The sequence below is a fragment of the Streptomyces pinistramenti genome (assembly GCF_020564935.1).
GTDB classification, from domain to species: domain Bacteria; phylum Actinomycetota; class Actinomycetes; order Streptomycetales; family Streptomycetaceae; genus Streptomyces; species Streptomyces pinistramenti.
This window is the reverse complement of record NZ_JAJCXB010000024.1, coordinates 1-57,671: the sequence shown is the minus strand read 5'-3', so window position 1 is coordinate 57,671 and position 57,671 is coordinate 1. Positions and strand designations below refer to the sequence as shown.

The window sequence follows — 57,671 nt, the reverse complement described above, 5'->3', positions numbered from 1 at the left end:
GGTACGTCGGCGGACGGCTGGAATCCCTCTGCTACGCAGGCGCCAACCTCGTCCCCGTCTGCGCCACGTCCGAAGCCGTCCGCGGCTTCGCCGAACGCGCCCGCCGCCAGGGCCGCCGCTGCTCCTCCATCGTCGGCCCCGCAGGCCCCACCGCCGAACTGTGGTCGCTCCTGGAGCCCTCCTGGGGCCCGGCCCGCGAAGTCCGCGACCGGCAGCCGCTCATGGTCACCGCCTCGCCTTCCGCCGATGTCGCCCCCGACCCGTACGTACGGCGGATCCGCAAGAACGAGATGGACGTGATCATGCCCGCGTGCGTGGCCATGTTCACCGAAGAGGTCGGCATCTCCCCGATGGCCGGCGACGGCGGCCTCCTCTACCAGGCCCGCATCGCCGAACTCGTCGGCGCCGGCCGCTCCTTCGCCCGCATCGAGGACGGCAAGGTCGTCTTCAAGGCCGAGATCGGCGCCGCCACCCCGCGCGCCTGCCAGATCCAGGGCGTCTGGGTCGACCCCGCACACCGCGGCGAGGGCCTCTCCGAGACCGGCATGGCCGCCGTCCTGCGCTACGCGCTCCACGACGTCGCGCCCCTCGCCAGCCTCTACGTCAACGACTTCAACACCGCGGCCCGCGCCGCCTACCGCAGGGTCGGCTTCCAGGAGGTCGGAGCCTTCATGAGCGTGCTGTTCTGACCCCGCGCCTTGTACGCTCCCGACCATGGATGACGTCGCGGTCGGCCCCCTCGATCTCGCCGCCCGCGTGGACGACGCGCTCGCGGTCCAGGCCCTTGCCTTCGGTCTGACCGACGACGAGGTCACCATCCGCCGCCAGATCGTGCTGCGCCACCTCCACTGCCCCGGCGCCCGCGCACTCGGCGCGACCACCCCCGCGGGCCGCCTCGTCGGCTTCGTCTACGGCATGCCCAACGACCGCGCCCACTGGTGGTCCACCGTCGTCGAGCCCTACCTGCGCAGCGAACACCTCGACCACTGGCTGGACGACTCGTTCGTCATCACCGAACTCCACGTCCACCCCGCCTACCAGCACCGCGGCATCGGACGGCGGCTGATCACGGGCCTCACCGACACCGCCCGCCAGCCCCGCAGCATCCTCTCCGCCATCGACACCGAAAGCCCCGCCAGGACCCTGTACCGCTCCCTCGGCTACCAGGACATCGCCCGCCGCGTCCTCTTCCCCAGCGCCCCCACCCCGTACGCCGTCATGGGCGCCCCCCTGCCGCTGCGCCGCCCCTGACGGCCCGCGCGGCCCCGCAGGCACACCGCCCCGGCGCCCTCGGCGCACAACCCATTTCCTTGCGCCACTCCCAGGCGGCTAACCTCCAGGGAGTCACCTTTCTTACGCAGGAGAAATTCCCATGGCCAACGCCGCTCACGTCCAGCGCATGTCCCGATTGATGATCAAGACGCTGCGTGACGACCCGGCCGACGCCGAGACCGCCAGCCACAAGCTGCTGGTGCGCGCCGGGTACGTCCGCCGCACCTCCGCCGGCATCTGGACCTGGCTGCCGCTGGGCAAGAAGGTCCTGGAGAACGTCTCCCGCATCGTCCGCGAAGAGATGGACGCCATCGGCGGCCAGGAAGTCCTGCTGCCCGCGCTGCTCCCCAAGGAGCCGTACGAGGCCAGCGGCCGCTGGGAGGAGTACGGCGACCTGCTCTTCCGCCTCAAGGACCGCAAGGGTTCCGACTACCTCCTCGGCCCCACCCACGAAGAGATCTTCACCCTCACGGTCAAGGACCAGTGCACGTCCTACAAGGACCTGCCGGTGATCCTCTACCAGATCCAGACCAAGTACCGCGACGAGGCCCGCCCCCGCTCCGGCGTGCTCCGCGGCCGCGAGTTCCAGATGAAGGACTCGTACAGCTTCGACACCACCGACGAGGGCCTGGCCGAGTCCTACGCCCTGCACCGCGAGGCGTACACCAAGATCTTCGAGCGGCTCGGCCTGGACTACCGCATCGTCTCCGCCGTCTCCGGCGCCATGGGCGGCTCCGCTTCCGAGGAGTTCCTGGCCCCCGCAGCGGCCGGCGAGGACACCTTCGTGGACTGCCCCGCCTGCGACTACGCCGCCAACACCGAGGCCGTCACGGTCAAGGTCACCCCGGTCGAGGGTGCCGACCACGGCCCTGTCGAGGAACTGGACACCCCCGACACCCCGACCATCGAGTCGCTCGCCGCGCACCTCGGCGTCCCGGCGTCGGCGACCCTGAAGAACCTCCTCGTCAAGGTCGACGGCGAGATCGTCGCCGTCGGCGTCCCCGGCGACCGCGAGGTCGACCTCGGCAAGCTCGGCGAGCACCTCGCGCCCGCCACCGTCGAACTGGTCACCGCGGAGGACTTCACCGACCGCCCCGACCTGGTACGCGGCTACGTCGGCCCGCAGGGCCTGGCAGGCAAGGCGTTCCGCTTCATCGCCGACCCGCGCATCGCCCCCGGCACCGCCTGGATCACCGGCGCCAACAAGCAGGGCAGGCACGCCAGGAACGTCGTCGCCGGCCGCGACTTCGAGGTCGACCAGCACCTCGACGTGGTCGTCGTCGAGCCCGGCGACCCGTGCCCCCAGTGCGGCACCGGCCTGCGCATCGACCGCGCCATCGAGATCGGCCACATCTTCCAGCTCGGCCGCAAGTACGCGGACGCCTTCGAGCTGGACGTGCTCGGCCAGAACGGCAAGCCCACCCGCGTCACCATGGGCTCGTACGGCATCGGCGTCTCCCGCGCGGTGGCCGCACTCGCCGAGCAGACGCACGACGGGTCCGGCCTGTGCTGGCCCCGCGAGGTCGCACCGGCCGACGTGCACGTCGTCGCCGCAGGCAAGGCCAAGCAGACCGAACTCGCCCTGGAGATCGGTGAGAAGCTCGGCGCGGCCGGCCTGCGGGTGCTCGTCGACGACCGGGCCGGAGTGTCGCCCGGTGTGAAGTTCACCGACGCGGAACTGCTCGGCATCCCGACCATCGTGGTCGCCGGGCGCCGCGCGGGCGAGGGCGTCGTCGAGGTCAAGGACCGGCGTACGGGCGAGCGCGAGGAGCTGTCGGTCGACGAGGCGGTCGCCAGGCTTGGCGGGGCCGGGGCGGGGCGTCCGCCCCCGGCCCGGCCCCGCTTTGCGTGCTCCGGCGGACAGGCGCGCACGGCGACTCCCGGGGCGTGCGCTCAGGCCGCGACCGCCCGCGGCGCTACGGCCACGTCGTCACAGCCACGTCGCGAACTCCAGCAGCAACTCCCCGCGCTGCCGGTCGCCGGCCGCCGCCTCCCGCACCCCCGCGGCCACCGCGCGGTACAGCGTCCAGTCGCGGAGCCGCTCGCGGTCCACCTCCAGCGAGTCGGCCAGCTTCGCCACCCGGCGGCGGGTCGCCGCGGCCGCACCCGACCCGGCCGCCAGATCCTCGAAGCGGTCCAGGACCAGCGCCGCCAGGTCGTACGCCCGCTCGCCCACCACCGGCTCGGGGCCGATCGCCAGCCAGGGGGCCCGCTCCCCGGCCAGCACCTTGCCCTGCCGGAAGGCGCCGTGCAGCAGGAACTCCTCCGTGGCGCCGGACGGCAGCACGCGACGCAGGTCGAGCGCCTGCTCCACCAGCGGGGCCGCCGCGCTGACGGCCGCGCCCGCCGTGCGCAGCGCCGCGACCGCCTCGTCGGTGCGGCCGGACAACGTCGCGAACGGGTGCCCTTCGCCCGGCGGCACCCACAGGCGGCGTACCGTTCCTGCGGCCTCCAGGAGCGCCTTCGCCTCCGGCAGTGAGCGCAGCGACACGGCGCCGTGCAGCCGCTCCAGCAGCAGCGCGCCATCGGCGTCGGCCGACCGCAGCAGGCGCACCGCGCCCCAGCCGTCCCACGTCCGCAGGGCCGCGGCCTCGTGCGCGGACGTGCGGCCCGGCACGGGGAACTTGAGCGCCGCCGGCGTCCCGTCCGGCAGGCGGACGAGCGCGACCAGACTGCCGCGGCCCCCAGGGGTGTCCACCCGCTCCAGCGTCAACTCCCAGGCGTCCAGCCGCTGCTGAACCACCGTCGGCAGCGCGGCCAGCCAGTCCCGTACGGGGGTGGACGGGTCGCTGCCCAGGGAGTTCACCAACCGCTGCGGCGGTTCGACGGGTGCCGTTGCCATGCCTTCGCTGTCCCTTTCCTGGGAGGTGGCCGGGGTGGTCAGGCCGGGGGCCTGGTGGTCAGAGTGCGTTCGCCGGTGCGCTCGCGGACGGGGACGGGGTGCCGGTCGCGGACCGCTCCGTGAGCCCAGGGAAGGCTACGCCGCTGCCCCGCCAGCGCACCGCGCGCACCGCGGCCTCGCGGAGCGCGGCGGCGGCCTCCTTGCGGCCGGCCTCGCCGCCGTCGCGTACGAGGTCCGCGTAGACGGCGGCGACGCGGTCCTCCAGCTCGGCGGCGAGACGGGTCGCGGCGGCGGCGTCCGGTACCGGGAAGGGCAGCTCGTACGCGGCGGCCGCGGGGCGGGGCGTGCCGCCGAGGTCGCGGACGGTGCGGCGGAGGGTGTCGCGGCGGGCCCTGTGGGCGTCGTAGGCGGCGCGGGCCTCCGGGCGGCGGGCGTCGGCGATGCGGCCGCCCACCACGCCGTAGCCGTAGACGGCGGCGTGCTCGGCGTCCAGGGCGGCCTGGGCTGCGGCCAGTTCGGGGCGGGAGGCTGGGGGCATGGGGCGGCCTTTCGGTTGCGGGGACCGGTGGTTCGCGTGCGGCTTGTGCGTGGGGTGGGGCGGAGGGGCGCACCGGGCCGTCTCCTCGACGCATGTGCCCTTGGGTGCGTGTCAAGAGCCTGCCGGTGTCCGCACCTGTCGCTGCGGGGAGCGACCCGGTACGGCCCCTCCGACCCACCCGGTCTCGTCGGCGACCGACCGCCGGAGGGGGCTATCCCCGTACGTCCTCGTCCTTCGGGCCTCGGGGTGGCTGCCTTCTGCGTGGCTGTGGGGTGGTCATGCTTGCTCGGTCAGCAGGTAGGCGTGGGCGGTGCCGGCGGCGGCTACCGAGGCCAGGAGCCGGGCCAGGCCGGGGGGTGCGGTCCGGAGGGTTCTGGTGCGGGCGTCCGCCAGGTGGCGTTCGGCCTCGGCCAGGGCGGTGCGGGCCGCCTTCTCGTCCTTGGGTACCGGGGGGCGGGATTTTCCGGGGGGTGCGGACGGGGCGGCGGGGACGCTCTTGGTGCCGAACGCCTCGGCGTGGCGGGCCACTTCGGAGCGGAGGGGGCGCAGGCGGCCCTGGAGGGCGGGGTGGGCGGCGAGGGTCGCGTCGTAGCGGGCCAGCAGGCCGGTGCTGTCGCGGGCCGCGGCGGCGCGCAGGTGGTCGGCCGCGGGGGTTCGGTCGGGGGGCGGCGTCCCGGAGTCGTCGGAGCAGCCGGTCACGAGGGCGGCGGCCCCTAGGGCGGCGCCGGCCAGCAGGGTCGTTCTGCGCGTGAGCGCCAGGTTCGGCACGTTCCACTTCCCGGGGTCTTCCGTAGTGATCACCGCAGGCGAGCGTATCCGTGACCGGTCACCGAATCGTCAGTACCCCGCCGGAACAGATAGGCTTTGACCCGACACGCGACCTACCCACAACAGCACACGCGGCCGAGGAGTCACCCGGATGAGCACCACCCAGAGCGAAAGGCTGCGCGGGCTGCTTGAACCGCTCGTGGCCGCGCGAGAGCTGGATCTGGAAGAGATCGATGTGACCCCCGCGGGCAAGCGGCGGGTGCTGCGAGTCGTGGTGGATTCCGACGAAGGCGTGCAGCTGGACGAGTGCGCCGAGCTGAGCCGTGAGATCTCGCAGAGCCTGGACGATTCCGACGTGATGGGCGGCGCCCCGTACACCCTTGAGGTGACCTCGCCGGGCGCCGACCGGCCGCTGACCGAGCTGCGGCACTACCGCCGCGCCGTCGGCCGCCTCATCAAGGCGCAGCTCCACGAGGGCGGCGAGCTGGTGGCCCGGATCCAGGCCGTGGACGAGGACGGGCTCGACCTCGAAGTGCCGGGTGTCAAGGGACGCAAGCCGACCCAGCGGCGGGTCGCGTTCGACGCGATTGCCAAGGCGCGGGTCGAGCTGGAGTTCAACCGCAAGAGCGGGCTGTCCGATAAGGGCAATGTGCAGGACGCAGAGAAGTTCGACGAGAACCAGGAGGAGGCGTAGCCGTGGACATCGACATGAGTGCCCTGCGGGGTTTGGTGCGGGAGAAGGAGATCTCGTTCGACCTGTTGGTCGAGGCGATCGAGTCGGCCCTCCTGATCGCCTACCACCGCACCGAAGGCAGCCGCCGGCAGGCGCGGGTGCAGCTGGACCGCAGCACCGGGCACGTGACGGTGTGGGCGAAGGAAGACGCGTCGGACCTGGAGCCGGGCGAGGAGCCCCGCGAATTCGACGACACCCCGTCCGGTTTCGGCCGGATCGCGGCGACCACCGCCAAGCAGGTCATCCTGCAGCGGCTGCGGGACGCCGAGGAGGAGATCACCTTCGGCGAGTTCGCCGGGCGTGAGGGCGACGTGATCACCGGCGTCGTCCAGCAGGGCAAGGACCCCAAGAACGTCCTGGTCGACATCGGCCCGATGGAGGCCATGCTGCCGGTGCAGGAGCAGGTGCCGGGCGAGGAGTACACGCACGGCACCCGGCTGCGTTCGTACGTCGTCCGGGTGGCGAAGGGCGTCCGCGGCCCGTCCGTGACCCTGTCGCGTACGCACCCGAACCTGGTGAAGAAGTTGTTCGCCATGGAGGTGCCGGAGATCGCGGACGGGTCGGTGGAGATTTCGGCCATCGCGCGCGAGGCCGGGCACCGCACCAAGATCGCGGTGCGGTCGACGCGGTCCGGGCTGAACGCCAAGGGCGCCTGCATCGGCCCGATGGGCGGCCGGGTGCGTGCGGTCATGGCCGAGCTGCACGGCGAGAAGATCGACATCGTGGACTGGTCCGACGACCCGGCCGAGCTGGTGGCGCACGCGCTGTCGCCGGCCCGGGTCAGCAAGGTCGAGGTCGTCGACCTCGCGGCGCGGTCGGCGCGGGTCATCGTGCCCGACTACCAGCTCTCCCTCGCCATCGGCAAGGAAGGGCAGAACGCCCGGCTCGCGGCCCGGCTGACCGGCTGGCGGATCGACATCCGGCCGGACACCGAGCAGCAGGCGCCGCAGGACTGATCGTGCGGCGGCCGCCGCAGCCCCGGAAAAAATAGGTGGTGCCGCGGCGGCCCACCGGGAATTCTGAGCAGCCGTCCGGCTTTTACCCCATCGGGGTGAAGTCGGCGCGGGGAGGTAGACTTAAGCAGTGTCTGGCCGGACGCATGCCCGCGCATGCCCTGAGCGAACCTGTGTGGGATGCCGGGAGCGAGCGGCCAAGGGCGATTTGCTGCGCATCGCGGCGATCGAGGGTGAGTGCACCCCCGATCCTCGCGGTACGCTGCCCGGCCGGGGTGCTCACATGCACCCGACACGGGTCTGTCTCGACCTGGCGGTCCGCCGCCGGGCGTTCAACCGGGCCTTCCGGGGTCCGGGGCCGTTCGACACGTCGGCATTGCGCCAGTACGTCGAACGTATCGAGCAGCCGCCCTTGCAATAACGCACAGCACGAATGCACAGCGCACGGAAAACCGTGCGGTCAGGTACCTCGCGAGTCGGAAGTAGGTCGAGATTGCGATGAGCACTCGATGAGTACGCGATGAGTACGCCCATGAAGTAGCGACGGTCCGGTGGACAACCCGGACCTAGAAGGAGCGAAGTGGCTAAGGTCCGGGTATACGAACTCGCCAAGGAGTTCGGCGTGGAGAGCAAGGCTGTCATGGCCAAGCTCCAAGAACTTGGTGAATTCGTCCGATCGGCATCCTCGACGATCGAGGCGCCGGTTGTTCGCAAGTTGACCGACGCTTTCCAGGCAGGCGGCGGCAGTGGCCGCGCCTCTGGCAAGCCCGCGGCGCCGCGCAAGGCTGCGCCCGCAAAGCCGTCCGCGCCCTCCCCGGCGCAGGCGGCCCGTCCCGCTGCCCCGAAGCCGGGCGCCCCCAAGCCGGGCCCCGCGGCTCCGGCTGCCCCCGAGGCCCCTGAGGCCCCGGCGGCTCCGCAGACCCCTGCGGCACCCAAGAGCAGCACCCCCGCGACCCCGACCCCGGGTCCGCGTCCGGCTCCGGCACGTCCGGCGCCGAAGCCCGCTCCGGCCGCGCCCGCGCAGCCCGAGTTCCAGGCTCCGCCGGCGGCGCCCGCCGAGAAGCCGGCTCCCCGTCCGGGCGCCACCCCCGGCCCGCGTCCGGCGCGTCCCGCGCCGCAGGGCGGCCAGGGTGGTCAGGGCGGCGGCCAGGGCCGGGGCAACGCCCCGCGTCCCGGTGGCGAGCGTGCCCCGCGTCCCGGCGGCGACCGTCGTCCGTCCGGCCCGCGTCCGGGTAACAACCCCTTCACCTCCGGTGGCTCCACGGGCATGGCCCGTCCGCAGGCCCCCCGTCCCGGTGGCGCCCCGCGTCCCGGTGGCCAGGGCGGTCCCGGCGGCCCGCGTCCGCAGGGCGGCGGCCAGGGTGGCCCCCGTCCCCAGGGACAGGGCCAGGGCGGCGCGCGTCCGACCCCCGGTGGTATGCCCCGTCCGCAGGGTGCCGCTCCCGGTGGCGCCCCGCGTCCCGGCGGCGGTAACCGTCCGAACCCGGGCATGATGCCGCAGCGTCCGGCTGCCGGCCCGCGTCCGGGCCCCGGTGGCGGCGGCGGTCGCGGTCCCGGCGGTGCCGGTCGTCCCGGTGGCGGCGGCGGTCGTCCCGGTGGTGGCGGCGGCGGCTTCGCCGGTCGTCCCGGTGGCGGCGGTGGCGGCGGCGGTCGTCCGGGTGGCGGCGGCGGTTTCGCCGGTCGTCCCGGTGGCGGCGGCCCCGGCTTCGGCGGTCGTCCCGGTTTCGCCGGTCGTCCCGGTGGCCCCGGTGGCCGTGGTGGCACACAGGGTGCGTTCGGCCGTCCCGGTGGTCCCGCGCGCCGTGGCCGTAAGTCGAAGCGGCAGAGGCGCCAGGAGTACGAGGCCATGCAGGCCCCGTCGGTGGGCGGCATCATGCTGCCGCGCGGCAACGGCGCGACGGTTCGCCTGTCGCGTGGTGCCTCGCTGACGGACTTCGCCGAGAAGATCAACGCCAACCCGGCGTCGCTCGTCCAGGTCATGCTGAACCTCGGCGAGATGGTCACCGCGACCCAGTCGGTCTCCGACGAGACGCTGCAGCTGCTCGCCGACGAGATGAACTACGTCGTCGAGATCGTCAGCCCCGAGGAGGAGGACCGCGAGCTTCTGGAGTCCTTCGACATCGACTTCGGCGAGAACGAGGGCGGCGAGGAAATGCTCGTCGCGCGTCCGCCGGTGGTGACCGTCATGGGTCACGTCGACCACGGTAAGACGCGACTGCTCGACGCGATCCGCAAGACGAACGTCATCGCGGGCGAGGCCGGCGGCATCACCCAGCACATCGGTGCCTACCAGGTCGCGACCGAGGTCAACGACGAAGAGCGTCGGATCACCTTCATCGACACCCCCGGTCACGAGGCGTTCACCGCCATGCGTGCCCGTGGTGCCAAGTCGACCGACATCGCGATCCTCGTGGTGGCGGCCAACGACGGCGTCATGCCGCAGACGATCGAGGCGCTGAACCACGCCAAGGCGGCCGATGTGCCCATCGTGGTCGCGGTCAACAAGATCGACGTCGAGGGTGCCGACCCGACCAAGGTGCGCGGCCAGCTCACCGAGTTCGGTCTGGTGGCCGAGGAGTACGGCGGCGACACCATGTTCGTCGACATCTCCGCCCGTGAGGGTCTGAACATCGACCAGCTGCTGGAGGCCGTGGTCCTGACCGCGGACGCCTCGCTCGACCTGCGCGCCAACGCGGAGCAGGACGCGCAGGGCATCGCGATCGAAGCTCACCTCGACCGTGGCCGCGGCGCCGTGGCGACCGTTCTCGTCCAGCGCGGCACGCTGCGCGTCGGCGAGACGATGGTCGTCGGCGACGCGTACGGCCGGGTCCGGGCCATGCTCGACGACAAGGGCAACCACGTCGAGGAGGCCGGTCCTTCGACGCCGGTCCTGGTCCTGGGTCTGACCAACGTCCCGGGTGCAGGCGACAACTTCCTGGTTGTCGACGAGGACCGTACGGCCCGTCAGATCGCCGAGAAGCGTGCGGCGCGCGAGCGCAACGCGGCCTTCGCCAAGCGCACCCGCCGGGTGTCCCTGGAGGACCTCGACAAGGTGCTCAAGGCCGGCGAGGTCCAGCAGCTCAACCTCATCATCAAGGGCGACGCGTCCGGTTCGGTGGAGGCTCTCGAGTCCTCGCTGCTCCAGCTCGACGTCGGCGAAGAGGTCGACATCCGGGTGCTGCACCGCGGCGTCGGTGCGGTCACCGAGTCCGACATCAACCTGGCGTCCGGCTCCGACGCGATCGTCATCGGCTTCAACGTGCGCGCCGAAGGCCGTGCCACGCAGATGGCCGACCGCGAGGGCGTCGACGTCCGGTACTACTCGGTCATCTACCAGGCGATCGAGGAGATCGAGGCGGCCCTCAAGGGCATGCTCAAGCCGGAGTACGAGGAGGTCGAGCTCGGTACCGCGGAGATCCGCGAGATCTTCCGCTCGTCCAAGCTCGGCAACATCGCGGGTGTCCTCATCCGTTCCGGCGAGGTCAAGCGCAACACCAAGGCACGCCTGGTCCGCGACGGCAAGGTCATCGCGGAGGACCTCAACATCCAGGGCCTGCGCCGCTTCAAGGACGACGTCACCGAGATCCGCGAAGGCTTCGAGGGCGGTATCAACCTCGGAAACTTCAACGACATCAAGATCGACGACGTCATCGCGACGTACGAGATGCGCGAGAAGCCGCGCGGCTGATCACGCGGACGAGAGCCCGTGCGTGGCCCGGCCCACCAGTCCTGGTGAGCCGGGCGGCGGGCAGGTGACCGGGGCCGGTCGGCGGAGTTATTTCCGTCGATCGGCCCCGGCCGTTCCGTGTACGGTGCGGGGAATCGAACGCCTAAGGCCCCACGGGTGGCCAGACCCGTTGCGCATGTATGTAGGGACGCTGTCCTTCGACCTGCTTCTCGGCGACGTACGGTCGTTGAAGGAGAAGCGCTCCGTCGTCCGCCCGATCGTCGCCGAGCTGCACCGCAAGTACGCGGTCAGCGTCGCGGAGGTCGGGGACCAGGATCTGCACCGCAGGGCCACCATCGGCCTGGCGGTGGTCTCCGGGGACACGGGGCATCTCAACGAAGTGTTGGACCGCTGCGAGCGCCTGGTCGCCGCACGGCCCGAAGTGGAGCTGCTGTCGGTACGCCGACGGCTGCACGGCGAGGACGACTGGTCATGACGACCGGGCGACCGCTCGCCGGTGGAAGCACAATTGTGGAAGACAAGAAGGAGACGGACCAGTGGCCGACAATGCGCGGGCGAAGAAGCTGGCGGACCTCATCCGGGAGGTGGTCGCCCAGAAGCTGCAGCGCGGAATCAAGGATCCGCGGCTCGGGACGCACGTGACCATCACGGACACCCGGGTCACCGGCGACCTGCGGGAGGCGACGGTCTTCTACACGGTCTACGGCGATGACGAGGACCGTGCCAGCGCGGCAGCAGGACTGGAGAGCGCCAAGGGCATCCTGCGCTCGGCGGTCGGTGCGGCCGCGGGCACGAAGTTCACGCCCACCCTGGCGTTCGTCGCGGACGCCCTGCCGGAGAACGCCAAGACGATCGAGAACCTGCTCGACAGGGCGCGGGCCTCCGACGCCAAGGTGCGGGAGGTGTCATCGGGTGCCCAGTACGCCGGTGAGGCGGACCCGTACCGCAAGCCGGGAGACGACGAGGACGACGAGGGCACAGCGGCAGAATGAAGCGTGAGAGCAATAAGCCATCCGAAAGGGGCGAGCGCGCAGCGTTCTCCGGCAAGGGTGGTGGTGGGCGACGGGCGGGCCTCGTCATCGTCGACAAGCCGGCCGGCTTCACTTCGCACGACGTCGTGGCGAAGATGCGGGGCATGGCCCGCACCCGCCGGGTCGGGCACGCCGGCACCCTCGACCCGATGGCGACGGGCGTGCTCGTCCTGGGCATCGAGCGGGCCACCAAGCTGCTCGGCCACCTCGCGCTGACGGAGAAGGAGTACGTCGGAACGATCCGGCTGGGACAGACGACGGTGACCGACGACGCGGAGGGCGAGATCATCGCGTCGAAGGCGGCGCAGGGCATCGCGCGGGCGGACATCGACGCCGGTGTGGCCGAGCTGTCCGGCGCGATCATGCAGGTGCCGTCGAAGGTCAGCGCCATCAAGATCGACGGCAAGCGGTCGTACTCGCGGGTGCGGGACGGTGAGGACGTGGAGATCCCGGCCCGGCCGGTCACCGTCTCCTCGTTCCTGGTGCACTCCGTGCACGAGGGCGAGGCCGATGACGGCACCCCGGTGACCGACCTGCTGGTCTCCGTCACGTGTTCGTCCGGTACGTACATCCGCGCCCTGGCCCGTGACCTGGGCGCCGGGCTGGGGGTCGGCGGGCATCTGACCGCGCTGCGGCGTACCCGGGTCGGCCCGTACAAGCTGGACCGGGCGCGCACGCTCGATCAGCTGCAGGCCACGGTGGACGACGCCGAGGGCGCGGGGCTGCCGGTGATGCCGATCGGTGAGGCGGCCACGGCCGCCTTCACCCGCTGGGACGTGACCGAGCCGCAGGCCCGGCTGCTGCTCAACGGCGCGCGGATCGCGATGCCGCTGTTCGAGACGGACGGTCCGGTCGCGGCGTTCGGCCCCGACGGCACCTTCCTGGCGCTGGTCGAGAACCAGGGCGGGAAGGCGAAGAGCCTGGCGGTGTTCGCCTAGGCCGCCCGCAGGGTATGCACGGGCCGGGTCCGGGAGCGCGATGACGCTTCCCGGGCCCGGCCCTTGCTGTGCGGCGGGCGGGACCGGTGGCGCTCCGTGATGTCCGGTGTCCCCCTTGGCGCCGCTAGATCCGTGGATTCACCCGTGTGGTCGGGCGCTCGGAGTGAACGGCGGGCGCGGTTGGGGCGTGTTCGTCCTGCTCGCTGTCGAGGCGATCACCGGCCGCTTACCGTCGGACGTCGGGGACCGGCGCGGAGGTCGGGGAGGCGGTCAGGCGGGGAGGTACGGCGATGGCGTTGCTGGACGCCGATGCGGACAGGGCGCTGGTGCGCATCCGGGATCTCGCGGGACGGCCGCGCGGCACGGGCTTCCTCGCCGACCAGCACGGCACGATCCTCACCAGCCATGAGGCGGTCGACGGGCTGGCCCGCGTGGTGGTGCAGCCACTGCTGGCGGGCGGGCTCGGCGGCCGCGGGTTCGACGGCGGCTGCACGGTGGACGCCGCCGATGTCACTCCGCTTCCCGGCAGCGACCTGGCCCTGGTGCGCAGCCAGGGCTTCGGACTGCCGCCGCTGACACCGTTGCCGGTGTCTTCCGGCCCGGCCGCCGTGGGTTCCCGGGTGCGGCTGTGGGCCGGTGGCTGGTTCGACGGGCAGGTGACCGCGGTCGGCTGCGAGGTGACGTATACCGCGACGGACCGGTTCCATCTCCTCGATGCGGTGGGGGAGTTGGGGCTGTGTGCGGGCGGGCGTGAGGCGCTGCGGCTCGGTGGTGCGGCGGCGGGCGGCCCGGTGCTCGATGCGCGGACGGGCGCGCTGCTGGGCGTGCTGGGTACCGCGTTGCAGGCCGGGCGGCCTGCGGACGGATTCGCCGTGCTGCTGCGGGCGGCGGCCGCCGCCGATCCGGGCGGGCCGCTCGCCGCGCTGCTGGAACGGAACGCGGCGACGGTCCCGGCCTACGGCAGCGAACTGAACCTGGCGGGTGCGCTCCAGCTGACCGGCACATCCGTGGGTTCGGCCGGGCGGCCCCGGCTGTGGCGGCAACCGGTGGAACGGCCCGATGTGGTACGCGAGTTGGAGATGTTCGGGGCGTTCCGGACGGTGGAGACCTGTGATGCGGCCGGTGCGGGCGGTGTGGCCGGGGGGCTTGGTGCGGGTCGGGCGGCGGGGGAGCAGGTGGCGGCCGCCGGAGCCACCGGGGGCGGGCCGCTGGTGCTGGCGCTGGTGGGGGAACCGGGGTCCGGGCGTACGACGGAGCTGGCCGCGCTCGCCGCCCGGCGGGCGCGGGGGGCGGCTCCCGCGCCGACCGTCTGGCTGCGCGGCGCCGATCTGCGGGCCGGCGACGACGGGGTGCGGGCAGCGGTACGGCGTGCGCTGCACGCGGCCGGCCGGATCATCGGGGCCTCGGGGCGTACGGCCGGCGACCCGGACGAAGCCACCCCGGACGGCGTGGCCCGGCTGGCGGCCGCCGCGGGCCGGCCGCTGCTGCTGCTCCTCGACGGGCCCGAGGAGATGCCGCCCGCGCAGGGCTCCTGGCCGGCCGACTGGGCCGCGGCGACCGCAGGTTGGCTGCGCGCCTCCGAGGTGCGGCTGGTCATCGCCTGCCGGCCCGAGTACTGGGAAGGCGCGGGCGGCCTCTTCCCGACCCCGCTGCTGCACCGTGCCACCCCCGGATACCCGCTGCCACCGGGCGCTCCCGGCGGCCCGCTGCCCGCGTGCGTACGGCTCGGTGATCTGCCGGCGCGTGAGGCGGAGCAGGCACGCCGGCGCTACGGCCTGGCGGAGGGCGCACAGGCCGCTTCGGACGCCGGACACCCGCTGACGCTGCGGCTGCTCGCCGAGGTGCGGGCGGCACTGCCGAAGGGGGACGGCGCCTGCGAGTGCGACGCGGGTGGCGCGGACGGCATGGGCATGGTGGTGCCGGAGGCCGGGGGGCCGGAGCCCGACGTCGACGGAGCGCCGGACCGGCATGCCGTATTCGGCGCCTACCTCGACCTGCTGTGCCTGCGCATCGCCGTCCGGATCGCGGCCGGCCGCTGCCCGCTGCCGCGCGGTGGCGCCGTACGCCGGCTGGCCGCCCAGGTGGCGGGCCAGGTGCACGAGGCGGCACGCCGGTGCCTCGGACCGGGGCAGGGGGAGTTGGACGGCGCGTCCTTCGAAGAGGTCTTCCCCTGGGGGCCCGGGTGGGCTTCCGCGGTCCTCACCGAGGGCCTGCTGGCGCCGGCGGGCGCCGGGTACCGCTTCGTCCACGAGGAGTTCGCCGAGTGGCTCCAGGGCGCCCATCTCGACGTGGACGCTGCCTTGTACGTCCTGGTGCACCGTGCGCGTGGGGCGTCGGACGGGGCATCCGCCGGAGCGTCGGGCGAGGCGGAGCGGCCTGCGCGGTTGCCGTCGTTGGGCGGCCGGGACCGGGGCGGCCAGGAGTGGGACGGCCGGGAGGGGAGCGGCTCCGGTGGCGTTGGGTGCGCCTCGTCCGATGTGGGGGCCGGGCGGGCGGTGGCGCCGCGGCCGTACCAGGTGCCCGGGTATCGCATCGGCCCCGTGGTACAGGCCCTGCTGCTGCTCGCGCGCCGTGAGGGAACGCCACAACTGACGCGCAGGCTGGCGCATTTGGTGTCCGTCGCGGTGGCCGACGGCGGGCCGTCCGGCCGGTACGCGGATGCCCGGTGGTGGGCCTCGCACCTGTTGAGCGAGGTGCTGCTGCGGGTGCCGGACGTCGCACCGTACGCCGGCGTGCTCCGGCTGCTCGCCGACCGGCTCACGGACCGGTCCGTGCGGCTCGGCGGCTTCGGGCGGACCGGACTCGACGCACTCGGACCGTGGTTCTGGCACCGCCTCGACCTGGCCGACGTGGACCGGATGGATCTGCTGCGGCGCCTGCTGCCGGCCGACGGGCCGCCACGGCCGGGCGCGGCGGCCGGAGCGGCGTTGGCTGCGGGGGCGGTCCGTCGGCCGGTTGATGCGGTGGCGGGGGGCGCGGCCGGGGGGGCCGGGTCGGGAGCGGGACCGGAAGCGGGGGCCTCTGGGCGGGTGCACCCGCAGCGGTCCGCTCCGGAGGCGACGACGGGGGCGGGGCCCGGTGCGGCTCCGGGAACTGGTGTGGTGGCGGGTTCGGGGGCCGTGTCGCCGGCTGCCGGGCTGAGCCGGGCGGGGGTGACGGCGAGAGCGATCGGGGGCCCGGCCGGTCCTACCGTCAGCAATGTCGCTGTCGCAGGAGCGGGCGCTGGTACGGGAGTGGGGAAGAGCGGCGGCGGGGCGTGGGGCGGCGTTGCCGTCTGGGAGACCTCGGACGCTGTCACGCCCTTCGGTGACCCGGACACCGGGGCACCGCACACCGGGCCGCCCGGCGGCGGGCGGCCGGCGGCCGATGAGTGGTCCGCGCGGCGTGCCTGGCGGCGTGCCCGTCCGTTCGCGCGGCCGCCACGGGTGCGGGTACATCTCGCCGATGCGCCGGGCGCGGCGGACGGCTTCGGCTGGGCCGATGCCATGCCGGCGCCGGACGCACACGGCCCGTGGGACGAGGCAGGAGGGCGCGCCACCGGGAGCCCGCAGCCTGCCGCCGAGCCCGGTGCCGAGCCCGGTGCCGAGTCTGTCCGGGGGGTCGACCCGGAGGCCGTCACCGGGGCCGGGGCCGCTTTCTGTGAGGATGCGGCCGCTGAGCCGTCGGGCGTGGGGCCGACCTGCCCGCAGGGGGCGGTGAGGGCAGGGGAGGGATCCGCCGCCCCGTCCGTGGTGATGGGCGCCGGAGGCCCCGGAGGCGCGACTGCGGCGGATGCCGGATCAGGCGAACTCCCCGCGTACGTAGTCGGGTTCGCATCGGACACCCCGGGAGCCCCAGACACCCCAAGCACACCTGACGCTCCTGGCTCCCCTGATGCCCCAACGACGCCCACCATCTCAGCCACCTGCACCACCCCTGTCCCCAACGCCAACCCGGGCCACACCCCCCGGAGTTCCGGCGACCCCTCGCCTCCCCCGGCCGACGTGGGATCGGGAGGCGTGGGCGGTCCGTCCCCTGCGCAGGCGCGTGCCCACCCTGCGCGACCCCTGCGGTTTCTCGATGTGGCGGCCGCGTTGCTGCGGGCGGCGCCGGAGCGGATGCAGCCGCTGCTGTGCGAGTGGTTCGACGACGCGAGCCCTTTGCAGCAGTCGCCGCACACGGTGCCCGGTGGCGGCCCGCCGGGGGAGATCACCGTCTCTGCGGCGGCGCAGGCGCTGCTGTACGCCCACCGGAGGCGCGCGCTCGACGCGCTCGCCGACACGCTGGCCGACAGCCCGCACCCCCGGGCGGAAGAGCTGCTCGCCGCCCTGGCCGAGGACGAGCCGTCGGCGATGTGCCGGGCCGTGGCGCGCTGGTCCCAGGACGAATGCCCCGAGCGCCGGCGCGCCGCAGCCGCGTACGCGCCCCGCCTCGCCCCTGGCGCCGTCACCGACACCGATCGCATCCGGCTGCGCCAGGCCGCGCTCGCCCTCCTGACGCGCCCCGACGGCAGCGCGCACCACGGTGCCGCGCTCGCCCTCCTGATGGCCGATGACGCCACCCGGGGACAGTTCCTGGACCGGGCGCTGCTGCGGTTCGCCGCCGGTGATCCGCAGCTGCCCGCCGCGGCGTTCACGGAGGCGCTGGCCACCCACCCGGAGCCGGTGCTCGCGGCCTTCCGCACCCGCCTGCTGACCGGTGAACCGTCCCGCACAGCCGTCCCGGGAGGCACGCCGGGTGCGGTGCTCGACGTCCTCGCGAGGTGCGGCCTTCCGGTCTCCGCCGAGACCCCGGTGCCTGCCGGGCCGGGCGGTGCCGTACCGCCCGCGCGTCCGCCGGTGTCACCCGGACCGCCCGACCTGGCGCATCGCGTCGCCGCGCTCGTTGGGGAATACGCGGAACGGCATCCGGAGCGCGCTGCGGGCGAGGTGGCGGCGTTCGTCGGGCGGCGTCTCGACGGTGGGCCCGCGGCCCGTGCCGCGCTGCGCCCGCTCGCGGGGGAACTCCTGACCCGGTACGCCGTCCCGGTGCGGTGCGCGCTGGCATCCGTGCTCGCCGCGGAGGGGAGCGGGGACGCGGTGGCGCTGCGCCGCGAGCTGCTGGAGGTGCTGCTGGCGCACGAGGCCCGGTCCTTCAGCCGCGCTCCGCGGGTGGCGCCGGACACCCGGGTGCTGGAGGCGCTGCTGCGGGCGGCGGCCGAGGGGGTCGAGCGGCGCCCCGATGAGCGTACGCGGGAGCTGGTGCGGCGGATCGGACTGCTGCTGGCCGGTACGCCCGAGGGGGCGGCCCGCTTCGACCGGTGGCTGGCCGGGCCGGGGCGGCTGGTGCCGGGGTTCGCGCGGCGGATGCGGGAGTGGGTGGCGGCCGAGCCGGGGGAGTGGGAGGCGCTGGTGGGGCCGGGCGCCCGCGCGGCGCTCGCCGGCTGCCGCGGGTGAGCCGGAGGCCGGCTGCCGGTGGCTCCTGGTAGCTGATCCCCAGGGAGTGCGGCCGGTGTGAGGTGCCTCCGGTGCCGGGGCCCGCCGCCGTCGCGCCCCGTTCCTGCCCGCTCTCCTCCGTGTCCGGGCGGGCCGTGTGACAAGGGGAGGCCACCCTTCGCGCGAGGTGGCGCCCCCGGCATGGCAGTCTTAGACCTGCGTCATGCCGAATTGGCGCATTGGACGGACACGAGTTCGGGCGAGGAGCGGGCAGAGTGCAGCGCTGGCGTGGCTTGGAGGACATCCCCGAGGGCTGGGGGCGCAGCGTCGTCACCATCGGCTCGTACGACGGAGTGCACCGCGGCCACCAATTGATCATCGGCAAGGCCGTCGCACGCGCCCGTGAGCTGGGCATTCCCGCGGTGGTCGTCACCTTTGACCCGCACCCGAGCGAGGTCGTGCGCCCCGGCACCCACCCGCCGCTGCTCGCCCCGCACCACCGGCGTGCCGAGCTGATGGCCGAGCTGGGTGTGGACGCGGTGCTGATCCTGCCGTTCACCAAGGAATTCTCGAAGCTGGCACCGGCCGACTTCGTGGTCAAGGTGCTGTGCGACAAGTTGCACGCGCAGGTCGTCGTCGAGGGCCCCAACTTCCGTTTCGGGCACAAGGCGACGGGCACCGTGGCCACCCTCGCGGAGCTGGGCCGGACCTACGACTACACCGTCGAGGTCTTCGACCTCGTCGAGCGCGGTACGGCGGGCGGCGGCGTGCCGTTCTCCTCGACGCTCACCCGGAGGCTGGTCGCCGAGGGCGATGTGACGGGCGCCGCCGAGGTGCTGGGGCGGCCGCACCGCGTCGAGGGCATCGTCGTGCGCGGCGCCCAGCGCGGCCGCGAAATGGGCTTCCCCACCGCGAACGTGGAGACCCTGCCGCACACCGCGATCCCGGCCGACGGGGTGTACGCGGGGCTGCTGCACGTCGAGGGCGAGGCGATGCCGGCGGCCGTATCGGTCGGCACCAACCCGCAGTTCGACGGGAAGACCCGCACGGTCGAGGCGTACGCGATCGACCGCGTCGGCCTTGACCTGTACGGCCTGCACGTCGCCGTCGACTTCCTCGCCTACATCCGCGGGCAGGAGAAGTTCGACACGCTCGACGCCCTGCTGGAGCGGATGGCGATCGATGTGAAGCAGGCGCGCGGGCTGATCGCCGCGACCTCCTGAGGAGGCGGCGCCCGCGGTCGGCGCCGACGGGTCCGTTCATCCGAACGAGGTGGCCCGCGGCGGTCAGGGCCGGACGGCCGGCGGCGCGGCGCGAGCGCAACACGCAAGTGGGGCCCGGCAGTTGATGTGCCGGGCCCCGCTTCTGTGTCCTACCGCCGGATCACTGCGGAGGCGGCTGCTGCTGCCATCCCGGCTGGAGCCCCGGCTGTTCCGGCTGCTGGGGCGCGTCGGGAGCCGGCTGCTGCTGTTGCCAGTGGGCGGGCGGCTGCTGCGGCTGCTGGGTCCAGCCGCCCTGCTGCGGCGGGTAACCGGCCGGGGGCTGAGCCTGCTGCGGCTGCTGCTGCGGCTGTCCCTGCTGCGGGTACTGCTGCTGGGCGTAGGGATCGCCGCCCATCTGCGGGCCGCCCTGCTGCGGGTACATCCCCTGGGCCTGCTGGGCGCGCGTGAAGTCCTCCGCGACCAGCGCGGAGAGGTTGAAGTACGCCTCGCGGGTCTTGGGCCGCATCATGTCGAGGTCGACCTCGGCGCCGGCGGCGAGATGCTCGTCGAAGGGGACGACCACGACGCCACGGCAGCGCGTCTCGAAGTGCGACACGATGTCGTCGATCTTGATCATCTTGCCGGTCTCGCGGACACCGGAGATGACCGTGATGCCGCGCTGCACCAAGTCTGCGTAGCCGTGCGCGGACAGCCAGTCCAGGGTGGTGCTCGCGCTGCTCGCACCGTCGACGGACGGCGTGGAGATGATGATCAGCTGGTCGGCGAGGTCGAGGACTCCGCGCATCGCGCTGTAGAGGAGGCCGGTGCCCGAGTCGGTGAGGATGATCGGGTACTGCCTGCCCAGGATGTCGATCGCGCGGCGGTAGTCGTCGTCGTTGAACGTCGTGGACACCGCGGGGTCGACGTCGTTGGCGAGGATCTCCAGGCCGGAAGGGGCCTGCGAGGTGAACCGGCGGATGTCCATGTAGCTGTGCAGGTGCGGGATCGCGTGCACCAGGTCACGGATGGTCGCGCCGGTCTCGCGGCGGACACGGCGGCCGAGGGTGCCGGCGTCCGGGTTCGCGTCGATCGCGAGGATCTTGTCCTGACGCTCGGATGCGAGCGTGGAGCCGAGCGCGGTGGTGGTCGTGGTCTTGCCGACACCGCCCTTGAGGCTGATCACCGCGATCCGGTAGCAGGACATCACCGGAGTACGGATCAGCTCCAGCTTGCGCTGCCGCTCCGCCTCCTCCTTCTTCGCGCCCAGCTTGAACTTGGACGGCTGCGCGTTGGCGCCCGGCTTGCGCCTCTTGGGCTGGTTGCGCAGCAGCCGGTCGGAGGTCAGCTCGACGGCGGCGCTGTAGCCGAGCGGCGCACCGGGGGCGGCCCGCTGCTGCGGCTGCTGCTGGCCCGGCTGGGAGTACGAGGCATAGTTCGCCGCGGCGTTGGGGTCGGCGGCCTGCTGGCCGGGGAACGGCTGGTGGGGCGCCTGGGCCTGTTGCTGCGCCTGCTGTTGGTACTGCTGCTGGGCGGCCTGTTGGGCTTGGGCCTGCTGGGCTTGCTGTGCCTGCTGGGCGGCTTGGGCCTGTTGGGCTGCCTGGGCCTGGGCGTAAGCCTGGGCCTGCGCTTGCTGCTGGGCCTGCTGCTCGTCGTAACCGGCCTGCTGCGGGTACCCCTGCTGCGGGTATCCCTGGGCGGCCTGCTGGGGCTGCTGCGGATAACCGTAAGCGGGCTGTTGCGCGGGCGTGTTGGGGTTCTGCTGCTGGGGCTGCTGTGCCTGCTGGGGGTAGCCGTAAGCGGGCTGCGGATAGCCGTAGGCGCCGGGTGGCTGCTGCGCGGGCGCGCCCTGGGGGGCCTGCTGCGGGTAGCCGCCCTGCGGGGGCTGCGGGTAGCCGCCCTGCTGCTGCACGGGTACCTGCTGGGGCTGCTGCGGGTAGCCGTACTGCTGCTGGGCCGGAGCCTGCTGGGGCTGCTGTTGCTGCGGAGCCTGCTGGGGATGGGCGGACTGCTGGGCCTGTGCCGAACGCGGGTCGGCCGGCGCGTACTCGGGCGGCAGCGGCGGCAGTTCACCCTGTCCTGGCACCCCCTGCTGAGGAGCGTCCGGCGCGGCACCCCAGGGAGCGCCCTGCTGCGGAACGGGCTGTTGCGCGACGGCCTGCGGAGGCAGTTGCTGATCCGGCACGGCCTGCGCGGGCGGGGCCGCCTGCGCACCCTGGGACGGGTCCGGAGCCGGATGTTCCGATGCGGACTGCGGCGCGGGCGCCGGTACTTCGGCGGCAGGAGCGGGCTCCGCAGCGGGAGCCGGGGCCTCGCTCACGGGCTGCGCGACGGCTGCCGCCTCCGGCTCGGGGTCGTCGTCCCACAGTGAGGCCGACGGGTCGGCACCCGTCCCGGAACGGACATGCGCGGCATCCGACGGTGCGTCGGACGACGGCGAACCCTCCGATACGGACGCCACGTCGGGCGTCGGCTCCGCTGCCTCGGCCGGTCCGCCCTGTGCGGCGGTCGCGGGCGCAGGAGCTGCCGGAGCGTCACCGGTGTTCTGCGGGCGCAGCATCGGGAACCCGGGCGGTGCGGCGTCGGCCGGCGGCGGCACGGGAGCGGGTGCGGCGGCCGGCCCCGGCGCGCCCTGGGGGCCGCCGGCGACGGGCGGGCCCGGAGGGACGGGGGCCTGGCCGGGCAGCGGCGCGCCGGTCGGCGGCGGTGTGACGGGAGGCGGAGTGGCGGAGGCGGCGGGGGAAGCGGCAGCCGAGCCGCCGCCACTGGTGTCGTTGCTCGCGTACCAGGCCGGAGCGGCGAAGTCGATCCTGAACTCGCCCGTCAGCTCGAACTCGGACTGGTCGTCGTCAGGATCGTTTCCGTCCCGGCGGAAAGCCTCCGGCTCGTTCACTGTGCCTCCTGGTGTACTGCAACGCACCTGAACGGCAGAACCGGATACAGGCGGATCGATCGGATGTAGCGGAAGTCGGAACACACCACCCGGGGTTGCGCCAACACTAACTTTCTCCATCCCCGTTTCGGCTGCCGTCGGAAGGTGCGCTCCTGCGGCTCTTCACACAGCCTAATCAAGAGTCGCCCCCGAGCGGCAGTCGACGTCATGTCGTCTTCGAACCCTGCGGCACACCTACGGGCGCACCCGTGGGTACGCCCGTAGGAATTGCTTGCGGCCGAGAGTCCGGGGCGGTGCTGGCACCGCGCGGACCCGGCCCGCCACGGTGTGGTCAGTCCATCCGGCGCGGCCCGCCGAGCAGGTTGGTCTCCGCTTCGGTGGGCTGGGTCATGACGAACTGGTGGCTGTCGCGGGTGCACCACAGCATGGCGTTGTCGCTGAGCGTCGGCAGCACCGCCCCCACCTGCTGCGGGAGCCGCATGATGCGCGTCACCACCTCGGCCTCTTCGGGCGACAGCCGCTGCAGGCCGACGAGATCCGCGCGGCCGAGCAGCTGCGGCGAACGCGGGCCGAGGAACGGCAGCACGGTCAGCACCGACTGCCAGGGGCTGGGCGCGAGCTGATTGCGCGGCGGCCGCGCGCCCATGTCGCGGACGACCAGGACGGGGCTGGAGACCGATGGGCCCTGTGGCGCGATCTGGCGTACGTCGTGGACCGAGACGCACTGCTGGCCGCCGCCCGCGGCCTGCGCCATCTGCCCCCAGGCCGGCGGCCGCGCGGTCTCGACGGCGACCCGGGCGCCGGTGGCGACCGTGCGCAGCGCCAGCACCTGCGCCATCCACATGCTGCCGACCAGCGCGATCTCCAGCGGCGCGGGGCGCAGCAGGCTCAGCACCGCGGGCTGGTTCTGCGGGTCGATGCCGATGATCACGCCGTCGTCGCCGACCGGCAGGGTCAGCGAGGCGAGCGAATCGGCCGTCAGAATGTGCGGGCTGCGACGCGGGCCGCGCAGGCCGAAACCGGGCTTCGGCTTCGGCCCGGTCGGGCCCGATTGCAGCTCGTCGGGGCGCGGCTGGTGCGACAGCCTGCGCTCATCGCCGGCGCCGGAACCGCCGATGGGGGGATTGCGCCAGCCGTTGCCGCTGACGTTGACGCGGGGCTGATAGGTGGGAGTGGCCATCAGCGGGTACCTCCGAGGGGAAGCGTGGCCAGGACGCCGGGCAGCTGCTCGCGGTCGAGCCGTACGAGGCCCACCTTCGCCGAGCCGGAACGACGCTCCAACTCGCCCTGGGCCGAGGTGAGTTCGTTCTCGCTGCGGGTCGACAGGCGTACGTAGCCGGAGATCGCGGGGGCCCGGCCGCCGCCGTGCGATGCGGTCAGCGCGAAGGTGCTCGCCATCGCCGCCGTGCTGGTCAGCAGCTGGCTGATGGCAGCCAACGGCGCGCCGCCGTTGCCGAGTTGGGGCCAGCGGCCGATCCAGTACGTCGAGTGCCAGCGGTCGTCGCAACGCCAGGCGCGGATGGACTCCTGGGTGCGGCGGGCCGACCGGCCGTCGCGCCCCATCGCCCCGTTGGCGGCGCGCGGGCTGACGCAGGCCGCCGTGCCGATCGCGGCGACGACCTCGCGCTCGGCCAGCACCCTGGCCTTGACACCGTGAGCCGTGAGCCGGCTGACGAGCTGGTCGGCGGCGCGCAGCAGGGAACGCTTGGCGCCGTCCATCCCGCCGCCCCGCGCTTCGATCGCCTCGGCGCACAGCTCCGGGTCGAGCTTGAGCGCGATCCAGGTCAGCTGGACGGCCGGCGTCTGGGCCTGGGCCTGCAGGGGTGCGTACGAGCGGGCGGCGACGGCCTGTTCGGGCAGGTGCGGCGCCGGTGCCGGCTGGGTGTACTGCACGAACTGCACGGATTCGAGGTGGATGTCCTCGACGTCGAGGGCGTTGTGCAGCACGTCGAGCGGCATCATGTGGCTGCCGCGCTGCGGGCGCAGCGGTTCGTCGCGGGCGTCCACCTGGACGAGGGCGGTGAGGAAGGTGCCGTCGCCGACGAAGCCGATGGCGCGCTGTTCGGCGTCGGTGTACTCGTAGGTGCGCAGCGCCGGGTCGCACTCGACGACCGGGGCGAACGCCGGGTCGATGCCCGTGGTCGCCGATGCGCTCGTGGACTTGCTCCGGCGCTTCATCGCGCGCACCGTCGTGATCCACTCCGGAAGCGGAATCCGGCGGCGCCGGCCGAGCGCGAAGACGACCAGTACGGCGGCCACGACGGCGGCGACGGTCAGCGCGACCGGGTGGATCGACCAGCCCACCAGCACCAGTGCCGCGGCGATTTCGATGATGGCCAGCTGCTGGACGCGGACCCCGCCGATGTTTCCGGCCTGCGGACGCAGGCGCGGAGCGACCGGGCCTGCCGGGCGGTCGGCCGAACTCCGGCCGCTGTCGCCTCTGTTGCCCGGAGCCGAGCCGTTTCGGTCGGCATCTCCCGCATGGTGCGGGGCAGCGGAAGGTGGTTGCTGCTGTTGCCGCCCGTTGCGGCGTCGAGCCCTGGTGGCGCTGGACATCCCCCGGCCTGCTCCTCTACTGGTGGTGTGGCTCTGGGCGTATCAACCGCCGCTGAGACTGGTGTGTTGGAAGGTGGCACCCGTACCGTACGGGTCGATCGATACACGGCATAGTAGAGGGCGCTACGGCGTGCGTGCCGGGGGCGGTCGAAGGTGGATCCGACAGGCGGGGAGAGAAAGCAACAATGGCATCACGTCGGGACGAGCTGAATGCGTATTCTTTTGCGCGGAAGCGCACGAATGCCGCATTCTTGAAACCGCTGCCGAGCGGCTCGATCGAGAGTGCGCCGCGCCCGCTGAAGGCGGTGCTTCCCAGCGTCCTGGTGGGGGTCATGATCCTGGTGGGCTTCGGTGCCTGCGGCATCCTCAAGCCGGTTGCCCCGGAGGGCTGGGACGCGGTCGGGGAGAACGTCATCGTCGGCGACAAATCCACCACCCGCTATGTGGTCCTGAACTCGACAAACTCCGACGGGAAGAAAGAAAAGCTTCTGCATCCCGTTCTGAATCTCGCATCCGCGAAGCTTCTTCTCGATCCGGACAAGTACAAAGTCGTCAAGGTCAAGGAATCCGAGCTGGACGGAAAGATTCCGCACGGACCCGCCATCGGAATTCCGTACGCCCCGGACCGGCTGCCCGGCAAGGAGGACGCCGGCGCACCCAAGGTCTGGGCGGTGTGCGACCGTCCGGGCGGCGGCACCAACAGCAAGGCCCAGCAAGCCGTGTTCGTCCTCGGCGGCAAGGACAAGAAACTCGTCGAGGGCAAGGGCAGGGTCGGCGCGAACCAGGCACTCTACGTCCGTGACCCCGACGGCCTGCGCTGGCTGGTCGACCAGAACGGCTTCGCCTTCCAGATCGACTCCACCGGGGGCGGCCGCCTCAAGCCCCCGCAGAGCAAGGAGCAGACGGACAGCGTCCTGCGCCGGGTGATCTTCAAGGACGCGGAGCCGCAGGACGTCACCAAGCAGTGGATGGACACGCTCATCAAGAGCCCGGTCCCGATCTATATGCCACAGGTCCCCGGTGTCGGCAAGCCGTCGCACGCCGACGGCGTCCCGGGGAAGTACCACACCATCGGCACCGTGCTCGAAGTCCCCGGCGGACAGCAGTACGTGGTGACCGCCGAAGGCGTCCAGCAGGTCTCGGACTTCATCGCCAAGCTGCTGCTGGAAGGCCAGAACGCCAGGGACCTGCACCCCGGCGGCGAGACGCTGGAGGCCGAACACGTCTCCACCTCCAGCTTCACGCCGCAGACGGAGGACGGGCGGACCGCGAAGTTCATGGGCAAGGTCGAGGGCACGGACATCGACCTGCCGTGGCCGACCGAGGTCGTCTCCATGGCCAACAACTTCGCCCAGGGTTCGCAGACCGGCGGCCTGACGGCGCCCACCGACAACGGCGTCTCCTGCAGCGTCTACGACGGCACCAGCACCAAGCTCCCGGGCGGCGCCGACAAGGCGCTGGGCTACCCCAACGGCCTCCCGAACATGCAGACCTGGGTCGGCAAGGACTACCCGGCCAACATCGCGGGCGGCGCCAGCGCGTACGTCACCCCCGGCAGCGGACTGCTCTACCAAGAGGTGAACACCCCCGCACAGAAGGCCGGGACGCCCTTCCTGGTCACCGACACCGGGCTGCGCTACTCCGTGCCCGTGAACAACGACAGCGCGCACAAGGCCGGTAACGCCGAGGAGGAGACGAACAAGGCGGCACTGCGGCTCGGCTACAAGGGCGTGCACGCGCCGCTGATCCTCAAGTCGTGGTCGTCGCTGCTCTCCGAGGGCCCGAACCTCGATGTGGACAGCGCGAAGAACCCGCAGACTTCCTGAACCCCTCTGCGGCGGTTCCTCCTGCCGTGCCGATACCTCTGGGGCGGGCCACCGGGAAACGGCGGCCCGCCCTTCCGGTTCCGTTTTCTCCGTTTCCTCCCTCGGCTGTCAACTCAGCCGTAACCGGACCCGTGAAAATCTTGATGTGATTCTTTCCGGGCCGATAGCATGGCAACTGTCCGATTCGGTTGCGCGATGAGCCGAACAGGACGCCAGGAACGGCCAGTTGGCCATGTTGTGATCCCGTCACAACGACCCTCCCCCTGTTGGGAACAGGCGTATGGAGTGGTTAAAGTGGCCGCTGGCGTCAACAGGAGATGCCAACCGTGAAGCGCCCTCATAGGCGCCGGACGGTACGACGTACGAGTCTCATGGGGGACGTTGACTATGGCTGGTCAGCAGTTCACAACCACCGAGGAGGAGATGGTCGCGTTCAGCGGCAAGATCGCCTCGGTCAATCACTCGATCCAGGGCGAGATTCAGCACCTGAACACGGTCGTCGACAACATCACCTCCGGCTGGAGGGGTGCTGCGGCCACTTCGTACAACCAGCTGCAGTCGAAGGTCAACGAGGACGCCACCCGCCTCAACCAGCTCCTTGGCGAGATCAAGGAAGCGATTGACGCGACCACGAAGAACTACGTGGCCTCGGAAGACGAGCAGGCTCAGTCGATTCACCACGTCGCCTCCGCCCAGGATTCCCCCTTCGGATGATGGGTCAGCGCCGCCTCCGGCCGGCGCCCGTGACCAACCGCCGCGTGGAGTTCCGGAAGGTTTCTGTGACCTACCGCGGTATGTGAATCGACCAGCTCAACAACTCCCGAGGAGACACAATGTCGGGCCATATCCTCGTCAATTTCGAGACGATCTCGCAGGCCGCGTCTGACGTGCGCCGCACGGCCAACAACATCCGCTCCCAGCTCGACAACCTTGAGGCCGGCGTCAAGAAGATCGCCGCCAGCTGGGAAGGTGCCGCGCAGGAGGGCTACCAGGCCCGTCAGCGCGAGTGGGACAAGCGTGCCGCTTCGCTGCACTCGACCCTGGAAGCCATCGCCAAGGCGCTGGACAACGCGGCGCAGAACTACCGCAGCACCGAGCACAAGAACGCCAACGTCTGGAGCCACTGACCTGGCGTCAGCACGGGCTGGGGTGACCGACGGCTGAGCCGCCCCGAAGGCTCGCACAGTGGTCAATGAGGGCGGGCGCGCTGCATCAGTGCGCTCGCCCTTCTGGCGTCCACCGGACTCTCACTCCCTCCCCACCGCTTTCGCAGGCCCTCCCGCTCCTCCACCGCTTCCGCACCCTCGTTCTCGTCCCGTCCACCACACATGGAGAGCAGACAACCCGTGGGATCTCGCGCCATCGGTCACCGTTCCGGGCACCGCCGAGCAGCAGGTGTCCTGGTGACAGCGGCATGCGCCGTCGGCCTTTCCTGTGTCAGCGCCGCGCCGGCGTCCGCGGACGAGAACGTTCCGCTCAACAGCGGCGAGTGCAAGTTCAACACCAGCAACATCAAAGAGACCCCCTGGTCGCTGCAGCGCCTGCTGACCAAGCAGCTGTGGGCGCACGGCCGGGGCGCGGGTGTCAAGGTCGCCGTCATCGACACCGGCATCGACGCCGGCAACAGCCAGGTCGCCCCCTCGATCGGCTCCGGGGGCAAGAGTTACGTCAAGGACGGCAAGAAGACCCAGGACCGCGTCGGCCACGGCACCAAGGTCGCCGGCATCATCGCCGCCAAACCGCAGCAGCCCTCCTCGGGCTTCTACGGCCTCGCGCCCGACGCGAAGGTCATCCCGTTCCAGCAGACCGACCAGGAGAAGGCCGGCACCGCCGACAGCCTCGCCAAGGCCATCGACGACGCGGTGGCCGAGCACGTCGACATCATCAACATCTCCCAGGGCACGGACGCGAACGAGGCGCTCCTCCCGAGCCTGAAGAGGGCCGTCGGAGATGCCGCCAAGCAGGGCATACTCATCGTCGCCTCGGCGGGCAACGACGGCGCCAGCGGCAAGGAAAAGACCATGTACCCGGCCGGCTTCCGGGAGTTCGACAACATCCTGGCCGTCGCCGCCTCCGACCGGAACAACGAGCGCGCCCCCTTCTCCCAGCCCGGCAACTACGTCAACATCGCCGCCCCCGGCGTCGACATGGTCTCCACGGTCCCCGGCGGCGGCAACTGCGTCGACCAGGGCACCAGCTTCGCCGCACCGTACGTCGCGGGAGCCGCCGCCCTGCTCAAGGCGCAGCACAAGGACTGGAGCGCCCGACAGCTCGTCTGGCACCTGGAGCAGACCGCCGAACGAGTCCACCGCGGCCCGGACCACAACATCGGTTGGGGCGTCGTCGATCCGGTGGCCGCACTCAACGACACCACCAAGCCCACCGCCCCGCCCAAGCCCGACAAGCCCTCCAACACCTCCAACGGCGGCGCCGAGATCCAACCGGCCGCCCTCACCATCGGCGAGAGCCCGGAGGAGCGGCAGGCGCGGTTTGCCATCTACATTGTGGGAGGCGGTCTGCTGGCCGTCGCGGCGGTAGTGGGCGTGTCCGTCGCACTGCGCGACTGGCGTCGCAAGACTGGATTCACATCTCACGGGGAGTCAAACAATGGGTGAGCAATATCGAGTTGATCTCAGCGCACTTGAGGACACCATCAGGAAGCTCAATGGCATCCTGAAGGATCTCGGGAATACGCATGCAGACACTCGGTACAAAACGTCACTGTCGGCGAGTGCACTGGGAGCTGACGCGCCCGGCGCCTCTTTCCTGGAAGCGCGGAAGCTGACGCAAGCCCATACGGAGATGAAGACGCACATCGAAGAGGTCGTGCAGCATCTCAACGAGGTCATGGACAAGTTCGGCAGCAATACGCGCAAGGCGCACGGCAACTACCAGAACCAGGAAGCCGAGACCACCGCGAGTATGTCCGGTGAATGATGTGACGTCCCGGCCGGTCGATTGCAGCGGATCTGAAGTCAGCGTGGAGAGAAGCAGAGGGGGAATTGGGTCATGAGCGGTGGCGATTCCGAGTACATCCCGGCGACGATGTGCTACGCGGCGAAGCACGAAACGAACTTCGCCGAGATGGACATGGACACCATGAAGGCGATGGTGAAGGCGTCCAACCCCGGCGAGGTGCACAACGTCTCGCAGGGCTGGAAGGACGTTCACAACCAGCTTGTCGGCGGCAGCGGCGGAGGTATCAAGGGTGCCTTCGACGCCGCGGTCGAAGAGGTGCTCCAGCATTGGGAAGGCGACTCCGCCGAGAAGTTCAAGGCCCAGGCCGACAAGATCAGCAAAAAGATCTCGGACTGCTCCCTCTACGCCGACTACACCTCGACCGCGATGAAGAACGCGGCCAACGTGCTTGGGCAGCTCAAGCCCGAGGTCGAGTCGATGGAGAAGCCGAGCACGGCCAACAAGGCCGTCAACTGGCTTGAGGACGGCGGCAGCCGCGACGACACCGGCCTCAAGCGTGACCTCTCCAACCCCGGCATGACGACGCAGCAGGCCCTGGACAACAACTCCGGCAGCCTCTCGGCGGGCAAGGAGCAGCAGCTCCGCATGGCCGTCAAGATGGAGCAGCTGGGGGCGGCTTATGTGTCTCAGGCCAAGTCCATGGGGACGTGGACAAAGAGGAACCGAGACGACCACGAGGACTACCCCGGTACTCCGGGTGAACCGCCCTCGGTGGTGCCGATGCCTGTCCCTTCGGGCGGTTCCACGGGGCCGAAGCAGGTCGGGCCGCCGTCGTTCAAGCCGACAGGCAAGGGGCCCGGCTTCTCGCCCGGTGATCTCCAGTCGCCGAAGACTCCAGGCATCAGCGGCGGGATCTCGCCCCAACCCGGCAAGGGATCCTTCACTCCCGATGTCCATACCGGCCTTGACGGCTTGAACCCCCCTAAGGGTGGAGGCATAGGCGGTACCGGTGGCGGTGGCGGCGGTATCGGCGGCGGTGGTGGCGGCCTGAACGGCGGCATCGGTGGCGGAGCCGGGGGCGGTTCCGGTTCTGGCGGCGGCATCGGTGGCGGTGGCCTCGGAGGTGGTGGCGGTATCGGCGGCGGCATGGGCATGGGCCGCGGCGGGGGTGCGGGTGGTGGAGCCGGAGCGGGAGCTCGCGGCGCCGGCCGTGCAGGTATGCCGGGAATGGGCGGCGGTGCCGGTGCCGGCAAGGGCGCCGGAGGTAAGGGCGCAGGCGCGGGCCGCGGCGGTGCTCTGGCCCGTCAAAAGGGCGGCGTCATCGGTTCCGGAAGCGGCAAGGCCAGCGGTGCCGGGCAGGGCGGATCCGGCCTGCACCGAAGCCGAGGCGGAGCGCAGGCGGGCGCCGGAGCAGGCGGCCGTCGTCCCGCGGGCATGGCGGGCGCCCCTGGTGCTCACGGTGCCAAGGGCAAGGAAAAGGGACAGAACAACGGCGAGCGTCCCGACTACCTTGTCGAGGACGAGGAGACCTGGGCATCGGAGCGTAACGTTGCTCCGAAGGTCATCGAGTAGGAACCTGTCGTCAGCAAATCGGTGGTAGCAAGACGGGGCCCGATGCTCTCTGGGCAGAGGGCCCCGTCCTGTTAGGAGAGGTGTAAAGGAATGAGCTTCACGCGGAAGCTGCGTGTGGTGGGTGGCGCGGTGGTGGCTGGGGCGCTGCTCTTCGGCACCGCACCGGTTGCATCGGCGGACCAGATCAGAGATGCGCAGTGGCCTTTGAAGGCATTCGACGCTGAGAAGATCTGGAATCTTTCGACGGGTAAGGGAGTGACCGTTGCCGTTATTGATGACGGGGTCAACTCTCAGCACCCGGACCTGAAGGGCAACGTACTTCCGGGCAAGGACTTCATGGATGGAGGGTCTGCGGAACCGGAAAACGGTGACACCCACGGTACTCAGATGGCTTCGGAAATCGCTGGTCACGGCCATGGCCCAGGTGGGGAATCGGGCGTGAAGGGGCTGGCCCCGGATGCCAAAATCCTGCCACTGCGTGATAAGGGAGGGAACGAAGACGGATTTTCCTCGTCTATCCGCTACGCGGTAGACAAGGGCGCCTCCGTCATCAACATCTCCCAGGGCGGTAGTTCTGCGGATGGCGAACAGGCGGCCATCGCGTATGCCCTGCAGCACAACGTGTTGATTGTAACGGCATCAGGAAATGATGGGAAAGGCCCTGAGGGTATCGGATACCCGGGCAGCTATCACGGGGTTTTGACCGTTGGTGGGGTGCAGAACACCGGGGAGATCTGGCCTAAGTCCAACTACGGGCCGCAGGTTTTGCTGACCGCACCGGCAGTTGACATTATCTCAGCTGGCGGTAGCGGCAGTTCCCTGTACCAAAAGGGCACGGGCACTTCAGACTCCACGGCCTTTGTCTCCGGAGCCGCCGCCCTTCTCCGAGCGAAGTTCCCCGATCTCACGCCGGGTCAGATCGTCAACCGCCTGACCAAGACCGCCGGTCTCCCTGACTCGGCCAAGGGGACTTCGCTTCCCGACCAGAAGTACGGCTACGGATTCATCCAGCCGCTCGCCGCGCTCAAGCGGGATATTCCGGCGGGTTCGAAGAACGGTCCGTTGACGATGCCGAAGGTCGACTCTTCGCCTTCTGCGGGGGATTCGACCGGTTCGCAGGGGACGGATGACAAGGGCGGTTCGTCGCAGGCTGTTGAAAAGGCCGGTGTGAGCCCGCTGTTCATCGGTCTGATCGTGGTGGCGGTTCTGGTGGTCCTGGGGATCATCCTCGTCATCGTTCTGGTGGCGCGACGTAAGGGCCGGCGCAATGGCCCGCCCCCCGGTGGTCCGGGTGGATTCGGCGGCCCTGGTGGTCCCGGATTCGCGCCGCAGCAGCCGGGCCCCTACCAGCAGCAGGCCGGACCTCCTGGTCAGTACCCCCCGCCGCCTGGTCAGTACCCGGCGCCTCCCGGTCGGTAGCGTGCAACTTCGGCTGCCTGCTCCGGTGTCCGTAGAAGTGCCATCTCTGGCGGGGCGCTGGTGGTTCGGAGGAAGTGAACAACGGTAAATGGGGCCCGTTGCCACCGTCTTGGATGGCAACGGGCCCCATTTCTGTGCGCGGGAGAGGGAGAGGGGGCCACTCCGGCCCACGCGATCCCGCCCTCGTCCTTGAGGGCCGTTGACGGTCAGCCGAATACCGATCGGACGTGGTCCTTGGCCGCGTCCGTGGTTTCCTGGTGGCGGGTGGCGGCGCCACCTGTGTGGTGGTCGACGCGGCGTTGGGCGTGGTCCAGGCCGCGGTCGGTGAGTTCGTCGCGCTTGGTTTCGAGGTCGTTCTTGCCGTGCTCGATGTAGGTGGTGGGGTCGGCCAGGCTGGTGACGCCGTCCTTGTATTCCTGGACCCTGTCGGTGGCGTCCTTCTTGACGTCTTCGATGTATTCGCCGGCCTTTTCCTTGCCGACGTCGGCGGTCTCGCCCCACCGGATGCCGTCGCGTTCGCCGAAGTGGCTCTCGATGCCCTGCTCGGCGACGTTCTGTGCCATGCCGGTTGCGGCTTCTTTGGCCTTGTCCTTGGCGCCTTGGACGACGGTCTCCTGGACGAATTCCTTCGCCGAATCCTTCGCCGCGGTGACGACCTTGTCCTTGACCTCTTCCTTGACCGTGTTCTTGATGTAGTCCGTCGCCAGTTTGCGGGACTCCTTGGACACGGCTTTCTTCGCCATCTTTTTGATGGCGTCCATCGTGGCGTGTTCCATCGCCTTGGTGGCCGCCTGCATCACTTCGCGCTTGATCTTGTCCAGGATCTGGCGAACGATCAGACGGGTTGCCTGGGTGGCTCCGGCGGCGCCGAGTTCGGACAGGCCGAGGGTGAAGGGCGCGGCAGCCTGGGCGGCGATGAGTTCGGCGGCCAGCATGACGAGCTGGACGATGACCGCGACCTTGCCCTCGATGACGGCGAGCGCGGCGGCGTCGAAGGCGAGCGCGATGACCTCGGCTGCCGCGGCGGCGTCACGAAGGTAGTTGTCGCCGCTGTCTCCGCCGCCCGAGAAGGATCCCCATTCCTGGGAAAAGCCGTCGACGGCTTCGCCCGAATTGGCGGAGAGGACTTCGTTGGCCGCCGAGGATCCCTGGGAGGACGCCTGATTCACCTGGTCGGCGAAGTTGCGCCACGCCGCGGCGCATTCGAAGAGCTTGTCCTCGTCGGCGTTCGGCCAGTCGTATCCGAGGAGATCCAGGACCCAGTCGACTCCGTCTGGAAGTGTCAGTGACACAGTGTTCGTCCCCCGTGCGGTGGTAACCGAGTAGTGCTGAAGTGCTGAGTTGGTCAGCAACTGATGTGAGCGGCAACTGAGTTGAGTGGCAACTGAGCTGAGCCGGAACTGAGTTGAGGCGTGGTGAGTGGTGTGCAGAGTGGGTGTGTGCGGGGCGGTGCCGGGGATTGCGTGATTCAGGAGTGGGCCGGTGTGGGCGTCCTGCGGAATCCCTTGGTGAGGGCGGGCCTCAGATCATCGGGCGGCCGACCGCGCTGATGGTGTGGATGCCCTGCTCATCGGATTCGGCATAGGACTGCGCCATGGTTTCGAGCTTGTCGCCGATGCCTTCGAGGCGTTCGCCCAGCGAGTCCATGGACTTGAACATGCCCTTCTTGATCGGATCGTAGATCGTCTCGAAGAGTTCGCCGAAGTCGCACTCGTCCCAAGGGCTGCCGAGCGCATCCAGATCGTCCTGCAGCTTCTTCGATGCCTTGGAGAAGTCGCTGCCGATGTGGATGAACGCGGAACCCTGCGCCTTCAGTACATCCGGATCAACGTCAAATGCCTTGCCTGCCACCACTGCCCCCGATTTGCGCCGTTTTCTCGAACCGTAATTCTCACGTCTAACGATCTCACATTAGGTGATCTGTCCGTAGCCATGTCAAGGCGAGGATGTGGAGGCTCCGTAGGCATCTTGCGAGGCCAACGGAGGGGGAATTCAGGGAAATTGGGGGCGTGGTCGCCAATGCTGAGCGGGGTGGAGAGAGGTGTTCCCGGGGGCAGGAGGGGAGTGAGTCGGGCGCGGGGACCGGGGGGTGGGGCTGGGTGGTGGTCCCGTAGCATCTCGGCTCATGGACGCAGCCGGTAGTGAAGAGTCGATTGCCGAGACCGTCGACGGTTTGACGCCTCGTCAGGCGCGGCGGATACGGATCACCCTGGCCTCGGTTCTGATGGCCGCGATGGCCGTGGTGCTGGTGGTGCGCCTGGCCAGCCGGACGTCGGTGCTGGTGGTCGGGGTGTACGGGGCGGCGCTGGTGCTCTGTGGCGTGGTGATCGAGCTGAGCCGGCACGGGCGTACCCGGCTGGGCACGTGGCTGCTCGGCGTCGGGCTGGTGGCCGCGCTGGCAGCGGACTGGCTGCTGCTGCCCTGAGAGGGTGCGGGGCTGGTGAGACGGGTGGGACGCGCGGGGGAGCGGCTGGTGGAGCCTGGCCCGGAGTCGGACCTGGTGGAACCCCCGTGGAGCCATGAAACCGTAAAGCCGTGAAATCTGGCCCCTTTTTGCTTCGCCCCGGTCGTATCTCCGTTCCCGTGCAGCCCCACCCCCCCCGCCCAGCCGCTCAGAACAGCTCGTGTCGCTCAGAACTACCCGTGCCGCTCAGAACAACCCGTGCCACATCTGCTCGACGATGAGGGACCACCAGTTGCCCTCGTCGTCCAGGGACCAGGAATCGATGGCCACCAGGTCCTGTTGGAAGGCGGCGACGGCGGCTCCGGCCGCGTACGGGTCCATGCCTCGCATCCGGGTGCGGGTGGTCGTCAGCAGGGCGAGCGAGCGGAGGTAGGCGGAGAGTGTGCGGTTGACGAATCTGCCGCCGCCCGATGAGGGCTGGACCGCCCAGACGGTGCCGACCAGGCCCTGGTTCTCGGCGGGGGCCGTGCACTGGACCGTGACGGCGTAGACGCCGTCGGTGCCGATCCGGACGTGGCCCGCGAGGGTCTCCAGGGTGCCGCTCCCGGCCTCGGTGCCGGTCTCGCGGAGGTGGGTGGCCGCGTCCGTGAACAGGCCGCCGGCCGGCGGGTTCTCCGCGCGGTCGGCGGTGAAGAAGTACGGCACGACGGCCGGGAGTCCGGCCCAGGTCAGTGTCGCCTTCGCGGGCTCGGGCAGCTGGGTCGCCGCGAGGCCGTCGACGTCCGGGCGCAACACGCCCTGCGGCCCGAAGAGTTCCGTCAGCTGCCTGCCGAGCGCCACGTCGCGTACCGGCTCCGCCGCCGCGACCTCCCGCGGCACCGGCGCCCGGTGCGGTCGCGGCGGCGCCTGCCGCCCCGCCATCCGGTGCATCATCTCGACGTGCCGCACCAGCCCCGCGACACCCTCCGCACGCTCGTCGGGCCGCATGCCGTAGCCCTCGGTGCAGGAGAACCGGGCGTTCGGGAAGGCGCGGAAGACGAAGTCGCCCGGGTAGCCGCCCGGCAGCAACGCGGGCCGCAGGTCGGTGTGCACGGCCCGGACGCGCTCGCCGGATACGCCCATCTTCCGCAGTTCGTCGGCGAGTTGGTATTCGACGGGCGGCAGGCCGGGGGCCGAGACGCGGACCAGGTTGGTCTCCTCGCCGGTGGCCGGGTCGTCGAAGGTGGCGACCGCGGTGTTGCCGGGACCGGTGACCGGCGGCTGCCCGGGCGCCGGCTGCTCGGCGGCCGCACCGGCGTCGCCGCCGTCGGCGCCGTGCTTGTGCCGGTACATCCGTACGACCTCCTCGACCGGTACCGACGGCCACACCGTCAGCTCGCCGGACGTGCGGTCCACGACTCCGCAGGCGGTGCCGATCTCGGCGGGCGGGCGGCGGGCGCCGGTCTCCGGGTCGACCTCCGGGGGCGGCGGGACGGCCCACACCACCCAGCCGAGGTCGAACTCCCGCAGGGCGACTTCGCGCGGCGGGCCCTGCGCTCCCTCGGGGTTGAGCCAGCGGTCGGCGGTCGCGTGTGCCTGCTCCTGGGTGATCACGAGTGGTCTCCTTCGAGGCCGGGAGAAGCGGGAGCGTCTGCGGGGCCGGCGGCCTGGGCCGGCACGGTGGGACGGGCGGGCTGCGCCGCGATGATCTGCCGGGCGGTGACGCCGCGGGAGGTGGCGACGACGAGGACGCCGTCCGGCGAGAGGTCGGCACCGGTGATCGGGGTGTCGGAGATCAGCGCGGCCACCACCTCGTGGTCCGTGCGGGCCCAGACGCGCAGATAGTCGGTGCTGCGGCTGAGCCCGTAGCGGCCCGCCGCGCGCTCCTCGTCCGAGGGGCTCACGACCTGTGCCGGGTCGGTGTCGAGGTACGCGGCCGACGCCAGCTCGTGGACCAGGCGGGCTGCGGCGCCGTCGCCGGACCGCTCGCTGCCGGGCACCGGACAGGAGCCCGGCGTGCCCGCGGGGACGACGATGACCGCCACCGGGAGGGCCGGTGCGGCGGCAGCGAGCGTGCCATCGGCCTCGGCGGCGGCGGTTCCGGCGTCCGGTGCCAGGGTGCCGAGCGTGACACCCGCGGCGCCGGTCAGCGGCAGGCTCCACAGGGTGCGCCACGGCAGGTCGAGCCCGAGCCCGTGCAGCGCCTGCGCGTACGGCAGCAGCCCGTCCTCGACGAAGGCCGACTCCAGGAACGCGGCGCGCATCGCGACCTGTGCCTCGGAGCGGGTGAGCAGGGGAGCGGTGCGCAGATACGTACGGGCCGGAGCGCCGAGCGCCGCCGGCGGGACGGCCTCCACGGCGGCGCGCAGGGTCACCGGGTCGGCGTGCGCGAACAGGCCGGGGTCGGTGAGGAGTTGGGGCAGCAGGCCGGCGTCGAGGGTGTGCCCGGCGAGGTGGTCACGGATGTACGGATCGGCCTTCGACCAGTCCTGGTCGGGCACCGCGTCCAGCAGCGCCATGGCGATCCGGGTCTGTGCGCTGCGGGAGTCCGGCAGCCCGGCGCGGATCTCCGCGGCGAGCGCGGGGTGCACGAGGCGGATCAGGGTGCGGGGGCCGGCGGTGTCCTCGGGCGGGGCGGCGGGGCCTGTGCCGGCCCGGGGGCCGTCCGCGCCGTCGACGGCCGGGGCCCGGCCGTCCGCCCCGTCCGTGCCATCCGCCCCATCCGTCGCGTCCGGCTCCGCCGTCAGCTGGACGAAGGGTGCGGCCAGCAGCATGCCTTCGGCGATGGCCTGGCTCAGGTCCCGTTCGGCGACGGCGTTCGCCAGCGGGCCCCAGAGCTGGACGGGCAGTCCGTCGCCCTCGGCGAACGCCAGCGGCGCCAGCATCAGCCGCAGCGTCTGCGGGTCGGTGCCCAGCCGGACGGCGTGCAGGTCGAGCACCTGGCCGACGGTGCCGGGCAGCCGGCCGGTGTCCGCCGGGTCGAAGCCCTCGGGCTGCATCAGCAGCGACTGCACCGCGAGGTGCACGGTCAGGCGGTTGCCGCCGGCGCGGGCGGCCAGCGCCGCGGCCAGCGTCCGGCGCAGCTCCGGGTCGGTGGTGTACGGGAGTTCGGGGGCGCCGGCGGCCGCGTCGAGGGCGGTCTCGGCGTGCAGCACCAGCCCCTCGGGGTCGGCCCATTCCGGTGCGTCGAGGTCGATGATCTGCGCCTGGCCGCCCGGCAGTGACGCGGCCAGCTCCGCGGCCGACTCGCGCGGTACGACGGCCAGCAGCTGGACGGTCGGGGTGGCGGCCAGCGGCTTGAGCACGTCCTGGAGGACGCGGGCCGGTTCGTTCGCGGCCCGGACCGGACCGGCGGCGGCGATGTCCGGCACCACGATCGCCACCCGCTCTTCACGAGCGGCGAGTTCGGTGAAGATGTCCTCGGTCCGCGCGGCCCGGAGCGCGAAATGATCGGCGAGGGTCCACAACAGCTGTGCCGAGGTGAGCCGTTCGGGGTTCGGCACCGCGGGCGCCGGCAGGTCGGGCGGCACGGTCGCCGGGTCCAGGTCGTCCAGCGGCAGCCGCTTGCGGTACTCCGGGTCGCACAGCATCAGGAATCCGGTCAGCAGCCGGCCGCGCCCGCTGCCCGGGTCGCCGGTCAGCGCGATGACGCGAGGCGCACCGGGCCAGCTCATGCGCCAGGCGGCGAGTGCGCGCAGCACGGCGGTGCGGCCGCCGATGTACGGATGCGGTGCATAGCCGCCCGCCATGGCGATTCCCTCGTCCGAGGCGCTCATGACTTCCTCGTCCCCCATCAATCCCGCCCTCCACCGTCGTGCATTCCAGCGTCTCGGGCGATCCTATGATCCGGCCCGCGATCTTGGAGCCCTCGGGGCCCGGCTGTTCCGGAACCGGGACATCGGGGATGGAGCGGATGCCCGTGCGCGACGCGAGCCGCATTCGCCGTGGCGGGAGAACCCGGGAGACGGGAAGAACCTGGAGAACTCGGAGAACCCGGGAGAACGGTAAGGCCGAGGAAAGGAGAAGCGGCGAGCGGAGTGCCGGGAAAGGGAAGTGGAGGGGAAGCGGAGGGGAGAGAGGGGCGGAGCGGGGAGAAAAGGGGCCGATTCTGTGGAGATTCGCAGCGCTCGGGCCGTCGGGCCGATCTGCGGCGCTCGGACCGCCGGGCCGCCAAACCGCCGTAATGCGATCCGGCGATCCGGAGATCCCGCGGCCCGGCTCGTCTGCCGGACCCCGGCCCCGCCCCGTTCCGTGACCGCCCGGTCAGTGCCGGTGGCCGCTGCCGCCCCGGCCGTGCCGCGGGGTGGTGACGATGGTGCCCGAGGGGCCGTCGCGCTCGGCGCGCTCCTTGTCCTCCTGCTCCTCCTGCTTCTTCTGCCAGGCCGCGAACTGCTCGCGCGAGGACTCCCGCTCGGCCTGGGTCTGGTTCTCGGCGGCCCGCCGCATCTCGCCGATACGGTCGCCCAGCGCATCCATGTAGGTCGGCGTCGCGATGGCGTCCTTCATGCCGATTCGTCCGGAGAGCACTTCCTTGGCCATCTCCTGGAGCTTGCCGCCCACGTTGGGGTTGTCCGCCAGGGTCTTCAGCGCCTTGCGCAGCCGGTGCGCCTGCTCCGGATCCTGGGCGACGTCCATCAGATCCTCGTCCTGGATCTGCCGCTCGTTGTTCATGTTGCCCCCTAGAACGTGTGGCACAGCGACCGCGTGTGCGGCACCGGCGTCACGAGTCTAATGACGGGTATGAACGGGACGTCAAGGCGGGGTTGTCGCTATTCCCTGCTATTGATCCGCATTCCTTCCGCACGTGCTGGTCCGGCTGCTTCGCACGGGAGTTGAGGTCCATTGCGGGTGTGCTAGACCTGTGACGATGTCCGGCAGGCCGCTGTCATTCAATTCGGGGAGAAAAGATGTCCGACGAAGTCCGGGTCAGTACCGAGGAGCTGCACAAGCTCGGTTCGATCTTTGAGAAATACGCGGACGATCTGGCACGGCAGTTGACGGCATTCCGCCGGACGTCGGATGCCGGGGCATTGCGCGACGGTTTCGGCGACCCGGAGGCGGCCCGTCCGCACGTGGAGCTGTACGAGCAGGCCGAGCGCGCCCTGGGCCAGCTGCAGCAGCGACTGGCCGCGGTCGGCGTCGGCGTCAAGAGCAGCGCCGCCTCGACGCGGGCGGCCGAGGAAGAGCTGGTCGAGATGATCAGGAGTGTCCAGTGACAAAGCGGCGTAACCCGGAGGCGCTGTACGAAGCGGCGGCCGGCTGGCGGGACATGGGCAGCCATCTCGACGGCCTGGTCAGGGAACTGGACCGGCACGTCGGCAGCGCGGCCGCCGCCGACTGGCACGGCCCGGCGGGCGAGGCGTTCGCGGCGGACTGGCACCGGCTGAAGCGGTCGGTGGACGAATCGCTGCCGGTCTTCACCCTGGCCGCCGCGGACCTGGAGACCGCTGCGGCGGCCCCGTCCGCCGGTACCGCACAGGACGGCGCGTCCCACGACGACACCGGGGACGGCGCCCCGCCGGTGGACAACTCCGGCGGCGCGCAGTCCTCCGGCCGGGACATGGCCTACGGATTCATGGCGCTCGGCCAGCTCGCCAACTCCCTCGGCGGGGCGTTCGGCAAGCGCGGCGGCGGTGGCGGCGGGCAGGGCCAACGGCCGCCCACGAAGGGCGAATGGGCCACCTCGGCCGCGCCGACGGGGCCCGACCCGTTCGGGCCCGGCGCCGTCGCCGAGCGGCGGCCGAGCGGCGGCGCGGGCATCGCCAAGGGCGTACGGACGGGCGATGAGGCGACCGCGGCCGAACCGCAGGCCCCGAAGGCCGGGCCGGCCGGCGCAGCCGGAGCCGTCACCGCCGACGGAAAGGCCGCGGGCAGCAAGGCCGCCGACGGAACAGCCGGTGGCCGCACGGCCCGCACCGACGGCCAGGCCGGTGACGCCGCACCGACGGCCGACGGCCGGCCCGCACCCGACGTCGGCCGGCACGGCGCCTTCGGCTGACGGCCCGGCCGGCGTACGGCAGCACCCAGCACGACGGCGGTGGGGCGCCCCTCCGAAGAGGGACACCCCACCGCCGTCGTCCGTACCGACTGCCGCCGCCTCAGCGGCTGTTGGCCGGCAGCCAGCCCGTCTGGACCAGCTGCGCGCCGCGCTTGCGCGTGACGAACGTGCCTCGTCCAGGTGTGAGGCTCTGGCCCTTGATGTTGCCCATCAGCGGGCCCTCACCCGGGTCGGCGGACAGGATCAGACCCTGCGCACCCAGTTCCTTGGTGCGCTGCATGACCGGCTCGAACGAGGACCGTCCGGCACCCGACGAGCTGCGCGCCAGGATCAGACGCAGACCGAGATCACGGGCGAACGGCAGGTACTCCAGGAGCGGTTGCAGCGGGTTGCCGCTGCTCGTCGCCACCAGGTCGTAGTCGTCCACGATCACGAACGCGTCCGGCAGGTCGTACCAGCTGCGGTTGCGCAGCTGCTCCGGCGTGACGTCCGGGCCCGGCATGCGGCGGCCCAGCGAACCTGCGAGTCCGGTGATGACCTCCTGCAACTGCGGCCCCGCGGCGCAGTACTTGTACAGGTGGCTCTCCGGCACCTCGCCGAGCAGCGCGCGACGGTAGTCGGAGACCACCATCAGCGCCTTGTCCGACGGGTACCGCTCGGCGATCTGCTTGGTCAGCAGGCGCAGCAGCGACGACTTGCCGGACTCGCTCTCGCCGTAGATGACCAGGAGCGGGTCGGTCTCGAAGTCGATGAAGGCCGGTGAGAGCGTGGTCTCGTCGACGCCGATCGCGACGCCGTGCTCCGGGAAGTCGCCGCCCTTGGGCAGTTCGTTCGCGTACAGCATCGTCGGCAGCATCCGCACCTTCGGGGCCGGTTCGCCCGTCCAGTGCTCCTTGACCGTCTGCACCAGGTTCGCCATGCCGTCGCTGAGCGTCTCCGGGTTGCTGTCGTTGTCGAGGCGCGGCAGCGCGGCGAGGTAGTCCAGCTTCTCCGGGGACAGGCCGCGGCCCGGCTTGCCCATCGGGACGTTCTCCGCGCGCTTGCGGTCGAACTCCGACTCCATCGGGTCACCAAGGCGCAGCTCGACGCGGTTGAGGAGCTGGTCGCGCAGTGCGGGCCTGACCTCGGTGTAGCGCGAGCCGCCGATGATGAGGTGGATGCCGAAACCGAGACCCCGTCCGGCGATGTCCAGGATCACCGGGTCGAGCTGCTCGTAGTCGGTCTTGAACGTCCCCCATCCGTCGATGATGAGGAAGACGTCGCCCCACTTCTGGTCGGGGAAGGCGCCCGCGTTCCGCCGCTGGCGGTAGGTCGCGATGGAGTCGATGTTGTTCTGCCGGAAGAACTCCTCACGCTCGTTGAGGATGCCGACGACCTCGGCGACCGTACGGCGGACCTTCTCCGCGTCCAGCCGCGAGGCGACGCCGCCGACATGCGGCAGGCCCTCCATGGCGAGCATGCCGCCGCCGCCGAAGTCCAGGCAGTAGAACTGCACCTCGACCGGCGTGTGGGTGAGCGCGAACGCCGCGATGGTGGACCGGATCAGCGTGGACTTGCCGGACTGCGGACCACCGACGACCAGGCCGTGACCGGCACCGGCGGAGAAGTCCAGGTACATCACGTCACGCCGCTGCTCGAACGGCTTGTCCACCAGCGCGACCGGCACGACGAGCTTGCCCAGCGCCGTGTACTCCGGCGCGTGCACGCCGCGTTCCGGCGTGGTGGCCAGCGCGGGCAGCAGCTGGTTGACCGTCGGCGACTCCTCCAGCGGGGGCAGCCACACCTGGTGGGCCGGCGGGCCCTGGCCCTGCATCCGCTGCACGATGACGTCCAGCACGGTGTCGGCCAGCGCGTCGTCCTGCTGCGGGGCCTCCGGCTCCACCGGAGTCGGGTCCTCGATGATCTGCTCGACGACCGGGGCCGCGGTGAACGGCACCGGCATCCGGTTCGTCCGGCTGCCACCGCCGCCACCGCCGCCACCCGGGCCGTGGTAAGGCCCGGACACGTACGCGGCCTTGAACTGCACCATCGTCTCGGTGTCGTACTTGAGGATGCCGGAACCGGGCACGTTCGGCAGGTGGTACGCGTCCGGCACACCGATCGCGGTGCGCGACTCGGCGGCGGAGAAGGTGCGCAGACCCAGACGGTAGGAAAGGAAGGTGTCCAGGCCGCGCAGCTTGCCCTCTTCCAGACGCTGCGAGGCGAGCAGCATGTGCACACCCATCGACCGGCCGATGCGGCCGATCTGGATGAACATCTCGATGAAGTCGGGCTTGGCGGTCAGCAGCTCGGAGAACTCGTCGAGCACCATCACCAGCGACGGCAGCGGGTCCAGCGGCGCACCCGCGGCACGCGCCTTCTCGTAGTCGGTGATGTTGGCGTAGTTGCCCGCCGAGCGCAGCAGCTCCTGGCGGCGCTGGAGTTCACCGGTGATCGAGTCACGCATGCGGTCGATCAGGCTGACGTCCTCACCGAGGTTGGTGATGACCGCCGCGACGTGCGGCATCTCCGACATACCGGTGAAGGTCGCGCCACCCTTGAAGTCCGCGAGGATGAAGTTCAGCGTCTCGGACGAGTGGGTGACCGCCAGCGCCAGCACCAGGGTGCGCAGCACTTCGGACTTACCCGAACCGGTCGCACCGACACACAGACCGTGCGGGCCCATGCCCTCCTGCGAGGCTTCCTTGATGTCGAGCATGACGGGCTGGCCGTCCTTGTCGACACCGATCGGCACCCGCAGGCGCTCGTGCAGCGTCCGCGGCCGCCACGTGCGCTGCACATCGACGGAACCGGCGTCGCCGATGTTCATCAGGTCGGTGAAGTCCAGGTTGGACAGCAGCGGTTCCTCGCCGTCCGCGCCCGAACCGGCCCGCAGCGGGGCCAGCTGACGGGCCAGCGCCTCCGCCTCGGGGATCGACAGGGTGTCGCAGACGCCCTCGTAGACCGCGCCGCTGGCCGACTCCAGCACCAGCTTGCCCGGCCACACCTGGACCGCGAGACCACCGCGGATCTCGTCCAGGTCACCCGGCACGACCTCGATGATCGTGACGCCCTGGAGCCCTTCGGCGCCGGCGATGACCGAGTCCATCGGTACGTCACCGGCGTCCAGCACGATCACCACGTGCGGGGTGTCGGTCACCGGAGTGCCCTGCGGGTTGAAGCGCCCGCGGCCGTCCAGCTCGTCGGCCAGCATCTCCTCGATCTCGCCGAGGTCGCCGACGACCAGACGACGGGTGCCCGCACCGTCCACGGTCTTGTCCTGGACGTGCGGCAGCCACTTCGTCCACTCCCACTCCGCCTGCGCACCCGGCGAGGCGACGACCGCCACCACCAGGTCCTCGGGGGAGTGCAGCGTGCACAGCTGGGAGACCAGCGCGCGGGAACTGGCGTAGACCGTGTCCGGGTCACCGGAGACGGTCAGGTGGTAGAAGGCGCGCAGCGAGACCGCCAGCGGCAGATTCTCCAAGTGCCCGTGCTTGTCGAGGAATTCCTTCATCGCGTGCGCGGTCAGCGGCTCCAGCTCGTCGACCGGCGCGGTCTCCGGAGCCTTCAGCGGAGTGGCCAGCTGCTGCGGACCGAGCCCCAGGCGCACCTGCGCGAAGTCCGGGTCGCTCGCCCGGCGTTCCCAGACCCGCTTGCCCTCCGCCACGACGGACCACAACTGACCCGGATCGGGATGCGTGAACAGCTGCGCGTCCCGCTGCTTACGGGCGGTGCGCCGTACCTCTTTCCGCTTCTGCGAAAGGTACTTGAGGTAATCCTGGCGCTCCTGCAGCATTTGCCCGGACGGTCCCTGCCGGGCTTTGACGATCTGTACGATCGCCATGGCCAGGGTGGAAACCACCATGACACCGCCCATGATCTTCATGAACGGCTGGCCGCCCATAAAGAGAAAAGCGGCGGACGACCCCATACCCATCATGGGCATGAACATCATCAAGATGTTCTCCTGCTCCCCTTCCCGGGGAAGTTCAGGAGGCGCCTCCAGCGTCACCTCCTCACCGGCGACTTCAGGTGGCAGCGCGCGGGGCGGGCGCTTGACGATGACAACGCTCACCGAGGCATCAGTCCTTCATGCATCTCGCAGTCTCGGACCGCCCCCGTTGGATTCGACGGTCCCCCGAGCCAAGTCCTTGGCCCGACGCAGGCGTTGATCCTACTGTTAAGCGTCAAGTTCCGGGCTGTGTGGGGCGAGCGCCGAATCGGACGGTACGCTGACGCCCCGCGAGCGTGTCGCGACGCCATGAAAACGGGCTCGAAAGCGTCTCCGTATATGCCTCCATATATACGCCACGCCCGCGACAAACCGCCCAACGGATAGGGGGAACCGCCAGGTGAGCACGACCACAGGCACCGGCTTCTGCCGGGTCACAGTCGCCGCGCCGGACGCACGGATCGATGTGGCACTGCCCGAGGACGTCGCACTCGTCGACATCTATCCGGAGATCCTGCGACTCTCCGGTCAGTCCCAGGCGGAGGGCGCCCCGACCGGCTACCACCTCGTGCGCCGCGACGGCACGGTACTCGACGCCGGCCAGTCGCTCGCGCAGCAGCAGATCCTGGACGGCGACCTCCTCCTGCTGAAGCCGTTCGCCGAGTCGCTGCCGCTGCCGGTCTTCGATGACGTGTCCGACGCCGTCGCCTCCGCGGTCAAGCAGAACCGCAACCGCTGGAGCGACGACCTCATGCACTACGTCGGCCTCACCGCCGGCGTGCTGCTGCTCGTCATGATGGCCTTCGCGCTCTGGTTCTCGAACCCGGTCGACCGCGACATGCACCGCCTGCCCGGCATCATCGCCGGCGTCGTCGGCATCGTCCTGGTCGCGGTCGCCGGCGTCCGCGCCCGCGTCTACGACGACCACGGCTCCTCCATCGCGCTGGGCCTCGCCTCGCTGCCGCACCTGCTGCTCGCCGGCTCCGGCATCTTCCCGGTCGAGGCCGGCTCAGGCCCCGGCCGGCTGCACCTCCTCGTCGGCTGCGTGACCGTACTGATCGCCTCGGTCCTGCTGGTCGTGCTGCTGCCGCGCGGTGACGCACCGTTCGTGGCCGCGGCCTTCCTGTCGGCCATCGGCACCCTCGCGGTCTTCGCCGCGATCCTCACCGATGCCGCCCCCATCGAGGTCGCCGCGGTCACCGCCGCCGTCGCCATCGCCCTGGTCGCCTGGCTCCCCGGACTCTCCGCACGCTTCGCCCGGCTGCCCATCGGCTACAAGTCGCCCGACCAGATCGCCAAGGGCTCCTACGAGGGCGACCGCCCCGAGAGCGAGTCGGTCGACTTCGTCAAGATCGGCAACCAGGCCCGCCGCGGCCACGAGCTGCTGCTCGGCCTCGTCGCGGGCTGCTCCGCCCTGGTCGTCGGCTCGGCCGGTGTGGTCCTGGGCTTCTCCGACAACAGCTGGGCCCAGCTGATGGCGCTGGCCGCGGGCATCACGATCATGCTCCGCGCCCGGCTCTTCGACTACACCGCGCAGGTCGCCTGCCTGACCGTCGCCGGCATCCTCACCGTCGTGCTGCTCGTCCTGGGCGTCGCCCTGCACCCGCCGGTCGACGCCCTCGTCGAGCTGGCCCGCTACGGCGACTCAGGGCCGCTCAACATCCGCACCGTCTGGTTCTCCAGCAGCATCGCGGCCGGCGCCGCCCTGCTCGTCGGCGTGGGCCTGATCGTCCCGCGCAAGGGCGTCACCCCCTTCTGGGGCCGCATCTTCGACATCTTCGACGGCCTGGTCCTGCTGTCCCTGGTGCCGCTGTGCCTGGCGGTGCTTGACGTCTACGCCACGGTGCGCGGCCTGACCGGAAACTAGCGCCCCGCACCCCTGCCGACGGCCCCCCGATCACCCGATCGGGGGGCCGTCGCCAGCTGGTACGCTGTGTGACGGTCCTGTTGAGTCACCAAGATTCCCTGTGAAGCAAATCCAGGGGCGCTCACGGGCCGTACACACACCGAGGAGTACCGCGTGTCGCTCGACGCCGCTACGAAGAAGCAGATCATGGCCGAGTTCGCCACCAAGGAAGGTGACACCGGTTCCCCCGAGGTCCAGGTGGCGATGCTTTCCCGCCGCATCTCGGACCTGACCGAGCACCTCAAGACCCACAAGCACGACCACCACTCCCGCCGTGGTCTGCTGCTGCTGGTCGGCCAGCGCCGCCGCCTGCTGCAGTACCTGGCGAAGAAGGACATCACGCGCTTCCGTGCGCTGGTCGAGCGTCTCGGCATCCGCCGCGGCGCGGCGGGCGCCAAGTAAGACGCCGTGAAGGGAGCGGTTCCCACCGGGGGGCCGCTCCCTTTGCCGTATGCACCGGACGCTGACGTCACCGCGAGGTCGACGGAAGCTTTGTAGTCTGGTTTCACAACGCAAAAGCGAACGAGGTGGAGCGCCCCCTGGCCGCCGGTCCTCGGTAGTGGCCCCCGGATGCCCACGGGAAACCGTGCGACAGCATTCCGGGAGCTTCGATCGAAGACCGGCCCGCACCGGCGCTCCGTCGACGAAGGTCCCCTGCCACACGGGCAGCGGACGCTGACGAGGAGATTTTCTTGGTGGAGAACGAGACCCACTACGCCGAAGCCGTCATCGACAACGGCTCCTTCGGCACCCGCACCATCCGCTTCGAGACGGGCCGCCTGGCCAAGCAGGCCGCCGGCTCCGCCGTGGCGTACCTGGACGACGACACCATGGTGCTGTCGGCCACGTCCGCTTCGAAGAAGCCCAAGGACCAGCTCGACTTCTTCCCCCTCACGGTGGACGTCGAGGAGCGGATGTACGCAGCCGGCAAGATCCCCGGCTCCTTCTTCCGCCGTGAAGGCCGGCCCTCCGAGGACGCGATCCTCACCTGCCGCCTGATCGACCGGCCGCTGCGCCCCTCCTTCAAGAAGGGCCTGCGCAACGAGATCCAGATCGTCGAGACGATCATGGCGCTCAACCCCGACCACCTCTACGACGTGGTCGCCATCAACGCCGCCTCCTGCTCCACGCAGCTGGCCGGCCTGCCCTTCTCCGGCCCGATCGGCGGCACCCGTGTCGCGCTGATCAACGGCCAGTGGGTCGCCTTCCCGACCCACACCGAGCTGGAGAACGCGGTCTTCGACATGGTCGTCGCCGGCCGTGTCCTCCCGGACGGCGACGTCGCGATCATGATGGTCGAGGCCGAGGCCACCGAGAAGACCATTCAGCTGGTCAAGGACGGCGCCGAGGCCCCGACCGAAGAGGTCGTCGCCGCCGGTCTGGAAGCCGCCAAGCCCTTCATCAAGGTGCTGTGCAAGGCCCAGTCGGACCTCGCCGCCAAGGCCGCCAAGCCCACCGGTGAGTTCCCGGTCTTCCTCGACTACCAGGACGACGTCCTGGAGGCGCTGACCGCCGCCGTCAAGGGTGAGCTCGCCAAGGCGCTCACCATCGCCGGCAAGCAGGAGCGCGAAGCCGAGCTGGACCGCATCAAGGAGATCGCCGCCGACAAGCTGCTCCCGCAGTTCGAGGGCCGCGAGAAGGAGATCTCCGGTGCCTACCGCGCGCTGACCAAGAAGCTGGTCCGCGAGCGCGTCATCAAGGACAAGGTCCGCATCGACGGCCGTGGCGTCACGGACATCCGTACGCTCGCCGCCGAGGTCGAGGCCATCCCGCGCGTGCACGGCTCGGCGCTGTTCGAGCGTGGCGAGACCCAGATCCTCGGTGTCACCACCCTCAACATGCTCCGCATGGAGCAGCAGCTGGACACCCTTTCCCCGGTGACCCGCAAGCGCTACATGCACAACTACAACTTCCCGCCGTACTCCGTCGGTGAGACCGGCCGCGTGGGCTCGCCCAAGCGCCGCGAGATCGGCCACGGCGCGCTCGCCGAGCGCGCCATCGTGCCGGTGCTGCCGACCCGCGAGGAGTTCCCCTACGCGATCCGCCAGGTCTCCGAGGCGCTGGGCTCCAACGGCTCGACGTCCATGGGCTCGGTCTGCGCCTCCACCATGTCGCTGCTGAACGCCGGTGTGCCCCTCAAGGCCCCGGTCGCCGGCATCGCCATGGGCCTGATCTCCCAGGAGATCGACGGCCAGACCCACTACGTCGCCCTCACCGACATCCTCGGTGCGGAGGACGCCTTCGGCGACATGGACTTCAAGGTCGCCGGCACCAAGCAGTTCGTGACCGCGCTGCAGCTCGACACCAAGCTCGACGGCATCCCCGCCTCGGTCCTGGCCGCCGCGCTGAAGCAGGCCCGTGACGCGCGTCTGCACATCCTGGACGTCATGAACGAGGCCATCGACGTCCCGGACGAGATGTCCCCGAACGCCCCCCGGATCATCACCGTCAAGATCCCGGTGGACAAGATCGGTGAGGTCATCGGCCCCAAGGGCAAGATGATCAACCAGATCCAGGAGGACACCGGCGCCGACATCACGATCGAGGACGACGGCACCATCTACATCGGTGCCGCCGACGGCCCGGCCGCCGAGGCCGCCCGCGCCACGATCAACGGCATCGCCAACCCGACCATGCCGGAGGTCGGCGAGCGCTACCTGGGCACGGTCGTCAAGACCACCACCTTCGGTGCGTTCGTGTCCCTGCTCCCGGGCAAGGACGGCCTGCTGCACATCTCGCAGATCCGCAAGCTGGCCGGCGGCAAGCGCGTGGAGAACGTCGAGGACGTGCTCGGCGTGGGCGCCAAGGTCCAGGTCGAGATCGCCGAGATCGACCAGCGCGGCAAGCTCTCCCTGATCCCCGTGATCGAGGGCGAGGACGGCGACGCCGACACGAAGGACGACGCCGACAAGTGACGTCCCGTACGCACACGACGACGGCCCGCACCTCTTCGGAGGGGCGGGCCGTCGCCCGTACCCAAACCCTCCTCAAGGGCGAGAACGGCGCGGGCACGGTCCGCAGGACGACCCTTCCGGGCGGCCTGCGCGTCGTCACCGAAACCCTGCCCACCGTCCGCTCGGTCAGCTTCGGCATCTGGGCCCACGTCGGCTCCCGCGACGAGACCCCGTCCCTGAACGGCGCCACCCACTACCTGGAACACCTGCTCTTCAAGGGCACCGAGCGGCGCAGCGCGCTGGACATCTCCGCCGCGATCGACGCCGTCGGCGGCGAGATGAACGCCTTCACCGCGAAGGAATACACCTGCTACTACGCGCGGGTCCTCGACGCCGACCTGCCGCTCGCCATCGACGTGGTCTGCGACATGCTCACCGGCTCGCTGATCGAGGCCGATGACGTCGACGCCGAGCGCGGGGTCATCCTCGAAGAGATCGCGATGACCGAGGACGACCCGGGCGACTGCGTGCACGACCTGTTCGCGCACACCATGCTCGGCGACACCCCGCTCGGCCGCCCGGTCCTGGGCACCGTCGACACCGTCAACGCCCTCACCCCGGGCCGCATCCGCCGCTTCTACAAGAAGCACTACGACCCCACGCACCTCGTCGTCACCGCGGCCGGCAACGTCGACCACGCCAAGGTCGTCCGCCTGGTCCGCCGCGCCTTCGAGAAGGCCGGTGCACTCGGCGGCACGGACGCCACCCCGAGCGTCCCCCGCGCAGGGGCCCGCAGCCTGCGGGCCGGCGGCCGCGTCGACCACCTCAACCGCAAGTCCGAGCAGGCCCACGTCATCCTCGGTGTGCCCGGCATGTCCAGGACCGACGACCGGCGCTGGGCGATGGGCGTCCTGAACACCGCCCTGGGCGGCGGGATGAGTTCCCGCCTCTTCCAGGAGGTCCGCGAGAAGCGCGGCCTGGCCTACAGCGTGTACTCGTACACCTCGGGCTTCGCCGACTGCGGTCTCTTCGGCGTCTACGCGGGCTGCCGCCCCAACCAGGTGCAGGACGTCCTCAAGATCTGCCGCGACCAGCTCGACCAGGTGGCGGCCGACGGCCTCACCGACGACGAGATACGGCGCGCCATCGGCCAGCTCCGCGGCTCCACCGTCCTCGGCCTGGAGGACTCCGGCGCCCTGATGCACCGCATCGGCAAGAGCGAGCTGTGCTGGGGCACGCAGCTGTCGGTCGATGACATGCTCGAACGGATAGCCGCGGTCACCCCCGACGACGTGCGGGAGGTGGCCCGCGACGTACTGGGCCGACGTCCCTCGCTGTCCGTCATCGGCCCGCTGAAGGACCGGCAGGCGGACCGGCTGCACGAAGCCGTCGCGTAGACACGTCCCGCCGCACCACACAGAGAGAGCTGACACGATGAGCAAGCTGCGCGTGGCCGTACTCGGCGCCAAGGGCCGCATCGGCTCCGAGGCCGTCCAAGCCGTCGAGGCCGCCGATGACATGGAACTGGTCGCCGCACTCGGCCGCGGGGACGAGCTGGAGACGCTGGTCGACACCGGCGCCCAGGTCGCCGTCGAACTGACCGACCCCGGCGCCGTCATGGGCAACCTCGACTTCTGCGTGCGCCACGGCATCCACGGCGTGGTCGGCACGACCGGCTGGACCGACGAACGCCTCGCGCAGCTGCGCACCTCGCTCGCCGCCTCCCCGGAGACCGGCGTGCTCATCGCGCCGAACTTCTCCATCGGCGCGGTGCTGACCATGACCTTCGCCCGGCAGGCCGCCAGGTTCTTCGAATCGGCCGAGGTCATCGAGCTGCACCACCCCAACAAGGCCGACGCCCCGTCCGGCACGGCGACCCGCACCGCCCAGCTGATCGCCGCGGCCCGCGAGGAAGCCGGCTGCGCCGACCAGCCGGACGCCACCAGCACCGCGCTGGACGGCGCCCGCGGCGCGGACGTCGACGGCATCCCCGTTCACTCCGTACGGCTGCGCGGCCTGCTGGCACACCAGGAGGTGCTGCTCGGCGGCGTGGGGGAGACCCTCACCATCCGCCACGACTCCCTGCACCACAGCAGCTTCATGCCGGGCATCCTGCTCGGTGTGCGGCGCGTGGTGTCCACCCCGGGCCTGACGGTGGGCCTGGAACACTTCCTCGATCTGGGCTGAGCGGCATGGGCGGAAAGATCACCTACTTCTTCCTCGCGACCGTGCTGGTGCTGGTGTTCGGCGTGGTGGCGATGGAGGGTGTCCTGCTCCTGCTGACCGGTGAGCCGGCCGCCATGGGCATGGGCGCGGTGGCCTTCGCGCTGCCGGTCATCGGTGCCTGGTTCCTCTGGCACAACACCCGCTTCGCCCGCAGCGCGCACCGGCTCGCCCGCGAGATGGCGGCCGAGGAGGGCCCGGCAGGCGAGGAGCCGCGGCGCACCCCGGGCGGCCGGATCGACCGGGACGCGGCCGACGCGATCTTCGCCGAGCGGCAGGCCGAGACGGAGGACGCACCGGGCGACTGGCGTGCGTGGTTCCGGCTGGCCGTCGCCTACCACGACGCGCGGGACACCCCGCGGGCCCGCAAGGCCATGCAGCGTGCCATCACGCTGCACGACAGCGCACCGGCGGATGCCTGAATCCACGGCGGCCCACAGGGCCCTGAACGACGGCGCCGGCCGGGGAGAGAATCCCCGGCCGGCGCCGTCGTACCGGAAGCCCTTCAGCGGAAGGGCGTCCTCTAGGAGCGGTACTCCGCGGCCCACGCCTCCAGAACGTCGGCCGCCCGCTCGAAGGCTTCGGGACGGGACAGGAAGTCGCCGTTGCGGTCGGTGATCAGCACCCGCTGCGCGTCACCCGGCCCCCGGTGGAGGATCAGGGCCTGCCCCTGCACCGTCCGCGGCAGCCCCAGCCAGCGCACCGGCTGCTGCACCGTCCGCAGCGACCCGACCGCGCTCCACGGCTCCGTCGTCGTGGCGAACAAGCCGGACTGCCGCAGGCCGGCCGCGCTCACCCACACCCCCACACGCAGCAACCGCAGCGCGACCGCGATCACGAGCAGTGCCACGCCCCCGCAGACCAGGGCGCCGACCGGTGAACCGGCCATCGCGATGATCATCGTGGAGAACAGCACGAACGAGGCGAGCAGCAGAAACACTGCCGCCGCCCCCACGCGCCACGGTCCGGGGCGGTAGGGACGGCGCCAGCGATCGGGCTCGTCATGCGGCAGCGGCGTCGGGTCCGCCGTACGGTCGTCGACATCGAGGTCGCGGTCGGCCGTCAGAAAGGGCAGGGGCACGGCTGATCCTCACTCATGGGCACGCTGATGAAAGCTGTGACCGGTGAGGCTATCGGCAGCGACCGGACGGAACCACTCCGCGGCACGCTACGGGGAGCGCGGTCAGCGGTGCGCGGCCTCGGCGTGCTGCGTGCCGCTGCTGCTCGTGGCGTCCTGCTGGAGTGCGGGAAGGCCGAACAGCAGCGAGCCCGCCAGGCCGCCGACGACGGTCAGGGTGAGCAGGGATCGGTGGGCGAGCTGGGCGAAGGACGCGCGCTCGCGCGGAGGGGGAGTGACATTGCTGCGGAACCGGTCTGCCTCGGCAACGAAGGCGAACGGGACGGGCTCTCGCCGGCGGAACATGAGCGGGCTCTCCTAGGAACCTCGAAGTGGGCACTTTCACAGAGAGAGACGACTGCGGCGTCCGATTGGTGCCCGTTTCCAGTAACTTCTGTGAAAAATATCAACCGGCGTGCCACGCCCCGGCGCCGGGGCCCGTTTTGTGCGGTACGCGGTATCACGATGGATTTCCCGGCTTCCCGGGCTGTCAGTGGCGGGCCGTAGGCTGGGCGCCGCACGAGGATCGAACGGAAGGAACCGCCGGTGTCCCACACCCCCGCCGAGAGCACCAAGAGCCCTGAGAGTCCTGACGGCGCGGCCGCCGGCTTCCGGAGCGAGGTGACGGTAGAGCTGGTCAAGCACAGCGCGGCGGACAGCGACGTGCTGTGGGCGGCCCGCGTCTCCACGGCCGGCGAGCAGTCCCTGGAGGAGCTGCAGAAGGACCCGGAGCGCTCCAAGGGCCTGATCAACTTCCTGATGCGGGACCGGCACGGCAGCCCCTTCGAGCACAACTCCATGACCTTCTTCATCAGCGCCCCGATCTTCGTGTTCCGCGAGTTCATGCGGCACCGCGTCGGCTGGTCGTACAACGAGGAGTCCGGCCGCTACCGTCAGCTGGAGCCGGTCTTCTACGTCCCCGGTGAGTCCCGCAAGCTGGTCCAGCAGGGCCGCCCCGGCAAGTACGAATTCGTCGAGGGCACCGCCGCGCAGCACGAACTCACCGGCCGCGTCATGGAGGACAGCTACCGCCAGGCGTACGCGGCGTACCAGGAGATGCTCGCCGCCGGCGTCGCCCGCGAGGTCGCCCGCGCGGTCCTCCCGGTCGGCCTGTACTCCTCGATGTACGCGACCTGCAACGCCCGTTCCCTGATGCACTTCCTGGGCCTGCGTACGCAGCACGAGCAGGCGGCCGTGCCGTCCTTCCCGCAGCGCGAGATCGAGATGGTCGGCGAGCAGATGGAGGCCCACTGGGCCGCGCTCATGCCGCTCACGTACGGCGCATTCAACGCCAACGGCCGCGTCGCGCCGTAAAGCGCAGGCGGGCGGCGGTGCGCAGCGCCGCGGGGGACGGACGCGTGAGGTGTCCGTATTGCAGCATTTTGCGAAGTTCATCTACGCTGAAGAAACGGACCCGGCACTGCTTGAACCCCCGAGCAGGCAGTGCCGGAGTCCACTTCCTTGCTCCCCGGAGACACATCCTGCGGTGAGCTACGAGTAGCGTGGACCCTATGGCTCCGACTTCCACACCGCAGACCCCCTTCGGGCGGGTACTGACCGCCATGATCACGCCGTTCACGGCGGATGGCGCCCTCGACCTCGACGGCGCGCAGCGGCTCGCCGCCCACCTGGTGGACGCCGGCAACGACGGACTCGTCGTCAACGGCACCACCGGAGAGTCCCCGACCACAGGCGATGCGGAGAAAGCCCAGCTCGTCCGCGCCGTGGTCGATGCGGTCGGAGACCGCGCCTTTGTCGTCGCCGGAGCCGGCACCAACGACACCCGCCACAGCGTCGAGCTGGCCCGCGCGGCCCAGGACGCCGGCGCCCACGGCCTGCTCGCGGTCACGCCGTACTACAGCAAGCCGCCCCAGGAAGGACTCCTGCGGCACTTCACGGCCATCGCCGACGCCACCGAGCTGCCCGTCATGCTCTACGACATCCCCGGCCGCAGCGGCGTCCCGATCAACACCGAGACCATCGTCCGGCTCGCCGAGCACCCGCGGATCGTCGCGAACAAGGACGCCAAGGGCGACCTCGGCCGCGCCAGTTGGGCCATCGCCCGCTCCGGCCTGGCCTGGTACAGCGGCGACGACATGCTCAACCTCCCGCTGCTGTCGGTCGGCGCCGTCGGCTTCGTCTCGGTCGTCGGCCACGTCGTCACTCCCGAGCTGCGCGCCCTGCTGGACGCCCATCTCGCAGGCGACGTCAGCAAGGCCACCGAGATCCACCAGAAGCTGCTGCCGGTCTTCACCGGCATGTTCCGTACGCAGGGCGTCATCACCACCAAGGCGGCACTCGGCCTCCAGGGCCTGCCCGCGGGCCCGCTGCGCCTGCCGCTGGTGGACCTGGCCCCTGAAGAGACCGAGCAGCTCACGCGGGATCTCGCCGCCGGCGGGGTACAGCTTTAAGCACAGACTTCACAACTGAACACGGCCAAACAACCGCCACACAGCAAGTGCACGAATGTCATGCGCGCCACGTGCCTCGACGGCAGCGTGGCGCGCGTGGTGAGGAGAGTCTTTTGAGTCATCCGCATCCCGAGCTCGGCGCTCCGCCGAAGCTCCCCAAGGGCGGCCTGCGCGTCACCCCCCTCGGCGGCCTGGGTGAAATCGGCCGCAACATGACGGTCTTCGAGTACGGCGGCCGGCTGCTGATCGTCGACTGCGGAGTGCTCTTCCCGGAGGAGGAGCAGCCCGGAATCGACCTGATCCTGCCGGACTTCACGTCCATCAGGGACCGGCTCGACGACATCGACGGCATCGTGCTCACGCACGGCCACGAAGACCACATCGGCGGCGTCCCCTATCTCCTGCGCGAGAAGCCGGACATCCCGCTCATCGGCTCCAAGCTGACCCTCGCCCTGATCGAGGCCAAGCTCCAGGAGCACCGGATCCGTCCTTACACCCTTGAGGTGAAGGAAGGCCACACCGAGCGGATCGGCGCGTTCGACTGCGAGTTCGTAGCGGTCAACCACTCCATCCCGGACGCGCTGGCCGTCGCCATCCGCACCCCCGCGGGCATGGTGGTGCACACCGGCGACTTCAAGATGGACCAGCTGCCCCTGGACCGCCGGCTGACCGACCTGCCGGCCTTCGCGCGGCTCGGCGAGGAAGGCATCGACCTTCTCCTCACCGACTCGACCAACGCCGAGGTCCCCGGCTTCGTACCGCCCGAGCGGGACATCTCCAACGTCCTGCGCACGGTCTTCGCGAACGCCCAGAAGCGCATCATCGTGGCCAGCTTCGCCAGCCACGTGCACCGCATCCAGCAGATCCTCGACGCGGCACACGAGTACGGCCGCCGCGTCGCGTTCGTCGGCCGCTCGATGGTCCGCAACATGGGTATCGCCCGTGAACTGGGCTACCTCAAGGTGCCCGCCGGCCTGGTCGTCGACGTCAAGACCCTCGACGACCTGCCCGACGACGAGGTCGTGCTGGTCTGCACGGGATCCCAGGGCGAGCCGATGGCGGCCCTCTCCCGGATGGCGAACCGTGATCACCAGATCCGGATCGTCCCGGGCGACACGGTCATCCTGGCCTCGTCCCTCATCCCCGGCAACGAGAACGCGGTCTACCGCGTAATCAACGGCCTGACCCGCTGGGGCGCGGACGTCGTCCACAAGGGCAATGCCAAGGTCCACGTCTCGGGCCACGCCTCGGCCGGCGAGCTGCTGTACTTCTACAACATCTGCAAGCCGAAGAACCTCATGCCGGTGCACGGTGAATGGCGCCATTTGCGGGCCAACGCCGAACTGGGCGCGCTGACCGGCGTACCGAAGGACCGGATCGTGATCGCCGAGGACGGCGTCGTGGTCGACCTGGTCAAGGGCGTCGCCAAGATCGTGGGCAAGGTCCAGGCGGGATACGTCTACGTCGACGGCCTTTCGGTCGGCGACGTCACCGAGACCCACCTCAAGGACCGCCGCATCCTGGGCGACGAAGGCATCATCTCGGTCTTCGTGGTCGTGGACAGCACCACCGGCAAGATCGTCGGCGGCCCGCATCTGCAGGCCCGCGGTTCCGGCATCGACGACTCGGCCTTCTCGGCCGTGATCCCGAAGATCGACGAGGCCCTGGCCAAGTCGGCCCAGGACGGCGTCGTCGAGCCCCACCAGCTCCAGCAGCTGATCCGCCGCTCGGTCGGCAAGTGGGTGTCGGACAACTACCGTCGGCGCCCGATGATCCTTCCCGTGGTCGTCGAGGTCTGACGCGCGGAGCCTTCCGCACATACGCACCTGGAGCGGGGCACCCGGATTTGCATCCGGGTGCCCCGCTCCAGTAGGTTTACATCTCCGCCTGAACGGGAAGCACCGCACGCTTGCGCGTACGGAGACGCTTCATCAGGAGGCGGAATTCCGGCCCAGAGAAATCTGATAAAGTCGGGTCAGCCGAAAGGCAAAACCCCTTCCGACGGGGAATCGGAAATGAATTCGGACCGGAAACGGCGAGAATCGGATCTGATAGAGTCGGAAAGGCCGGAAAGCGAAAGCCGGAAGGCCAACCCCGCTCCAACGGGGGCCGGAGACGGAAACGGATCTGGTAAGGTTGGAAACGCGAAAAGGCCGAGAGGCCGGATCGCACCGGCGAAAATCGGGACCGCGAGGATCTGATAGAGTCGGAAACGCAAGACCGAAGGGAAGCGCCCGGAGAGCCTGGTGAAACAGGCGCAAAGGA

The 57,671-nt window shown here is 70.9% G+C and carries 44 protein-coding genes and 1 pseudogene (1 of these 45 running past the window's edge); 31 read left to right on the top strand and 14 right to left on the bottom strand.

The features are described from left to right. The 3 genes and pseudogenes from LIU39_RS18425 to LIU39_RS18415 all read left to right on the top strand — a co-directional run. Nucleotides 1-689 carry the 3' portion of a GNAT family N-acetyltransferase gene (locus LIU39_RS18425; protein ID WP_227047848.1) on the top strand. 157 nt of this gene lie to the left of the window's left edge, so 689 of the gene's 846 nt are visible here — the last part of the coding sequence; its start codon lies beyond the left edge, outside the window; it ends in the stop codon at nt 687-689. Between the two features lie 25 nt (nt 690-714). Then, entirely contained in the window at nt 715-1,251 is a 537-nt protein-coding gene (locus LIU39_RS18420) for a GNAT family N-acetyltransferase (protein WP_227047847.1), read from the top strand. Between the two features lie 121 nt (nt 1,252-1,372). Then, nucleotides 1,373-3,073, top strand: a pseudogene (locus LIU39_RS18415) (proline--tRNA ligase); the annotation flags it as partial. Between the two features lie 129 nt (nt 3,074-3,202). On the opposite strand, the gene LIU39_RS18410 reads toward LIU39_RS18415, so the two are convergent. The 3 genes from LIU39_RS18410 to LIU39_RS18400 form a co-directional block, all read right to left on the bottom strand. Next, nucleotides 3,203-4,114: an aminoglycoside phosphotransferase family protein gene (locus LIU39_RS18410; RefSeq protein WP_227047846.1), complete on the bottom strand. Its 912-nt coding sequence runs from the start codon at nt 4,112-4,114 to the stop codon at nt 3,203-3,205. 58 nt (nt 4,115-4,172) lie between these two features. After that, nucleotides 4,173-4,652 carry a ferritin-like domain-containing protein gene (locus LIU39_RS18405; protein ID WP_227047845.1) on the bottom strand — a complete coding sequence of 160 codons (480 nt, stop codon included), beginning with the start codon at nt 4,650-4,652 and terminating at the stop codon, nt 4,173-4,175. A gap of 276 nt (nt 4,653-4,928) precedes the next feature. After that, the gene (locus LIU39_RS18400; protein ID WP_227047844.1) at nt 4,929-5,453 is read right to left on the bottom strand and encodes a hypothetical protein; all 525 of its coding nucleotides are present in this window, start codon (nt 5,451-5,453) and stop codon (nt 4,929-4,931) included. A 118-nt stretch (nt 5,454-5,571) separates the two neighbouring features. Here LIU39_RS18400 and rimP point away from each other — a divergent pair, with 118 nt between their 5' ends. The 9 genes from rimP to LIU39_RS18355 all read left to right on the top strand — a co-directional run bounded on the left by rimP (nt 5,572) and on the right by LIU39_RS18355 (nt 19,379). Continuing rightward, the gene (gene rimP, locus LIU39_RS18395) at nt 5,572-6,114 is read left to right on the top strand and encodes a ribosome maturation factor RimP (protein ID WP_227047843.1); all 543 of its coding nucleotides are present in this window, start codon (nt 5,572-5,574) and stop codon (nt 6,112-6,114) included. A gap of 2 nt (nt 6,115-6,116) precedes the next feature. Beyond that, nucleotides 6,117-7,109: a transcription termination factor NusA gene (nusA, locus tag LIU39_RS18390; protein WP_227047842.1), complete on the top strand. Its 993-nt coding sequence runs from the start codon at nt 6,117-6,119 to the stop codon at nt 7,107-7,109. Between the two features lie 127 nt (nt 7,110-7,236). Next, nucleotides 7,237-7,527, top strand: coding sequence for a YlxR family protein (locus LIU39_RS18385; RefSeq protein ID WP_227047841.1), 291 nt, complete (start codon nt 7,237-7,239; stop codon nt 7,525-7,527). Between the two features lie 159 nt (nt 7,528-7,686). Continuing rightward, a complete protein-coding gene (gene infB, locus LIU39_RS35295; protein WP_227047840.1) occupies nt 7,687-10,794 on the top strand; it encodes a translation initiation factor IF-2 in 3,108 nt (1,035 codons plus the stop codon). 175 nt (nt 10,795-10,969) lie between these two features. Further along, complete coding sequence (locus LIU39_RS18375) at nt 10,970-11,269, top strand: DUF503 domain-containing protein (RefSeq protein ID WP_227047839.1); 300 nt, start codon at nt 10,970-10,972, stop codon at nt 11,267-11,269. A 61-nt stretch (nt 11,270-11,330) separates the two neighbouring features. Continuing rightward, on the top strand, nt 11,331-11,786 hold the full coding sequence (gene rbfA, locus LIU39_RS18370; RefSeq protein ID WP_227047838.1) for a 30S ribosome-binding factor RbfA: 456 nt from the start codon (nt 11,331-11,333) through the stop codon (nt 11,784-11,786). Continuing rightward, on the top strand, nt 11,783-12,763 hold the full coding sequence (gene truB, locus LIU39_RS18365; RefSeq protein ID WP_227047837.1) for a tRNA pseudouridine(55) synthase TruB: 981 nt from the start codon (nt 11,783-11,785) through the stop codon (nt 12,761-12,763). Before rbfA ends, truB begins: the two co-directional genes overlap by 4 nt. Before the next feature lie 290 nt (nt 12,764-13,053). Then, nucleotides 13,054-18,177 carry a hypothetical protein gene (locus tag LIU39_RS35755; protein ID WP_443742997.1) on the top strand — a complete coding sequence of 1,708 codons (5,124 nt, stop codon included), beginning with the start codon at nt 13,054-13,056 and terminating at the stop codon, nt 18,175-18,177. Between the two features lie 254 nt (nt 18,178-18,431). Continuing rightward, entirely contained in the window at nt 18,432-19,379 is a 948-nt protein-coding gene (locus tag LIU39_RS18355) for a bifunctional riboflavin kinase/FAD synthetase (RefSeq protein ID WP_227047836.1), read from the top strand. A gap of 160 nt (nt 19,380-19,539) precedes the next feature. Here LIU39_RS18355 and LIU39_RS18350 read toward each other — a convergent pair whose 3' ends face one another. The 3 genes from LIU39_RS18350 to eccE form a co-directional block, all read right to left on the bottom strand. Next, entirely contained in the window at nt 19,540-22,248 is a 2,709-nt protein-coding gene (locus tag LIU39_RS18350; protein ID WP_227047835.1) for an SCO5717 family growth-regulating ATPase, read from the bottom strand. A 331-nt stretch (nt 22,249-22,579) separates the two neighbouring features. Next, on the bottom strand, nt 22,580-23,428 hold the full coding sequence (locus tag LIU39_RS18345) for a hypothetical protein (RefSeq protein WP_227047834.1): 849 nt from the start codon (nt 23,426-23,428) through the stop codon (nt 22,580-22,582). Continuing rightward, the gene (gene eccE, locus LIU39_RS18340; protein ID WP_227047833.1) at nt 23,428-24,804 is read right to left on the bottom strand and encodes a type VII secretion protein EccE; all 1,377 of its coding nucleotides are present in this window, start codon (nt 24,802-24,804) and stop codon (nt 23,428-23,430) included. The genes LIU39_RS18345 and eccE overlap by 1 nt, the downstream gene beginning before the upstream one ends. Before the next feature lie 185 nt (nt 24,805-24,989). On the opposite strand from eccE, the gene LIU39_RS18335 reads away from it, so the two are divergent. The 7 genes from LIU39_RS18335 (at nt 24,990) to LIU39_RS18305 (ending at nt 32,540) form a co-directional block, all read left to right on the top strand. Next, complete coding sequence (locus LIU39_RS18335; RefSeq protein ID WP_227047832.1) at nt 24,990-26,630, top strand: type VII secretion protein EccB; 1,641 nt, start codon at nt 24,990-24,992, stop codon at nt 26,628-26,630. Nucleotides 26,631-27,017: 387 nt separating this feature from the next. Next, the gene (locus tag LIU39_RS18330) at nt 27,018-27,344 is read left to right on the top strand and encodes a WXG100 family type VII secretion target (protein ID WP_227047831.1); all 327 of its coding nucleotides are present in this window, start codon (nt 27,018-27,020) and stop codon (nt 27,342-27,344) included. Nucleotides 27,345-27,463: 119 nt separating this feature from the next. Then, entirely contained in the window at nt 27,464-27,757 is a 294-nt protein-coding gene (locus tag LIU39_RS18325) for a WXG100 family type VII secretion target (RefSeq protein WP_227047830.1), read from the top strand. A 219-nt stretch (nt 27,758-27,976) separates the two neighbouring features. After that, nucleotides 27,977-29,245 (top strand): type VII secretion-associated serine protease mycosin, encoded by a 1,269-nt coding sequence (mycP, locus tag LIU39_RS18320; RefSeq protein ID WP_227047829.1) that lies wholly within the window; start codon nt 27,977-27,979, stop codon nt 29,243-29,245. Next, nucleotides 29,238-29,567 (top strand): hypothetical protein, encoded by a 330-nt coding sequence (locus LIU39_RS18315; RefSeq protein WP_227047828.1) that lies wholly within the window; start codon nt 29,238-29,240, stop codon nt 29,565-29,567. Before mycP ends, LIU39_RS18315 begins: the two co-directional genes overlap by 8 nt. A 72-nt stretch (nt 29,568-29,639) precedes the next feature. Next, nucleotides 29,640-31,121, top strand: coding sequence for a hypothetical protein (locus LIU39_RS34955; RefSeq protein ID WP_264482944.1), 1,482 nt, complete (start codon nt 29,640-29,642; stop codon nt 31,119-31,121). A 90-nt stretch (nt 31,122-31,211) separates the two neighbouring features. Next, a complete protein-coding gene (locus LIU39_RS18305; protein ID WP_227047827.1) occupies nt 31,212-32,540 on the top strand; it encodes a S8 family serine peptidase in 1,329 nt (442 codons plus the stop codon). A gap of 206 nt (nt 32,541-32,746) precedes the next feature. Here LIU39_RS18305 and LIU39_RS18300 read toward each other — a convergent pair whose 3' ends face one another. Then, nucleotides 32,747-33,832 (bottom strand): WXG100-like domain-containing protein, encoded by a 1,086-nt coding sequence (locus LIU39_RS18300; protein ID WP_227047826.1) that lies wholly within the window; start codon nt 33,830-33,832, stop codon nt 32,747-32,749. 229 nt (nt 33,833-34,061) lie between these two features. Continuing rightward, the gene (locus tag LIU39_RS18295; RefSeq protein ID WP_227047825.1) at nt 34,062-34,391 is read right to left on the bottom strand and encodes a WXG100 family type VII secretion target; all 330 of its coding nucleotides are present in this window, start codon (nt 34,389-34,391) and stop codon (nt 34,062-34,064) included. Nucleotides 34,392-34,665: 274 nt separating this feature from the next. Here LIU39_RS18295 and LIU39_RS18290 point away from each other — a divergent pair, with 274 nt between their 5' ends. Beyond that, nucleotides 34,666-34,965 carry a hypothetical protein gene (locus tag LIU39_RS18290; RefSeq protein WP_227047824.1) on the top strand — a complete coding sequence of 100 codons (300 nt, stop codon included), beginning with the start codon at nt 34,666-34,668 and terminating at the stop codon, nt 34,963-34,965. Nucleotides 34,966-35,190: 225 nt separating this feature from the next. On the opposite strand, the gene LIU39_RS18285 is transcribed toward LIU39_RS18290, so the two are convergent. From LIU39_RS18285 to LIU39_RS18275, 3 genes are all read right to left on the bottom strand, one after another. Next, nucleotides 35,191-36,537: an SUKH-4 family immunity protein gene (locus LIU39_RS18285; RefSeq protein ID WP_308409394.1), complete on the bottom strand. Its 1,347-nt coding sequence runs from the start codon at nt 36,535-36,537 to the stop codon at nt 35,191-35,193. After that, nucleotides 36,534-38,717 (bottom strand): ATP-binding protein, encoded by a 2,184-nt coding sequence (locus LIU39_RS18280; RefSeq protein WP_227047823.1) that lies wholly within the window; start codon nt 38,715-38,717, stop codon nt 36,534-36,536. Before LIU39_RS18280 ends, LIU39_RS18285 begins: the two co-directional genes overlap by 4 nt. Before the next feature lie 469 nt (nt 38,718-39,186). Next, nucleotides 39,187-39,594 (bottom strand): hypothetical protein, encoded by a 408-nt coding sequence (locus tag LIU39_RS18275; protein WP_227047822.1) that lies wholly within the window; start codon nt 39,592-39,594, stop codon nt 39,187-39,189. 236 nt (nt 39,595-39,830) lie between these two features. Here LIU39_RS18275 and LIU39_RS18270 point away from each other — a divergent pair, with 236 nt between their 5' ends. Further along, nucleotides 39,831-40,139 (top strand): hypothetical protein, encoded by a 309-nt coding sequence (locus LIU39_RS18270; RefSeq protein WP_227047821.1) that lies wholly within the window; start codon nt 39,831-39,833, stop codon nt 40,137-40,139. Beyond that, nucleotides 40,136-40,921, top strand: a complete 786-nt coding sequence (locus tag LIU39_RS18265; protein WP_227047820.1) for a WXG100 family type VII secretion target — start codon at nt 40,136-40,138, stop codon at nt 40,919-40,921. Before LIU39_RS18270 ends, LIU39_RS18265 begins: the two co-directional genes overlap by 4 nt. A 100-nt stretch (nt 40,922-41,021) precedes the next feature. Here LIU39_RS18265 and eccCa read toward each other — a convergent pair whose 3' ends face one another. Then, nucleotides 41,022-44,978 carry a type VII secretion protein EccCa gene (eccCa, locus tag LIU39_RS18260; RefSeq protein ID WP_227047819.1) on the bottom strand — a complete coding sequence of 1,319 codons (3,957 nt, stop codon included), beginning with the start codon at nt 44,976-44,978 and terminating at the stop codon, nt 41,022-41,024. A gap of 277 nt (nt 44,979-45,255) precedes the next feature. On the opposite strand from eccCa, the gene eccD reads away from it, so the two are divergent. From eccD to LIU39_RS18230, 6 genes are all read left to right on the top strand, one after another. Then, nucleotides 45,256-46,722 (top strand): type VII secretion integral membrane protein EccD, encoded by a 1,467-nt coding sequence (gene eccD / locus LIU39_RS18255; RefSeq protein ID WP_227047818.1) that lies wholly within the window; start codon nt 45,256-45,258, stop codon nt 46,720-46,722. Nucleotides 46,723-46,875: 153 nt separating this feature from the next. Next, on the top strand, nt 46,876-47,163 hold the full coding sequence (gene rpsO, locus LIU39_RS18250) for a 30S ribosomal protein S15 (RefSeq protein ID WP_006602744.1): 288 nt from the start codon (nt 46,876-46,878) through the stop codon (nt 47,161-47,163). A 293-nt stretch (nt 47,164-47,456) separates the two neighbouring features. Continuing rightward, nucleotides 47,457-49,676 carry a polyribonucleotide nucleotidyltransferase gene (locus LIU39_RS18245; RefSeq protein ID WP_227047883.1) on the top strand — a complete coding sequence of 740 codons (2,220 nt, stop codon included), beginning with the start codon at nt 47,457-47,459 and terminating at the stop codon, nt 49,674-49,676. Next, the gene (locus tag LIU39_RS18240) at nt 49,673-51,052 is read left to right on the top strand and encodes a M16 family metallopeptidase (RefSeq protein ID WP_227047817.1); all 1,380 of its coding nucleotides are present in this window, start codon (nt 49,673-49,675) and stop codon (nt 51,050-51,052) included. The genes LIU39_RS18245 and LIU39_RS18240 overlap by 4 nt, the downstream gene beginning before the upstream one ends. Before the next feature lie 37 nt (nt 51,053-51,089). Continuing rightward, nucleotides 51,090-51,842 carry a 4-hydroxy-tetrahydrodipicolinate reductase gene (gene dapB / locus LIU39_RS18235; protein ID WP_227047816.1) on the top strand — a complete coding sequence of 251 codons (753 nt, stop codon included), beginning with the start codon at nt 51,090-51,092 and terminating at the stop codon, nt 51,840-51,842. A gap of 5 nt (nt 51,843-51,847) precedes the next feature. Beyond that, nucleotides 51,848-52,300 carry a hypothetical protein gene (locus LIU39_RS18230; protein ID WP_227047815.1) on the top strand — a complete coding sequence of 151 codons (453 nt, stop codon included), beginning with the start codon at nt 51,848-51,850 and terminating at the stop codon, nt 52,298-52,300. A 101-nt stretch (nt 52,301-52,401) separates the two neighbouring features. Here LIU39_RS18230 and LIU39_RS18225 read toward each other — a convergent pair whose 3' ends face one another. Continuing rightward, nucleotides 52,402-52,959, bottom strand: a complete 558-nt coding sequence (locus tag LIU39_RS18225) for an SCO5741 family PH domain-containing membrane protein (RefSeq protein ID WP_227047814.1) — start codon at nt 52,957-52,959, stop codon at nt 52,402-52,404. A 102-nt stretch (nt 52,960-53,061) separates the two neighbouring features. After that, on the bottom strand, nt 53,062-53,301 hold the full coding sequence (locus tag LIU39_RS18220) for a hypothetical protein (RefSeq protein WP_227047813.1): 240 nt from the start codon (nt 53,299-53,301) through the stop codon (nt 53,062-53,064). 240 nt (nt 53,302-53,541) lie between these two features. Here LIU39_RS18220 and thyX point away from each other — a divergent pair, with 240 nt between their 5' ends. From thyX to LIU39_RS18205, 3 genes are all read left to right on the top strand, one after another. Next, nucleotides 53,542-54,309 carry an FAD-dependent thymidylate synthase gene (thyX, locus tag LIU39_RS18215; protein ID WP_372463954.1) on the top strand — a complete coding sequence of 256 codons (768 nt, stop codon included), beginning with the start codon at nt 53,542-53,544 and terminating at the stop codon, nt 54,307-54,309. 197 nt (nt 54,310-54,506) lie between these two features. Further along, nucleotides 54,507-55,406, top strand: coding sequence for a 4-hydroxy-tetrahydrodipicolinate synthase (dapA, locus tag LIU39_RS18210; RefSeq protein WP_227047812.1), 900 nt, complete (start codon nt 54,507-54,509; stop codon nt 55,404-55,406). 113 nt (nt 55,407-55,519) lie between these two features. After that, complete coding sequence (locus tag LIU39_RS18205; protein ID WP_227047811.1) at nt 55,520-57,205, top strand: ribonuclease J; 1,686 nt, start codon at nt 55,520-55,522, stop codon at nt 57,203-57,205. Nucleotides 57,206-57,671: the final 466 nt, after the last annotated feature.

Excerpts from the sequence above, each read along its gene's own strand:
- LIU39_RS18420 (WP_227047847.1), top strand. The coding sequence starts at position 715 with ATGGATGACGTCGCGGTCGGCCCCCTCGATCTCGCCGCCCGCGTGGAC.
- LIU39_RS18410 (WP_227047846.1), bottom strand. The coding sequence starts at position 4,114 with ATGGCAACGGCACCCGTCGAACCGCCGCAGCGGTTGGTGAACTCCCTG.
- LIU39_RS18405 (WP_227047845.1), bottom strand. The coding sequence starts at position 4,652 with ATGCCCCCAGCCTCCCGCCCCGAACTGGCCGCAGCCCAGGCCGCCCTG.
- rimP (WP_227047843.1), top strand. The coding sequence starts at position 5,572 with ATGAGCACCACCCAGAGCGAAAGGCTGCGCGGGCTGCTTGAACCGCTC.
- LIU39_RS18375 (WP_227047839.1), top strand. The coding sequence starts at position 10,970 with ATGTATGTAGGGACGCTGTCCTTCGACCTGCTTCTCGGCGACGTACGG.
- truB (WP_227047837.1), top strand. The coding sequence starts at position 11,783 with ATGAAGCGTGAGAGCAATAAGCCATCCGAAAGGGGCGAGCGCGCAGCG.
- LIU39_RS35755 (WP_443742997.1), top strand. The coding sequence starts at position 13,054 with ATGGCGTTGCTGGACGCCGATGCGGACAGGGCGCTGGTGCGCATCCGG.
- LIU39_RS18345 (WP_227047834.1), bottom strand. The coding sequence starts at position 23,428 with ATGGCCACTCCCACCTATCAGCCCCGCGTCAACGTCAGCGGCAACGGC.
- eccE (WP_227047833.1), bottom strand. The coding sequence starts at position 24,804 with ATGTCCAGCGCCACCAGGGCTCGACGCCGCAACGGGCGGCAACAGCAG.
- LIU39_RS18335 (WP_227047832.1), top strand. The coding sequence starts at position 24,990 with ATGGCATCACGTCGGGACGAGCTGAATGCGTATTCTTTTGCGCGGAAG.
- LIU39_RS18330 (WP_227047831.1), top strand. The coding sequence starts at position 27,018 with ATGGCTGGTCAGCAGTTCACAACCACCGAGGAGGAGATGGTCGCGTTC.
- LIU39_RS18325 (WP_227047830.1), top strand. The coding sequence starts at position 27,464 with ATGTCGGGCCATATCCTCGTCAATTTCGAGACGATCTCGCAGGCCGCG.
- LIU39_RS18315 (WP_227047828.1), top strand. The coding sequence starts at position 29,238 with ATGGGTGAGCAATATCGAGTTGATCTCAGCGCACTTGAGGACACCATC.
- LIU39_RS34955 (WP_264482944.1), top strand. The coding sequence starts at position 29,640 with ATGAGCGGTGGCGATTCCGAGTACATCCCGGCGACGATGTGCTACGCG.
- LIU39_RS18305 (WP_227047827.1), top strand. The coding sequence starts at position 31,212 with ATGAGCTTCACGCGGAAGCTGCGTGTGGTGGGTGGCGCGGTGGTGGCT.
- LIU39_RS18290 (WP_227047824.1), top strand. The coding sequence starts at position 34,666 with ATGGACGCAGCCGGTAGTGAAGAGTCGATTGCCGAGACCGTCGACGGT.
- LIU39_RS18280 (WP_227047823.1), bottom strand. The coding sequence starts at position 38,717 with ATGGGGGACGAGGAAGTCATGAGCGCCTCGGACGAGGGAATCGCCATG.
- LIU39_RS18275 (WP_227047822.1), bottom strand. The coding sequence starts at position 39,594 with ATGAACAACGAGCGGCAGATCCAGGACGAGGATCTGATGGACGTCGCC.
- LIU39_RS18270 (WP_227047821.1), top strand. The coding sequence starts at position 39,831 with ATGTCCGACGAAGTCCGGGTCAGTACCGAGGAGCTGCACAAGCTCGGT.
- dapB (WP_227047816.1), top strand. The coding sequence starts at position 51,090 with ATGAGCAAGCTGCGCGTGGCCGTACTCGGCGCCAAGGGCCGCATCGGC.
- LIU39_RS18230 (WP_227047815.1), top strand. The coding sequence starts at position 51,848 with ATGGGCGGAAAGATCACCTACTTCTTCCTCGCGACCGTGCTGGTGCTG.
- LIU39_RS18220 (WP_227047813.1), bottom strand. The coding sequence starts at position 53,301 with ATGTTCCGCCGGCGAGAGCCCGTCCCGTTCGCCTTCGTTGCCGAGGCA.
- dapA (WP_227047812.1), top strand. The coding sequence starts at position 54,507 with ATGGCTCCGACTTCCACACCGCAGACCCCCTTCGGGCGGGTACTGACC.